The organism is Phytohabitans aurantiacus (assembly GCF_027923225.1).
GTDB classification, from domain to species: Bacteria; Actinomycetota; Actinomycetes; order Mycobacteriales; family Micromonosporaceae; genus Phytohabitans; species Phytohabitans aurantiacus.
Window position 1 is genome coordinate 225281 of sequence record NZ_BSDI01000007.1, and the last position, 57671, is coordinate 282951.

Genomic DNA, 57671 nt, shown 5'->3' on the forward strand with positions numbered 1-57671 from the left:
CGCGGCCGACGAGACCCAGCTGGACGGCACGCTGCTGCGGCTCGACCCGGCCACTGGCGCCGCCGCGGCCGGCAACCCGAACATCGGCGCCGCCGACCCGGACACCCGCCGGATCGTCGCCAACGGCCTGCGCAACCCGTACCGGATCACCATGCGGCCGGGCACCAACGAGACGTGGATCTCCGACACCGGGTGGAACACCTGGGAAGAGGTCAACCGGGTGGTCAACCCGACCGCGGGCGTGACCAACTTCGGCTGGCCCTGCTGGGAGGGCAACGCCCGGCAGTCCGGGTACGACAGCGCCAACCTGCCGGTCTGCGAGACCCTCTACACCGCGCCGGCGGGCACGCACACCGCGCCGTTCGTCGCCTGGAACCACGCCAGCAAGCTCGTCGCGGGCGAGGCCTGCCCAACCGGTAGCTCGTCGTCGACCGGTGTGGCGTTCTACCCGACCGCCGGCGGTCCCTACCCGGCCGCGTACCACGGCGCGGTCTTCTTCGCCGACTACTCGCGCCGGTGCGTCTGGGCGTCGCTGCCGTCCACGCCGGGCGGCCTGCCCGATCCGGCCAACCTGCGCACGTTCGTGTCCGACGCCGCCAGCCCGGTCGACCTGGAGGTGGGCCCCGGCGGCGAGCTGTACTACGTGGACCTGGGCGGCACCGTCCGCCGGGTGCGGTACTTCCCGGGCAACCAGCCGCCGAGCGCGGTCGTCGAGGCGTCGCCGACGCAGGGCCCGACGCCGCTGACCGTGACGTTCGACGGCACCGGCTCCACCGACCCTGATCCGGCCGATGAGGGACGCCTGCGGTACGCCTGGGACTTCACCGACGACGGGGTGACCGACTCGACCTCGCCGACGGCGACGTTCACCTACACCGCAGCCGGCTCGTACACCGCGCGGCTGACCGTGACCGACACGCTGAACGCGACCAGCACCAGCACTGTCACCATCACGCCGGGCAACGACGCGCCGACAGCGGTGATCGACGTACCGGCCCCGGGCACGACCTGGAAGGTCGGCGACACGATCGCCTTCGCCGGCCACGCCACCGACCCGCAGCAGGGCGCCCTTCCCGCGTCCCGCCTCGACTGGAACCTGGTCATGCACCACTGCTCCGCGCCGGACAACTGCCACGAGCACGCCATCCGCGGCTGGACCGGCGTGGCGTCCGGGTCGTTCGAAGCACCCGACCACGAGTATCCGTCCTATTTGGAGCTCAGGCTCGTGGCCACCGACCAGGACGGCCTGACGCACGCCGTGACGCGCCGGCTCGACCCGAAGACGGTCGACCTGACCTTCGACACCGTGCCGACCGGACTCCAGCTCACCGTCGGCTCGTCGTCGGGCACCACGCCGTTCTCCCGTACCGTGATCCAGGGCTCGACCAACTCGGTGTCCGCGCCGTCGCCGCAGGGCTCCGCCACGTTCGCGTCGTGGTCCGACGGCGGGGCGCAGACCCACATCGTCACCGCGCCCGCGGCGGCGACGGCGTACACCGCGACCTACACGGCCGCCCCGGCGCCGCAGCGGATCGGTTACACCCAGGCCGGCGCGTCGCTGGACACCGGCGACATGAACCACATGAACGGCTCGCGGTTCGTCACCGGGTCCGACCCGGCGACGGTCACGTCCATGTCGGTGTACCTGAAGGGCGTGCAGGCGGCGCCGAACAACCAGTACCAGCTCGCCATCTACGCCGACGCGAACGGCTCCCCCGGTGCGCGGGTGGCCAGCAGCACGTCGGGCACCCTGGCAGCGAACTCCTGGAACACCCGGCCGATCACCGCCGCGCTGGCCGCCAACACACCGTACTGGCTCATGTACAACACCAACGGCGACAACAACATGAGCTACGACGCCGGAGCGGCGAACCAGGGCGCGTGGAGCGCGTCGACGCCGTTCGGCACCTGGCCGGCGACGTTCGGCGCCTCCAACCGGTGGAACGCGAAGTTCTCCATCTACGCGACCACCGGTGCGGACACCGCCGCGCCGGCGGTCACCGCCACGACCCCGGCCGGCGGCGCGACCGGCGTGGCACCGGCCGCGCCGATCACGGTGTGGTTCAGCGAGAGCATGGCGGCGGGCACCATCACGCCGGCGAACCTGGAACTGCGCGGTCCGGGCGGCACGCTGGTCAACCGTACCGTCGCCTATGACGCGGCCAACCAGGCGGTGACGATCACGCCGTCCGCCGCGCTGGCCGCCTCGACCCAGTACACGGTGACCGTCCGGACGGGCGTGACCGACGCGGCGGGCAACGCGCTCGCGGCCAACCACCAGTTCTCGTTCACCACGGCCGACCCGAGCGCCCCGCGATTCGGGTACGACCAGGTGGGCGGCTCGCTGGACTACGGCGACATGAACTACATGAACGGCTCGCGGTTCGTCAACGGCCCCACCGCGCTCACCGTGAGCCAGGTCTCCGTCTACCTCAGGACGGTGCAGGCCGCGCCGGGCAACCAGTACCAGGTGGCGATCTACGCCGACGCGAACGGCTCCCCCGGCGCCCTGGTGGCGTCGAGCACGTCCGGCACGCTGACCGCCAACGCGTGGAACAGCCGGCCGGTCACCGCGACACTGGCGCCGAACACGGCGTACTGGCTCATGTACAACACCAACGGCGACAACAACATGAGCTACGACACCGGCAGCGCCAACCAGGGCGCCTGGAGCCAGTCGCGCCCGTTCGGCACGTGGCCGTCCACGTTCGGTACGTCCAGCCGCTGGACCGCGAAGTTCTCGATCTACGCCTCGTAGCGGCGGGACACCTACCGGCTTGACAGACGCTACATTCCCATATTTCGATGACTCTCTGGACGGCTACGTCTCGGGGAGATGACATGCGGGTCTTGGCGGCGGCAATACTGGGTCTCGGCGGCGTGGTCGCTCCCGCGGCGGGCACGCTACCCGCGCCCACCGAGCTGACGGTCGCTGGCAGCGGCGAGACCGCGTTGCTCGCGTGGCGGCAGCCACCGGGTGAACGCGCCCGCGCCTTCCGCGTCTACGAAAGCGGCGTCGAGATCACCCGCAACACGACCACCTCGGCGCAGCTCACCAACCTCGGCTTCGCGCGCACCCGCACGTACACCGTCACCGCCGTCGACGGCGCGGGCCGCGAGTCGTCGCACTCCGCCCCGATCAGCCGGCAGCTCGGCGTCTCCGGGGTGCCGCCGATGTGCTCGCCGGCACCACCGAGCGGCCTCGCCGCCTCCAGCGTCACCGCGTCGGCGGTCACGCTGACCTGGACCGGCAACGGCGATCCGGGCACCACCACGGTCACCGGAGCGCCCACCGGCCCGGTGTCCACCGACGGTTCGGGAGTGCGCGTCGGCGGGCTCAGCCCGGCCACGACGTACACCTTCTGGGTCACCCACTTCCCCAGCTGCTTCGATCCCGTGCCGCAACCCGCCACGGTGACCGTCACGACCGCGCCGGGCAGGCTCGGCACACCCGCGCCGCCGGCAGGTGTCACCGTGACGGGCGGCACCGACACGACCCTCGGGCTCGCATGGCAGCCGCCGGCGGGTGGCGCCGCGGGCTATGCCGTCTACGACTCCGGACACCGCGTAGCCACCACGGCCGGAACGTCCACTGTGGTACGTGGGCTCTACCACGCCGCCGGATACACCTTCCAGGTCGCCGCCCTCGACGCGCGCGGCAACGAGTCGCCCGCCGTCGCGGTGCGCGGGACCACCGCCGCGTGCCAGGCCCGCCCACCACGCCCGGCCGCGCTCACGGCCACCGCGCTGTCCGCGTCATCGGTCCGGCTCTCCTGGGAGTACGACGCGGCGGCCTCGGATTACACGATCCTCGACGGTACCGGGGCGGCGGTCGGCACGAGTGCCGGCACCACGACAGTCCTGAGTGGACTCGCCTCGGCGACCGCGTACTCCCTCCGCGTGGCCGCGACCCTTGCCCGCGGATGCGGCCGCAGCGTCGCCAGCGCGGCGGTGAACGTCACCACGCCACCCGGCCCTGCCGGGCGCCCCACCCGCCCCGCCGAACTGCGCATGGTGTCCGGCGACCCGATGACGGGCACGGTGACGCTCGAATGGATCCAGCCACCGGGCGGCGAACCCGCGGTGTCGTACCGGGTCTACCGCGGCGCGGAGGTGCTGGCCACCACCGGCACGACGCGAGTCGCGCTGACCCTCCCCCAGGCCACGACCCAGGTGCTCACGGTCGCGGCGGTCGACGGGCGGGGGCTGGAGTCGGCACAGAGCGCCCCGCTCACGATCCGCGTGCCGTACCTGCCCCCGCCGTAAGCCGAGCGGTTCTCAGCGGCGCAGGGCCTTGCGAGCGAGGGCGTTGCCGACGAACTGGCCGGCTTGGACGATGACGATGATGGTGGCGACCGTGATGTAGACGACGGGCCAGTTGTACCGCTGCGAGCCGTAGGTGACGGCGAAGTCGCCCAGCCCGCCGCCGCCGAACAGTCCCGCCTGGGCAGACATGTCCACCACTCCGACGAAGATGAAGGTGTAGCCGAGGATCACCGGGCCGAGCGCCTCGGGGACGACGACGGTGAGCAGGATGCTGATCGGCCGAGCACCGGCGGCGCGGGCCGCCTCGATGACCCCCGGCTCGACGGCGACCAGGTTCTGTTCGATGATCCGGCTGACCGCGAACGCCGCCGCGAGCGACAGGGCGAAGGTGACCGCGTCGGTGCCGATCGTGGTGCCGATGCTGACCAGCATGAGCGGCTGGATGGCGGTCAGGAAGATGACGAACGGGATCGGCCGCACGACGTTGACCAGGATGTTGACCGTGATGAAGACGACGCGGTTGGCCATGAGGCTGCCGGGGCGGGTGGCGTACAGCACGAGGCCGAGGGCCAGGCCCAGCAGGCCGCCCGCCGCGACCGAGATGCTGACGATGTAGAACGTCTGCCAGATGGCTTCGCGGAAGACCGGCAGGTTGGTGACGAACTCGTCCACGTCAGGCGTTCTCCTCGGTCACGTCGACGCCATCGGCGCGCAGCGCGGCGAGTGCGGCGTCGATACCGCCGGCCGGGCCGGTCAGTTCGAAGGTGAGGCTGCCGACCGCACGCTCCTGCAGTTCGCTGATGCCGCCGAAGATGATGTCGGCGGCCACGTTGTGCGCGAGGAACGTGGTGGCCAGGGCGGTCTGGAACCCGGTACGGTCGCGGACCGCGACGGTGACGATCCGTCCACTGTGGGTGCGGCGCAGCCGTTCGAGGGTCTCCGCCGACGGCCGGTCACGCAGCGCGCCGCGTACGAAGTCGGCGGCCGCGGTGGTGCGCGGGTGGGCGAACACGTCGTAGACCGTGCCGGTCTCGGCGATCCGGCCGCCTTCCATGACCGCGACCCGGTCGGCCACGGCGCGGATCACGTCCAGCTCGTGGGTGATCAGCACGATGGTGACTCCCATCTCGTGGTTGACCCGGCCGAGCAGGGCCAGCACCTCGGCGGTGGTCCTGGGATCGAGCGCGCTGGTGGCCTCGTCGGCCAGCAGCAGCGAGGGCTCGGTGGCCAGCGCGCGGGCGATGCCGACGCGTTGCTTCTGCCCGCCGGACAGCTGCTCCGGGTGGTCGTGCGCGCGATCGAGGAGCCCGACGAAGTCCAGCAGCCGGGCCACCCGCCGGTCCCGTTCCCGGCGGTCGACGCCGGCCACCTTGAGCGGGTAGGCGACGTTGCCGGCCACCGTACGGGACCGGAACAGGTTGAACTGCTGGAAGATCATGCCGATGTCCCGGCGGACGGCGCGCCGGTCCCGTTCGGCCAGGGCGGTGATCTCCTGGTCGCCGACGTGTACCTGCCCGCTCGTCGGCGACTCCAGCCCGTTGATGAGCCGGATCAGGGTGCTCTTGCCCGCGCCGGAGTGGCCGATGACGCCGAACACCTCACCCTTGGCGACCTCGAGGCTGACATCGTCCAGGGCCACCACCCGGGAGCCGTTGCGGCCCCGGGTGAACGTCTTGGTGACCCCGGTCAGGCGTACGTGTGCCGGGGCGGGCGGCACGACTACTTGCCCGCCGCGACGGCCTGGTCCTGCACCGTCTTGAGCAGCGCTTGCAGGTCGGCCGCCGACACCGTGCGGAGGACCGCGACGCCGCCGTTGGACTCCTGCAACCCTTTCTCCACGGCCGGGTCGTGGTACAGCTCGGCCAGCTTCAGGTACGTCGGATTGTCCTTGTCGGCGGCCCGGGAGGCGAAGATGTTGACGTACGGCGCCGCGCTCGCGCTGGCCGGGTCGTCCTGGAACACCACGGCCGACTTGGGCAGTTTCGCACTCGTTGCGTAGTTGATGTTGACGATCGCCGCCGCCACGGATCCGCTCTGAAGCGCGCCGGCGGTCTGCGAGGCGTCCAGCGTCACCACGTCGACCTTCTTGGTCACGACGTCCGACGTACTGGAGAAGGCGCTGCCGCCGTCCTTGAGCGTGAGCAGGCCCGCGGCCTGCAGGACCAGCAGGCCCCGCGCCTGGTTGATGGCGTCGTTGGGGATCGCGACCTTGGCGTTCGCCGGCACCTCGCCCGGCGCCTTGTACTTCAGCGAGTACAGCGGCAGCGGGTACACCGCGGTGGAGCCGATCGGCTGGAGGTCGTCGCCCGCGGTGACGTTGTAGTTGGCGAGGTACTGGATGTGCTGGAACTGGTTCAGGTCGATCTGCTTTTCCTTCAGCGCCGGGTTCGGCTGGCTGTAGTCGCCGAAGTTGACCAGTTCCACGGTCACGTCGAGCCGCTGCTTGGCCAGGTCCGTGTAGGTCTTCCAGTACGGCTGGGACGCGTCGGCGACACCGATGCGAACGGTCTGGGCGTCGCCCGCCTCGTCGGATCCGCCGCTGTTGGCGACGATCGCGACGACCACCCCGACCGCGACGACGACCGCGGCGGCCGCCGCGAGCCACGGCCAGCGACCGCGTTGCCTGGCGGGCAGCACCGGCTGGTCGGAGGGCGCGGGCTGCTGCGGATCGGACGGTTTCGGCTCGGACATCACACTGCTCCGGAAGTTGATCGAGGAAACGAAGATCCCACAATAACCTACCTATCCGGTAGGTAAAATGGGATCTGCGTCTCTCTCCGGGCCCAGCCGCCCCTGATCCCGCGCCAAAAAATCTTGGTGCCGTGTGTCGAGAGCCGGTGGTCGGCTCCGACCTACCGGTGACCGCGCAGGAAACGAGGAGGCGAACCATGAGCAAGATCATCTACTGGGTGCACACGTCGGTCGACGGGTTCATCGACGGTCCCAACGGCGAGTTCGACTGGCCGGTCATGGGCCCGCAGCTGTCCGCGTACTCGGAAGGCCTGGACAAGGGCGTCGACACGCTGCTGTTCGGACGTCCGGTGTGGGAGATGATGGTGGGGTTCTGGCCGAACGCCGAGTCCATCTCGGACGATCCGCACGTCGCCGCCTTCGCGCCGTTCTGGCGCGCCACCCCGAAAATCGTCTTCTCGCGCACCTATCAGGGCGACGAGTGGACCAGCCGCGTCATCACCGGCAACCTCGCCGAGGAAGTGGCGGCCCTCAAGGCCCGGCCGGGCGGCGGCGACCTGCTGCTCACCGGGGGCGCCGCGCTCGCGGCGGCCCTGACCGAGCTCGGGCTCATCGACGAGTACCACATCGCCGTACACCCGGTGGTGCTCGGCGGCGGCCGGCCCCTGTTCGCGCATCCCGAGCACCGCCACAACCTGCGGCTGGTCGACTCGCGGGCGCTCGACGGCCAGGTCGTGGTCTCGCACTACCGGCTCGCGCCGGCGTAGGCCCGGCTACCTCCGAGCGCGCGCACCACGATGCCGCGACCGCCGGTGGCACAATGATCCAGGTGGACGACGCCTCGCACCTGCCCGCCAGGCGCAGACCAGTGACGCTGCACGACGTCGCGCGTGAGGCTGGCGTCTCCTACGCGACCGCCTCGCGCGCCCTCAACGGCAGCGACCGCAGCGTCCGGGCGGACAACGTCACCCGCGTGCGGGCAGCGGCCGCCAAGCTCGGCTACGCGCCACACCTGTCGGCACAGGCCATAGCCAGGGGCTCCACCAACACCGCGGCCCTCGTGGTCAGCGACATCGACGACCCGTACTTCTCCTCCATCGCCGCCGGTGTCATCGAAGCCGCCGAAGCGGCCGGTCTCATCGTCACGATGGCCGTGGCCGACCGGTCTCCCGACCTCGAGCTGCGGATCGTGCGCACCCTACGCGGCCAGCGCCCGCGGGTGATCGTCATCGCGGGCAGTCGCGTGGAAGGGTCACACACCCGCGGCGCGCTCGTCGACGAACTGGAGACGTACCGCGTCGCCGGCGGCCGGGTCGCCATGATCAGCCAGGAGGACCTACCTTTCGCCACCCTGGCCATCGACAACCACGGCGGCGCCAAACAACTGGCGCTGGCGCTCGTCGACCGGGGTTATCGGACCTTCGGCGTCATCCATGCCGCCGACGCCATCCGCACCTCGCACGACCGCCGCACGGGCTTCCTGGATGGACTGCGGCAGGCCGGCATCCACGCCGGCGCATGCCGTTCGATCGAGGTGCCGTTCACCCGCGAAGGCGGCGTGCGGGGCGCCCGCGCCATCGGCGAGGGTGGCGCCGGTCCCGACGTGGTCTTCGCGGTCAACGACATGATGGCCATCGGAGCGATGACCGCCTTCCGGCACGCCGGCCTCATCCCCGGCCGGGACATCGGAGTTGCGGGCTTCGACGACATCGGTTCGGCGGTCGACCTCACGCCGCCGCTGACCACCGTGCGGGTGCCGCTGCACGACGTCGGGCTGACGGCCGTCCGCGCCGCGCTCGCCGGCGGAACTCCCGAGGTCGTCCACGTCCCGACCGAGGTGGTCCTGCGCGACAGCACCCCTGGCCTGCCCGGAGCGTAGTCGGCGCCAGTCTCGATCTTGATCAACAGTCGCACTTGCATCCAGGTATGTCGAAGTGTGTTACTGTCGGGCAGCTAATTGTCAATCGATGACCGTCGCCGCTATGGATGGCTTCGTCTGGAGGGACGCGACGTGAGATACAAGCAGCGGCCGCTGGCGCTTGGCGCGGTGCTCGCCCTGGCGGTCGGCGTGATGGCTGTACCGGCCACTCCCGCGCAGGCGGCACCCGTCGCCGTCACCAACGGCACACAGTTCACCGACACCGCCGGCAACGTGCTGCACGCGCACGGCGGCGGCGTGCTCAAGGTGGACAGCTACTACTACTGGTTCGGCGAGAACCGCAACGCCGACAACACCTTCCGCGCGGTCTCCGTCTACCGCTCCACCGACCTGAAAAACTGGGAATTTCGCAACAACGTCCTGACCCAGGCATCAGCCACCGAACTACGAGTCTCCAACATCGAACGGCCGAAGGTGATCTACAACGCCAGCACCGGCCGGTACGTAATGTGGATGCACAAGGAGAACGGGTCCAACTACAGCGAAGCCCGGGCCGCGGTCGCGTCATCGGCCACTGTGGACGGAAACTACACCTGGCACGGCAGCTTCCGCCCGCTCGGGCACATGTCGCGCGACATCACGCTCTACAACGACGGCGGCACCGCATACATGATCTCGGCCGCGGACGAAAACCGCGACCTGCACATATACCGGCTCACCGCCGACTACCTCAACATAGCGAGCCTGGTCGGCAACTTCTGGAACAACGCCATCCGCGAGGCGCCAGCGATGTTCAAACGCGGCAGCACCTACTTCCTGCTCACCTCGGGGGCCACCAACTGGAACCCGAACCAGGCCAAGTACGCCACCGCCTCCAGCATCTCCGGCCCGTGGACCGGCTTCACCAACGTCGGCAACAGCACCACGTTCAGCTCGCAGCCGGCGTACGTGCTGCCGATCCAGGGCACCTCCACGACGAGCTACCTCTACCTGGGCGACCGCTGGGCCGGCGCCTGGAACGGGCCGGTCAACGACTCGCAGTACGTGTGGCTGCCGATCTCCTTCCCGTCCAGCACGAGCATGAGCCTGAGCTGGCACCCGTCGATCACCATCGACACCGCCACCGGCACGGTCAGCGGCAACACCCCCGTCTCGTACCGCGTCACCGCCCGGCACAGCGGCAAGGTGATGGACGTGGTCAGCAACTCCACGGCCAACAACGCCGAGGTGAAGCAGTACCCGTGGAACGGCGGCGGCAACCAGAAGTGGGAGTTCCAGGACGCCGGCAGCGGCTACCTGCGCCTGGTCAACCAGAACTCCGGCAAGTGCCTCGACGTGTCGGAAGCGTCCACATCGGACGGCGCGAACGTCATCCAGTACACCTGCGGAAGTGGCACCAACCAGCAGTGGCAGTGGGTCGCCACCGGCAGCTACTTCCAGCTGCGGGCGCGGCACAGCGGCAAGTGCCTCGACGTGGTCGACGCCAACACCGCCGACGGCGCCGACATCCAGCAGTACATCTGCGGCACCGGCACCAACCAGCAATGGACAAGAACCCAATCCTGAGGGAGTCATCGTGTCGATGCAAAGACGGACGTTTCTCAAGGTGAGCGCCGCGGGCGCGGCGGCCGTGGGAGGCGCGGCCCTGCTCGGTACCTGGCAGGCGAACGCCTCGGTCAGTGCTCTGGCGACCGCGCCCACCACCCCGTTTCGGGTAGGCGTACGCCGGTACGACTGGACGCGGGGCAGCCGCCCGTGCACCACCTACGTGTACTACCCGGCCACCGGCACCCCCGGCGGCAACCCGGTCACCAACGCTGAGGCCGCCGCCGGCGTCTTCCCCGTCTACAACTTCACCCACGGCTACCAGAGCAGCCCGCAGAACTCCCTGTTCATCATCAGGGCGCTGGCCGCGGCGGGCTTCATCGTCCCCGCCCCGCACTTCCAGCACAACGTCAGCGACGTCAACAACGGCAACACCTCCCGGGACGTCTCGGAAATCATCACCCGCACCTTGGCGCTCAACAGCAGCGGACCACTGGCCGGGCGCATCAACACCAGCATCGGCGTCGGCGTGTCCGGACACTCCCTGGGCGGCATGACCACGCACGGCCTGCTCACCTCCTGGCCGGACAGCCGGATCATCTCCGCCAACCCACAGTCCTGTGTGGACATGGGCAACCCGGCCAGCTCGGTCAAGGCCAAGGTGCTGTTCGTGCACGGCGACCGCGACGACCTCACGGGGTACTCCTCGGCCCGCCAGGCGTACACGGAGATGCCCGCCCCCAAGGCGTTCCTGACCTTCGTCGGCGGCAGCCACACCAGCTTCTGGAGCGACAACCGCTTCCCCGCCACCGTCGTCGACTGGGCCCGCTGGAGCATGTACGGCGACACCGCCGCCCGCGACCGCCTCCCATCCGACGCCGCCGGCTCCAACACCCGATGGGAGTTCGTCCCAGGCTCGGATGTGCCGGCGGGGCAACGGTACGAGGCGGAAACCTCGCCTGCGGTGTGCCAAGGCACCATCGATTCCAACCACGCCGGCTACTCCGGCAGCGGGTTCTGCAACGGCACCAACGCGCTCGGCGCCTACTCCGAACTCACGGTGAACGCGACCGCGGCGGGCACGGCCACGCTCGGCGTCCGGTTCGCCAACGGCGGCAGCGGCGCGCGCCCGGCGAGCCTTGTCGTCAACGGATCCACGGTCGCGACGGTGTCCTTCGAGAGCACTGGCACGTGGACGGCATGGTCCACCAAGACCCTGACCGCCGCGCTGAACGCCGGCAGCAACACCGTCCGGCTGGTCCCCACCACGGCGGCTGGACTGCCGAACGTCGACGCCATCGACGTCCGGTAGAAGGATCGACGTCATGCCACCCACCCGTTCCCGCCGCGTACTGGTTAGCGTTCTGAGCGCACTGGCCGTGTTGCCGGTCGTCGTCCTTTCCAGCGCCTCACCGGCCAGCGCGGACACCAGCCAGTTCCGGGGCGTGAACTGGGCTGTGCCGGGCGACAACTTCAAGAAGGTCCCCCTCGTCCTCGACGGGCTGAACCAGTCGGACAGCTACGCGACCGTCCGGGCCAAGGCGGACGCCGTCTACAACGGGTTCGCGAACCAGCTCGGCGTCAACACCGTCCGGTTGCCGGTCAACACCCACACCGTCAGTTCGTCGTGGTGGAACGCCTACCGGGGCACCATCGACGCCGCGACCGCCAAAGGCTTCAAAGTGATCCTCGCCTACTGGGAGGACGCGGCGGCGTCCGGCGGCCGGATCACCAACGCAGCCGCCTTCAACGCGATGTGGAACACCGTCACCACCCAGTACGGCTCCAACGGCCTGGTCTACTTCGAGCCGATGAACGAACCCCACGGCTACAGCACATCCGAGTGGACGAACCTCGCCGCCTCATGGATCAACGCCCGCCCGTCGATCCCCAGGGACCGGATCCTCGTCGGCGGCACCGGATACAGCCAGGACATCAGGCCGATCTGCGCCGACAGCCGCCTCAACGGCACGCTGCTTTCCTACCACCACTACGCGTTCTTCTACGGCACCAAAGACTACGCGGGCTGGACCCAGAGCTTCCGGGAGCGGCTGGGCAACTGCGCCTCGCGTGCGATCCTGACCGAGTTCGGCGCGCCGATGGACACCGGCCTGAACTACAACAACGCGAGCGGCACCGACAACTTCGTCCGGTACCTTCGTGCCGACACCGACTCCCTACGAGACCTCCGCATGGGCTCGGTGTACTGGCCCGCGCTGGGCGGCAAGATCACCGCCGGACAGAACTACGACTGGTACTCCATGTTCGCGCTCCAGGGCAGCGGCACCAACCTGAGCGTGAGCATCCGCAACTCCACCGGCGCCGACCGCCTCAAGCACGGCTGGGGCTCCGACAAGCCGACGACACCCCGGTACGAGGCGGAGAGTTCCCCGGCGGTGTGCACGGGTTCCATCGACTCGAACTGGTCGGGATACTCAGGTACCGGATTCTGCAACGGCGACAACGCGACCGGGGCGTACGCCCAGTTCACGATCGACGCGACGAGTGCGGGTACAGCCACGTTGGGGATCCGGTTCGCCAACGGCACGACCGGAGCACGGCCGGCCGACCTGGTGGTGAACGGGTCGGTGGCGCAGAGCGTGTCGTTCGACAGTACGGGCACCTGGACCGGCTGGACCACGAAGACGGTGGTGGTTTCCGTAAACACGGGCAGCAACACGATCCGGCTGAATCCGACCACAGCCAACGGTCTGCCGAACCTCGACTACCTGGACTTGATGTAAGAGCTCAAGGCCGACTGTCCCCATCCGGTCGGGTCGTCGCCGGCCGGCACCATCGCCAGGGCTTGCCAGAGCAGGAGGATGTCCAACCAGCCCGCCTCGGCCGGGGTCAGTGGGCGCTCGGACCGGTAGCCGGTAAGGAATTCCGCGCGAACCCCGGCCGGCACCGGCCCCCAGTCGTGGTAGCGGGTGCCGAGCAGGACCGCCGCGCGCGCCAGCTCGACGATTCGGTAATCGTGCCGGGCCTCCTCGAAGTCGAGGATCGCGGCGACCTCACCGCCGGCACACAAGATGTTGGCGGAGCGGATATCGAAATGGACGAGCTGGCGCGGAAGTCGGTCGGCCGGCGCGGCGGCGACCAGCCCGCGCAGCGTGTCACGAGCCGCCATCGGCAGGTGGTCGGCGCGGGAGTCGAGCCAGTCGGTGACCCGAGCCGTCAACGGCTTGGACGAAACGGCGAGCGCGGCAATCTGATCGGCGCCCGGGTACGCGGCCAGCGCGTCCTGCAACCGGGCGAGTGCCGCTCCGGCCGCCCGCACCTGGTTGGGATCGGCGATGTCGAGGAGGTCGCCCACGATCTCGCGTTGCAGGCCCATCGAGACACCGTCGACCTCGACCTGGAGGCGGCCGTCTCGTGCGGGAACCGGCGCTGAAACCGGCAATCCCCGGCCGTGGAGCCAGCGCGTGAGACGTGCCGTCGCCGCCAACCGTGGAAAACGCTCCTGCACGACCGACCACTTCGCGAGCAGTCGGCCGGACGGCGCGCCGACCCAGGCGATCGCGTTGCCCCCGCTCATGACGATCCGCTCGCAGGACTCGATGCGAATGCCCCAGTGCTCGTCCAGCATCGTGGCGACCCAGCGGCCGGCCGACCCTCCATCGCTGAAGCCGAACCGTTCGTCGAGCGCGTGGCGAGGGTCGTGCGGCTCCCACAACATCTCCAACACGGGCGCCTGCGATTCGATCATGCGCCGTATCTCATCACAGGACCGGCCGATGCCGACAAGCCCCTGTGCCGATCCCCGCGCGGAACGGCACAGGCACTCGTAGCACCAAGATGTGTCACAAAGTGTTGCCCAGATAAGCTGGAGTGTCAACCGACAAGGTTCGATACCGCGATGACCTGCGGGGGAAGACCGCCCGGCGCGCGAAGGCGACCGCCGGGCGCGGCGGCGCGACGACGTCCTTGTGGCGACCGTGGATCCCCTCGACACTGCCATCGACTGGGCGCCGCGCAGCCTTCGATCAAAGCACTATGTGCACAGCTTTCGGAGGCCTCATGAGAACGCGCGCAAAAGGACTGCTCGCTGCGGTGGTAGCGCTGACCGCAAGCGCACTGATGTTCCTCGCGTCGCCCGCGTCGGCGGCGACGCTCACGGAGGTGACCAACTTCGGCACCAATCCCAGCAACCTACGCATGCACCTGTACGTGCCCGACAACGTCCAGGCCCGCCCCGGGCTCCTGGTCGCGCTTCACTGGTGCACGGGTACGGGACCGGTGTTCCACCGCGACACCCAGTTCGCGCAGCTGGCCGACCGGCACGGGTTCATCGTCATCTACCCGACGGCGAACCGCAGCTCGCAGTGCTTCGACGTGTACACCCAGCAGGCGCTCACCCGCGGCGGTGGCAGTGACCCGGTGGGCATCAGGTCGATGGTCGGCTACGTGCAGTCGCGGTACAACGTCGACCCGAACCGGATCTTCGCCGCCGGCATGTCGTCGGGCGCGATGATGACCAACGTGCTTCTGGCCCTGTACCCGGACGTGTTCCGCGCGGGCGCCGCGTTCGCGGGCGTGCCGTACACGTGCTTCCGGACGACCGGCGGCTCCGAGTGGAGCACCGAGTGCGCCAACGGCCAGATCATCCGCACCCCGCAGCAGTGGGGCGACGCCGTGCGCAACGCGTACCCCGGCTACACCGGGCCGCGTCCACGCATGCAGCTATGGCACGGCACCAACGACGACGCGCTGCGGTATCCGAACTTCACCGAAGAGATCAAGCAGTGGACGAACGTTCACGGTTTGAACCAGACGCCAGTGTTCACCGACTCGCCCGGATCCGGCCAGACCCGCACCCGCTATGGCGGCACCGGTGGGCAGGCGCCGGTCGAGGCGATCAGCATGCAGGGTGTGGGGCACAACCTGCCGATCAACGCCACAGAAGCGATCCGCTTCTTCGGCCTCAACGCGGCGCCGCCCACCAGCCCACCGCCAAGCTCCCCGCCGCCCGGCGGGTCGACCACCCGGTACGAGGCGGAGGCGTCGCCGGCGGTATGCACCGGCACCATCGATTCCAACTGGTCGGGCTACTCCGGCAGCGGGTTCTGCAATGGCGGCAACGCGGCGGGCGCCTACGCGCAGTTCGCGGTCAACGCGCCCGCGGCCGGGACGGCGACCCTGCGCGTCCGGTTCGCCAACGGGGTCACCACCGCGCGGCCGGCGTCGCTGATCGTCAACGGCGCGACCGTGCAGACGCCGTCGTTCGAGGGCACCGGTGCCTGGTCCACGTGGATGACCAAGACCTTGACCGTGACGCTGAACGCGGGCGGCAACACGATCCGGCTCAACCCCACCACGGCCAACGGCCTACCCAACATTGACTACCTCGAGATCACGACGTCGTCATGAAAAAGCCCATCGACACAGGAAGGCGAGTCATGTCCTTCGCGGCCGCCCTCGCCCTGACAGCCAGCGGCCTCACCGTCGCGACGCATACGACACCGGCTGAGCCCGCCTCGGCCAGCCCAGGGTTGCCGGAGTCCGAGGCGGCGCGGATCCGGCCGGTCGATCCGGACGCGACGCCGGAGACGGTGGCGCTTTTCAAAAACATGTACGCCCTGTCCGGCAAGCAGTGGATGTACGGCCACCAGATGGACATGGCGATCGGATACACCGGAGCGACCGCACCCCAGACCCGAAACAGCGGCGTTCCCGCGACCGCGACGGCATTCGTCGGCACGCGAGACCGTCACGACGACAACTCAGCGACGAAGCAGACCTGGGGCCAGCACGCCGCGGTCCAGGGAATCGACATCGGCTATCTCGAACTCAAGGGTGAGTTCGAACAGTTCGGGCCGATGATCGACGGTGCGACGTCCCGGCCCGCCAAGTACCCCGCCAGCGGCCGTGGCCCCTTCTACGGCTACGACGGCCTGAACGTCGACGGCTACCCCTGGGACGACCTGGTCCAGTGGGTCGTCGAGTCGTACCGGCACGGATCCATCGTGACGGTGTCCTGGCACGAGACCAACCCCGTCACCTACGGCGGCTACGGCGCCAACCTGTACTCCCCCGGCACCTGGCCGGGGCACAGCATGGTGCCGACCGACATGAACCAGACAGCGGCCAGCTACGTCCTGCCCGGTGGCGAGTTGCACAGCCGCTATGAGGCCCGCATGCACGCGATCGTCGAGTTCAACGAAGACGTGACCGCGGCCAACGGCGGGACGCCGGTACCGATGATTTTCCGCCCGTACCACGAACACTCCGGCGACTGGTTCTGGTGGGGCGTCGACGACATGGAGCGGAAATTCCAGCCCACCACGTATGAACAGTTCGTGCGGCTCTACAAGCAGCTTCAGGCCTACCTGATGGCGAACGGCGTCCACAACTTCCTGTACGCGATCTCGCCGGACCGCTCGCGCCTGGGCGAGCCGTCCGTGCTGTACCAGGATCTGAAGGGCGCCCCCGACCTGAAGGCCCTGCTGGACAGGTACATCGACGGCAAGACGTGGTCGGCTGCCGTCAAAGCCACCGCCCACGCGGACCTTCAGGCGCAGTACGACGAGGCGCAGACGCTGACCGAAACGTCCTTCCACTGGGATGAGCCGATCGCCCTCAACTACTCCGGAGTCCCGCTCGGCACCGCCGAGTTCCGCGACTGGGTCGACTCCGGCAAGTGGAAGAAGCTCCTGATGCGCAAATGGGAGCAGGGATTCCCGGGCTCGGAGTTCGTCGACATCTACGGAATCGACAACTACTGGGAGTCTGGCGGCGCGAACGGCCACTCGTACCACCCGTACAACGGTCAGCAGGCAAAGATCCTCGAGCTGTTCTGCTCGTCGTTCGACTATCTGGCCGAGAAGGCGCGCGCGGACCGCAAAATCGTCGCCATGACCGAAGGCAACTCGCAGATCCAGGAAATCCACGACCGGTTCGCGACCAGCTGCGGCGACGAGCAGAAATACCCATACCTCAAGTACGTCTCGTACGCGCTGACGTGGCAGGGGCGCCAGTCCGGCGGCACGGGCGACGCCAACCCGGTGACGGGCGCATACCGTGACCAGATCACGATGGCGGGCGAGTTCGACTTCTACACACCCGATGTGACCGCCCCGACGACGGCGGTGTCACTGGCCCCGGCGCTGGTGAACGGCCGGTCCCTGCCCGGCGGACCGACGCTGACGCTGACCGCCGACGACGGTGACGGAAAGGGCGTCGAGGCGATCTGGTACTCCCTCGACGACGCCGGCTGGATCCAGTACACCGCCCCGGTTGTGGTTTCCGGCGCCGGTCGCCATGAGTTGCGGTTCCGGGCGGTGGACAACTTCGGCAACATGGAAGACGCCAACACCCTGAGCTTCCGGACGGTCAGGGCCTCATTCGCCTCGCTGATGGCGCAGGTGGCCGACTTCAGCTCCAACCCGCACGTCGCAACGAGGTTGAACGACAAGCTGGCCGCGGCGAAGGACGCGGATACCGGCAAGGCGCGGAACCGCATACTGGACGTCTTCGAAGCCCAACTGGCGGGCCAGATCGGCAAGGCTTTCACCACGGAGGAAGCAGCATTCCTCACCGCCTTGGAACGCATGCTTCGCTGATGAGGGTCACGTTCAAGACCAAGCTCTGAGCTACCGCGACGCCCGTCGCGGTCAAGACCGCTGCTCCCGCGGCCTCACCCTTCGCGGCTACACAACCAGTCACGGGCCATTGCCGGTGCAAGGCGTCGACGAGGTCTTCCTATGTGGACTTAAATCGACTCCGTCCGGGTAGTGCTGGTGGAACGGACGTCGGTGGCGAACTGCTGCTCCTGGAGGGGCAGTAGGCTTCCACGATTAGCCCATGGGAATCGCCACCGCCGAGCGCGTCGATCGGTCCACGCTGTTGGAGTTTCTGCGGCCGCGTCACCGGGGCCTGCTGGTCACCACCCGGTCCGACGGCCGGCCGCAGATGTCTCCCGTGACCTGCGGCGTGGACGCCGAAGGCAGGATCGTGGTGTCCACGTACCCGGATCGGGTCAAGACACGCAACGCACGTCGAGACCCGCAGGTGTCGATCTGCGTGCTCTCGGACGATTGGAACGGACCATACGTACAGGCCGACGGGCACGCCGAGGTGCTGGATATGCCGGAGGCGTTGGACAGTCTTGTCGAGTACTTCCGTTGCATCTCCGGCGAACACCCGGACTGGAACGAGTACCGGGAGGCGATGGTCCGGCAGAACAAGTCGCTGATCCGCATCGACATCGAGCGGTGGGGTCCGATCGCCACGGGCGGATTCCCGCCTCACCTCGCCCCGTCCTGAGACTGGGCCAAGGCGTCCCCCGGGTCGCCGCGGCGACGTGAGGGACGCCCTGACCATCTGGCGTTAGTCGACGATCCGGGTGCCGCGGGTCGAGCCGGGCAGCCCGTCCGACCGCTGCTCGAACGGGGGCAGTGGCGTGGTGGCGATCGCCGTGCCGTCGGCAGCCAGCGCCGTCACGGTCGCGGCCTGGTTCGGTGGCACGGTGGCGGTGCCGAGCCCGGACGGGTCGGTGGGCACCGTCACCGGCGCGCCGGCACCGGCCGTGATCGTGACCCGTGCGGCACCGCGCGGGGCGACGACGTGGACCACGTTCGTGGCATTGTCGCCGCCGTCGGCGCGCATCCGCCAGGCCAGCGGCCGGCTGTAGGCGCCGTCCGCGGGCAGCAGCAGCCGCAGGTCGGTGCGCCAGCCGGTCGCCTCACCGTGCATGGCGTACGCGATGACCCCACCACCGCGTGGCTGGAGGGTGAACAGCGCGGCGGCTTTGCCGTTTACGCGGCCGGACCACCAGACCCGCAGCGTCACGTCCTGTATGGACAGCTGGCTGTCATCCAGTCCACTTTGGACGAAGCTCATGAGCGTCGCGGTGTCGATCGGCTGGCCCTGAGCGCCCTTGCTGGCCTGCGCGAGGATCGCCTCGGTCGGCTTGTCGGCAGTGGTGTCACGCGTCGTGCCCCATCCGGTGGCCATGCTCCCCTCGAAGATGACCCGGCCCTGGTCGGTCACGACGGCGTACGGGTCGGGGTCGCGCGGGGTGGCGGGCAGGACCGCCGTCGCCACGCCGTCCTGACCCGTGCTGAGCACGCGACGCTTGATCGTGCCGGCCGGCGTGTACTCGTAGCCGGCGCTGATCGAGACCGTGGCACCCGGGGGTCCGATGACGATCGCGGTCCCACCGTCGACGTCATCGCCGTTCGACCAGGTCAGCACCGGGATGTCGACATCCTCGTACGCCGCCACCTCCATCCGCTCCGGTGCCGCCGCGGGCGGGCCCTCGAAGTAGATCTGGCTCCAGCTGGTGATGATGCCCAGCCGGAACGGGACGAGCGCGACGGCCATCCGCCGGTTGGGAATCTCCCCGGCGTAGATGAAGTGGATGTCCTCGCGGTCGGCGACCTCCCACAGTCCTTCCCGGTTGGCCAGGTCCGGGATCCGCTCCCGCAGCCCCGCCTGCCAGGCCAGGTCACCGGCGAGGCTGCCGCGGGTGGGCGCGTCGCGGAACTGCGGCGACCGCCCGGCGACCGCGACGCCCGGGGCCCACCCTGGCAGCGGCACGACGTTCGTCTGGACGCCGACGACAGCGCCGAGCACGCCGGCGGCGACGACGGTACGGACCCGGCGGGTCCGGCGGTGCTTGGCCTCGCGGCTGGTGAAGCCCGGCCACGGGTCAGCGGGCCCGGTCACGCCTTCCGCGTCGCTCGCGAACGACTCCCGCAGCGCCAATTCGAGATCTTTTGTCATGCCAGGCCTCCGAGCAGGGTCGTGCGGGCGTTTTCAGTCGTTTCTTCCCGTTGCAGAAGCTCCCGCAGGCGAGCCAGGCCGCGCGACGCCTGGCTCTTGACCGAACCGGTCGAGCAGCCGAGCACGCGGGCGATATCCGCCTCGCTGAGGTCCTCGAAATAGCGCAGGACCAGGATGGCCTGCGTCCGCGGTGGCAGCCGGCGCAGCGCCGGCAGCAGCAGATTCCGGTTGTCCGCTTGACGGTACGGGTCGGCCACGCCGCCCGTGTCGCTGGGCAGCAGCGGCACCTCCGCCCATTTCCGGCGGCGCCGCCACGAGATCGCGGTATTGATCATGACGCGGCGCGTGTACACCTCGGGCGCATCCGTGCGCTCGATACGCCGCCAGTGCCGGTGCGTCTTCTCCAGCGCCGACTGCACCAGGTCCTCGGCGAGCGCGCGATCACGGGTCAGTAGGAACGCGGTGCGGTTCAGCGGTTCCCACTGCCGCGTCACGAACTGCCGGAACGAAGCGTCGTCAGATGTCATCCGCGCCCCACCGGACGATGTCGATCATGGCTAATCATGGAGGGTAAGACGCTATCCGGCCAGAAAAGGTTGAGCGTGATCAGGGCGTCCCTCAAGTCGCTCTAACGACTTGAGGGACGCCCTGAAGGTCGCGGGTAGTTAGGGGAGCCAGCGGATGTTGGGGTTGATGCGGCCGTTGCGGTCGAAGACGGCCATGTTGTCCCACTCGTTGCCCGAGTTGTTGATGTCGGTCGGATTCCAGCCGTTGCCCGGCACCGCGTACCAGGTGGGCTCCCAGTAGAAGATGCCGCTGGCGCCGGCGCCCCGCGCCGTGTTCTGCACCGCGGCGAAGTTCGCCTGCTGCCCCGACTGCGAGATCGCGTACCCCGAACAGCCACTGGTCACCACGTTCGCGGTGCTGTCGGCGTTGGCGGTCGTGTACGGGTACGCCGTCTCGGCGATGATGACCGGCTTGCCGTACCGGGACCGCATGTCGCGCACGACGTTGCCCATGTTCGACATGCTGCCGTGCCACATGCAGTAGTACGACAGCGCGGTGACGTCCCACTGCACGCCCTGCGCGCGGATGCCGTCGTAGAAGCCGCGGGCGCCGCTCTCCACGTTCGCGGTGTGGATGACCACCTGCGTGCCGCTGTTGCACGCCTTCGTCGCGTTGTATCCGGCCTTGAGCAGCAGGCCCAGGTTGTAGTAGCCGTTGGACACCCGGCCGTCGTCCCACAGCATGCCGTTGTGGATCTCGTTGCCGATCTGCACGCTGTCCGGCACGGTGCCCTGCGCCTTCAGGCTGGTGCACACGTCGTAGGTGTAGTTGTAGACGTCGGTCTGCAGCTGGCTGATGCCGTGGCTGGCCCACGCGGCCGGCTTGTACTGCTTACCTGGGTCGGCCCACGTGTCGGAGTAGTGGAAGTCGACCATCAGCCGCAGGCCCTTGGCCTTGACCGTGCGGGCGTACTGCAGCACCTTGTCCTTGTTGTTGTAGCCGCTGCGCGGGTTGTTCCAGATGCGCAGCCGCACGTAGTTGGCGCCGGCGCTCTTGAGCAGGTCCAGCGGGTCGGCCTGGGTGCCGTTCGCGGTGTAGAACCTCGTGCCCAGGTCGGCGGCGCGCTGCAGGGTCGACACGTCGGCGCCCTGCATGATCGAGCTGACCGGCGGGGTCGGGCTGGCGCTGGTCGTGGTCGGGCTGGGGCTGCCACCGTCGGTCGTCGTGACCTCCAGGTAGTCGATGTTCGCGAGCCCGCTGGCGGTCGTCGCGGCGAGCCGTACGGTGTTGGCGCCGGCGGCCAGCTGCACCGTCAGGCTCCTGGTCACCCACGTGGTCCACGCGCCGGTGCCCTCGAACCCGAGCCCGGCCTGTACGAGGCTACCGTTGACCGCCACGTCGGCGCTCCGGTTCGCGGTCGTGCCGTTGGCGTATCGGATGGCCAGCGTCGCGGTGCCGGCGGCTGGCGCGTTGGCGGTGAACTGCACCGTGGCTCCCACGGCGTTGGTGCTGTCGCAGAAGCCGCTGCCGGAGTAACCGGCGTGGTTGGAGGCGACCCAACCGTCACACACCGCGGGCGCCGACTCCGCCTCGTACCGGTTCGTCGCGGCGTGCGCGCCGAGGCTGAGCACGACCGCCGTGCCGGACAGCACCGTGGCCACACCCGCGATCATCGAAATCTTGCCAGACCACTTCATCGTTCTTCCCGCATTCGTAGGTGGTGATGGGTCGGGCGCGCCGGCGGGTGTGAGCACTCCAACCCGACCTGGTTTGCATCAGACAGTCTTGCTGTCGGACATCAAACTGTCAATCGACGCTCATCTCCGCAAAGGTGTGCGCCCGGATGCCCCCGTACGACTCGTCGGCGGCGCGCTCCACCACGGCCCGGATGTGCCGCTCGGCCGCCCCGGCCAGCCCGTCGTATACCGCGACGAACGCCTCCCGCGCCCGCGCGCGCGGCCAGTCGGCCGGCATCAGCTCGACGGGAAGCATCGGGTCGAGGACCGGGAAGCGCCGGTACACGTCCATCACCTCGGTACGGGCCCGCACCGCGTCGGCGCCCGTGACAGCGCCGGCGGCGATCCGCGGCAGCAGCCCGCCCCAGCGGCCAATGAACTCCTCGTACCGCGCGGCGATCGCCGGCAGATCCCACGCCTCGACGGGGCTGCGGTTCGCGTCCGCCACGAGCTCCAGGTGCTGCGCGCGGAACACCGTGATCGAGCCGAGCGCCACCCGCGCCAGCTCGGCGCGCGCGTCCGCTGTCAACGGATGCGGCCACACCCACACCCCGTCGTACAGCAGCGCGTAGCCGTTCCAGCGCAGGTGCCTGCGGAGAGCGCGCCGCTGCGAGCTTTCCTGATCGGGCAAGGAGAACGAGACGACCGTCCACGACCCGTCCCAGGCGTCGGTCCGCGCGGCGAAGTCGGCGATCGCGCTGCCGTACCCCAGGCCGGTCGCCGCCGACTCGGTCAGGCGATACCAGCTGTGGCGCCCGCGGCGGCTACCCTCCAGCACGCCGCGGCGCGCCAGCCTGCTGATCGTCGTGCGCGACGCACCGCTGGTCACACCAAATTCGCCAAGCAGCGCCACGATCGCCGCGGACGGCAGCCAGGCGCGCGTGGTCCACGTGTAGTCGGCGATCAGCGTCACCGCCAGGCCGAGGGAAGAGCCGGCGGCCTGCCGACGCGGCACCAACCGCGTCGATTCCAGGTCGGAAAAGATCTCCTCGATGCTGAACGGGCGTACCACGGTTGACTCCCGGCGCGGGTCGTCGATTGACAGTTAGATGCACCACAGCAACACTAACTGACACACCTCTTGGGGTCAGGTTCAGGATCGGGCTGCGCGCCGGCGGCTGAGTCACTTGGTGATCCGGAACCAGTTGATGCCGAGGTCGAGCCAGCCGGCGACCGCGCCATAGGTGTTCGAGATGTCGGTATCCGGAATCCTCGGCGAGACCTCGAAGACGAAGTACAGGTCGTGCACCCCCGAAACCGCGGTGATCGGCACGGTCGCTTGCCGCCAGTGGTGGACCGGATTCTGGTAGTCGGTGGCAGAGTCCAGGTTGTGGTCGCCGGTGACGGTCACACTGCCGAGCACGGTGCCGTTGACCGGATCGTCGGCCTTGACGGTGATGGTGGCCGGCTCGGTGGATACCTTGACGTAGTCCACGGTCAGGTTGGCTCGCGAGGCGCCGCGGAAGTCGACCTTGCGGTACGCCGCCCAGTCGCCGTTGCGGATCCGGTTCAGCTGCAGGCCCACATCGTCGCCGTGGACATTGTCGGCCCGCAGGTTCGACGCGGCGCCGCCGATGTTTCCGGCGTCGTCGAACAGTTCGGCCTCGTGCCGGACGGTGAACGCGTTCGCGTCGGCCTGCCCCTGGATCACGACCCGGGTCGTGTAGGACAGGCCGTTCTCCGTCGACGCCTTCAGGTAGACCTCACCGTCACCGGCGCCCGTCGCACGGATGGTGCAGTTCCATGCGCGGTTGTTGTTGCCGGAGCTCTGGCCTTCGATGAAACCCGCCGCTGATGCGGTGATCTCCGCGAGGTTGGTGGGCCGGCCGTTCTTGTCCGTCAGCTCGCAGGTCACCGGGCGAGCCGTCGCGGGGAACGGATAGGTGACCGCAGAGAGCATCAGCGAGCCGCGGTGCCGGTCGATCGCGCCGAACCGGGAGAACTGGTTGGGTCCCCACGAGATGTCCGGCGGGCGCGAGTCGTGTCCACTGCGGACGATGATCGCGCTGGGTACGGTACCCGCGGGCACGGTCTGGTTCTTGAGCGTCACGGTGATCCCCGCGGCGGCCGTTCCGCCCGGCGTGGCGTAGGTGGCGGTGACGCGCACGGTCCCGTCGGCCGTGCCGGACGCCGTCAGCTGACCGGAGCTGTTGATTGTCGCAAGCGTCGTGGGGCTGCCGTCATCAGCGGTCACTGTCCAGGTCGGCGGAGCGGTGACGGTACCGGTGCCCCGCAAGGGCGCCTCCAGCAGCAGGCTGGCCGCACGCTGATCGATCGTCGCCGGGCTCTGGATCCTGGCCCGGCTCAATGACGTGGATGCGCTGGAGTTGAAGTGGTTCGAGGTGATCGAGACATCGGCCTCGCTCGCCGGCGTCACCGCTCCCAGGCGAATCCACTTGACTGTCACGTTCGCGTCCGGGAACACGAGGTACAGGTCGGTCGTGCGACGCGAGAACTCGGCAAGTTCGGCGCCGACGTTGACGAACGTCTGGGCATGGCCGGTCGGCGGCACGGTGATCGTGCCGACCCGGGTGCCGTTCTGGTCGACGCTCGGCTCACCGCTCCACACCGCGATGTTCGACGCGGCGGTGTTCGCGTTGGAGGCGCGGACGGTGAGGCCCGCCGCGTCGTCCTTGACCTTGACGTTGGCGTACTTGACCCACGCCCCTTCCTTCCGGGCCTGGATGCCGTACGAGTCGTCCTCGCTGACCGAGGTCGGCACGACGTCGGCCTGCGGCCCCGCGGCGGTCGGGCTGGTGAACGAGTAGTCGTCGAAGGTGGCGGCGGGGGTGACGCGGCTCAGGGCGCGAGCCGGGATCGGGTCACCGGTGACGGTCAGATTCCGTGACACGAGCTGGTCGGCGTCGGCCGACGAGCGGCCGACACTGATGGTGTAGGTGCCGGGTTCGACGAAGAAGCGGCTCCGTGACACGTCCCAGATCGCGAGGTCGGAGAGCTTGGCCTCGACCGTGACACGCTTGGACTCCCCCGGGCCCAGATGGATTCGCTCGAAACCGATGAGCTGCTTCTTCGGGTGTTTCACGCGGGAGTCGGGCGAGGGCCGGTAGCTGGCGTACACCTGGGCGACCTCGTCGCTCGCCGCCGCGCCGGTGTTGGTCACCTTGAGCCGGACTGAGATTTCCGGATCGCTGGTGTTACCCGCCGAGGCCGGGCTCACCGCCAGGTTGGCGTAGCGGAACGACGTATAGGTCAATCCGTAACCGAAGGGGTACGTGACACCGCCGTCGTGGTACGAGTAGGTGCGCTTGCCCTTGATGATGTCGTAGTCGGAGATGGCAGGCAGGGCGTCGAGCCCGGGGTACCAGGTCTGGGTGAGCCGGCCCGCCGGCGCGTAGTCGCCGAAGAGCACGTCCGCGACGGCGGAGCCGAGCTCCTGGCCGGCGTGGCTGGTGTAGACGATGCCCTTCACGTTCGGGTTCGCGGCGATGCCGCGCAGGTCGAACGGGTAGCTGCCGACAATCACCACCACGGTGTTCGGATTGGCGGCGGCGACGGCGGCGACGAGCTGCTCCTGGTGGGGTGGCAGCTTGATGTCGGGCGCGGTGCTGAGCCGGTCCCGCGTCTCGCGCGAGGTCAGGTGCGGCTGGTCGCCGACCGCGACCACCGCCACCGGCGCGGCGGACGCCTTGGCGACCGCGTCGGCGATGCCGTCCGTGACGGTGACGAGCTGGAACTGCCGGTTGGGGCTGCTGGCCGAGCCGTTGTGCTGGACGGCGTAGGGCTCGGCGGTGTTCACGAACACGTTGGGCGTCGCCGTCGGTTCGACCCAGCCGGTGCTCTTCGCGAAGCGCAGCGAGACGGTGTTGCCGGACTGGCCGACGATCCCGAGGTTCTGGTCGGTCGTCCACTGCTGGCTGGAACGGTTCGCGCCCTCGTAGCCCGGCGGGTCGGCGTTGGCCATCACCGTGTTGCCGGCCCCGCGGGCGGCGAGGTAGCGGTCGGTGGCCACCGACCGAAGCAGGTGGTTGTTGTATCCGTAGTCGTAGTCGTAGAACCGCGCCTTCGGATCCTCGGCCGACGTGGCGGAACCGGTCAACGCCGCGCCAGGCGTGTCGCCCGTGGCGAGGAACTTGCCGTCCGGCGCGCCGCTGCCGTCGACGACCTGGACGCCGACCACGTTCAGGCCGCGGCTGAAGGCGAGCGCGTTCGCCCCACCGGTCAGTTTCGCCGCGACCTTGTCCTTGATGTAGGTCGTGTACGGGTAGGTGCCGGCGTAGAAGTCGGTTGAGTTCTCGTCCGCGAGGGGACCCACGAGCGCGAGGCCCGGCGTGGACTTGTCCAGGGGCAGGATGCCGCCCTGGTTCTTGAGCAGCACGACCTGTTCCCGCGCGGCCTTGGCCGCCACGGCGCTCTGCGCGGTGGTGGTCAGCGCGTTGCGCTTGTTCAGCGCCTTGTACGGGTTGGTCGGCCGGGCGTCCAGGTCGCCGGCGTGCAGGCGTACCAACAGGATGCCGTGGATCGCCTTGTCGATGTCGGCCTCGTTCACCATGCCGTAGGCGAGCGCCTCGTAGATCCAGCGGCGGGTGCTCGGCGTGTCGGTGTCGCTCGGCGTCATGACCGCGACGCCGTTCTTGATCGAGTCGGCCATCGCGGCGGCCTGCCCGACCTCGCTGTTGGGGTAGTAACCGTTGGAGTTGAACAGGTTGCTCGGTGACCCCGCGTCGGTGACGTTGAAGAAGGCGCCCTTGCCGTAGCCGCCGGGGACCCAGTCCTTGTACACAGTGGACATCATCTCGGGGAAGACCATCGTGGGCTTGCCGTTGACGAGGTTGTAGGAGGTCATCATCCCGTTGGCGGCGCCCGACTCGATCCCCATCTTGAAGGCGCGGAAGTAGTACTCGTGCAGGTTCCGCGGGGTGGCGTTGGCGGAGTACGACGTGCGGGCGGCCTCCTGCCCGTACGCCGCGAAGTGCTTGAGCGTCGGGATGCTCTGGTAGTAGAGGGGGTCGTTGCCCTTCATGCCCCGCGCCATCGCCGTGGACATGATGGCGGCCAGTGTGGCGTCCTCGCCCATGCTCTCCGAGCCGCGGCCGCTGCGTGGATCCCGCGCGAGGTCGACGACCGGCGCCCAGATGTCCACACCGTTGAACCGGGCGTCGACGCTGTTGTAGGCGCGCGCCTCCTGCCCGATCACGCCGCCCACCTCCGACATCAGCGCCGGGTTCCACGTCATCGACAACCCGGTGTTCTGCGGGAAGACGGTGGCTCGTCCCAACCAGGACAGCCCGTGCAGTCCCTCGGTTCCGGTGCGGAACTGCGGGATGCCCAAGCGGATGATGGCGCCGCTGAACTGGTGCAGCAGGCTCACCTTCTCGTCGAGGGTCAGCCGAGCGACGAGGTCGCGGACGCGGGCATCCGGGCTCAGCGCCGGGTTTTGGAACGGGTAGGCGTACGCCCTCGCACCCGAAGCGGCCAGGTCAGCACCGGGCGTCCGCGCGCCGGCGGGAGTGGCGGGGGCGAGACCGACCGTCAGCGTCAGTACCGCCAGCAGACCGACCAAGACTCTCCGAAGGGTTCCTGGACTCCATCGGGACAACAACCGTCGGGGCTGCTTCATGTTCGGCGCACCTTTCTGTGCCGATGTGGCCCTGAAACGCATCCAAGTATCGAAGCGGTTCGACTCCCCGGGGAGCCGGATGTGTCAGGTAGTTTGATCCAGGTAACGGAAAGTGTCAACGAGGTGCGTCGAGGCCGGTCTTTGCGCTGGTGGGCCGCGACCCGCGACCCACGCGCCTCAAAGGATCTCCCTGATCGAGAGTCTTGACTATACGAAACAACCATGTTGGAATACGTTTTCCGAGACGTAAAAACCCGTGGCACCGGATTGACCTGTCGACGAGACGGTCGTGCCAAATCCTCCAGAGTCGCTCCGCGCAGGCGCGGGCGCTACCCCCTCATGCCCATCGGGACCGAACAAGCACGCCACGACCACTCGAAAGGTAAGCCAATGGAACCAAGAACCGGTCTGTGGTCGCGCCGCAGGCTTCTGGCGACCGCTGGTGCGGCAGGCGCCGGGATGAGCCTGGGCCCGCTCGTCATCCCGCGTTCGGCGAGCGCGGCGCCGATCACGGTGTCGTATGTGGACACCACACGGTCCACATACGACAAGCTCGTCCTGATGGTCGACGGCAAGCCGTTCTACCACAACGGCATCCAGTTCCGGTATGAGAAGCAGCGGTACAGCTACGGCTGGACCGACGCGCAACAGAAGTCGCTGCTGGGAATGGTCGCTCAAGACGGCTTCACCGTCGTGAACATCCCCATCTGGTGGTCGAAGATCGAGACCTCCAGGGACGTCTGGAGCTGGGCCGACGTCGATCGCATGATCGACTGGTGCGAGGAGTACGGCCTCAAGCTGGAGTTCCTGTGGTTCGGGCACGACTCCACCGGCTTCAGCATGCCCTTCCGCCTGCCGACCTACGTGCTCAACAGCTACCAGTACGTGGTCCGCTCCGACGGCTCCCAGTTGCGCAAGCGAGGCACCGGCGAACCCGGGGAACCGCCGGAGGGCTTCGGATGCCTGGACAAGACCGACCCGAACCTGCTCGCCCGGGAGAAGTACGCCCTGGGCCAGATGATGAACCACATCGCGACCTACGACACCAGCCACACCGTCGTGGGCGTGCAACTGCTCAACGAGCCGAACGTCTCGGGCCTGTGGGACGTCAGGATCGACCGCAGTTACAGCTCCTACAGCAACGAGCTGTGGCGAAGCGGCGGATACACCAGCGCGACAGAGTTCCGCAAGGACGTGCTGCTGAACTACCTGAGCGGACTCGGCCAGGCCGTCAAGGAATCCAACTACGTCGTCTACACCAGGTCGAACCCCAAGGGCGACGCGGACATCGCCGACAACGAGGCCCGCCGGGCTCGGGGTGTGGCGTACCTGGACTTCTTCGGCTACGACCCTTACACCACAAGCGTCGACTACGTGTACAACTACGGCCAGGACGCCTTCTGGGCCCAGGGCCGAAACTTCCCGATGATCATGGAGAACTATGCCGGCAGCTCCAACGCCGACATCCTCAAGTTCAACGCCGTCGCGGGGAACGCCGCGTACAACATCTACGCGGCCGTGGACCCGGACGCCGACAGCGGACGCGGCGACAAGGCGCTCTACGACTTCAACCCGACGACCAAGGTGGTGACCCGCAAGGCCGTATCCCCCAAGGTCGCCGCCGTGAACTACCTGATCAACAAGATCAGCAGGGACCTCGCGACCAAGCGCCCCGTCGAGCGCGGCGGCACGAAGCTGCAGACGTTCAACCGCACCGCCGCCGCGAGCAGCACCACCACCAAGACGCTGGACGGCCAGAGCGTCACGTACGCGACCTCCGGCGGCGGCCAGGGCATCGCCGTGAAGCACAGCGCTACGGAGATCGCCGTGCTCAGCACCAAGGCGGCCACCTTCACGGTGCCCGGCGGATCGATCACGTCCGTGGAAGTGGGCCATTTCGACGGCAACGACGCCTGGGTGCGGACCGGATCGAAGTCCTACAGCCCGTCATCCGCAAACATCGTCATCAACCTCAACGCCGGCGAGTGCGTCCGGGTCCTCTACGGCGGCGGCTCCTCCGGCCCCATCAGCCCGGGCACCTACAAGATCAGGCACGCGTCCGCCGGCACCTACCTCGATTCCGACGCGGGCGGCGCGGTCATTCTCGCTTCCGCCAGCACCTACGACGACCAGGACTGGATCGTGGCGGAGGCCGCTTCCGGCGTGTACACGATCCGCAACGTCCGAACCGGACGGTTCTATCTGACCGCCGCCGCCACGAACAACGCCGTCGTCTGGAACACCGGCGAGGTCACCGGCGACGCGCAGTGGAGCGTGGAACCGGTCCCGGCCGGAGGCTTCCGCCTCAACAGCCAGGGCACGGGGCGCGAGTACATGTACCGGACCTCGGCCGGCGAGGTGAAGTGGAACACCGGAGTCGCCGACGCCAGCACGGTGTGGGCTTTCGAACCCAAGTGACAGGGGATTCATCCATGCATCACACCCACGCAGACACCGGGCAGGCAGCGCCCCGCCCGCTGGCTCGGAGGTTGAGGTGGCTCGCCGCCGCGGTCGCGGGCGCCGTCGGGGTCCTCGCGACCGTCGCGGTGGGCGTGGCCTCGGCCGCTGACAATCCTTACCAGCGCGGCCCGGACCCCACCCGCGACAGTGTCGCCGCTTCGAGAGGCACGTTCGCCACAGCGACAATGACGGTGCCGGAGGGCAACGGCTTCACCGATGGGCACATCTACTACCCGACGGAGACCAGCCAGGGCACGTTCGGCGCGATCGCGTTCGTCCCGGGCTACAACGGCTCGTGGGACGCGATGGAGTGGACCGGGCCGTGGCTGGCCTCGTTCGGGTTCGTCGTGATCGGCTTCGAGGCGATCAATCCCTCCGACGGAGACACCGCCCGCGGCACCGCACTGCTGGCCGCGTTGGACTATCTGACCCAGCGTAGTGCGGTCCGCGACCGTATCGACACGAGCCGGCAGGCGGTGATCGGCCACTCGATGGGCGGTGGCGGGGCGATGTCCGCGGCGTCCCGGCGGCCGTCGCTGAAGACCGCGGTAGGGCTCGCGCCGGCGATCTTCTCCACGAACATGACCACCATGCGCGTGCCCGCCATGCTGATGGCGGGGCAGAACGACAGCACCGTCACGCCGTCGTACACGAAGAACTTCTACAACCAGATTCCGGCCGCCACGGAGAAGGCGTACGTCGAGCTCACCGGCGCCGGTCATGGCTTCCCGAGCTGGACACCGAACTCGGTGATGATGCGCAAGATCATTCCCTGGTTGAAGATCTTCGTCGATCATGACACCCGCTACAGCCAGTTCCTGTGCCCGCTGATGGACTCGACCGGCATCTCCGCGTACCAGGGCACCTGCCCACTCGAACCCGGCACGCCGCCTGGCTCCCCGTCGCCGAGCGTGTCACCGACGGTCTCCTCGCCGGCGCCCTCGCCCCTCGTGAGTGGCGCCACGTACAAGATCAAGAGTGTGGCGTCCGGTGGGTACCTGGATTCGGATGCGAACGGTGTGCTGAGTGTCGCCTCCGCGGCCTCGTACGACGACCAGGACTGGGTGGCGACCCAGCAGTCCAACGGTTCCTGGACGATCAGGAACGTCCGGAGTGGACGGTACTACCTGGACACTGAGTCGAACAACGCCGTCATCTGGAACGACGGTTATGTCGGGCCGGACTCGCAGTGGCGGGTCGAGCCGGTTGCGGGCGGCTTGCGCCTGGACAACGACCGCTCGGACCGGGGCTATCTCTACGGAACTTCGGCCGGCCAGGTGCGATGGAACACCGGTTCAGCCGACGCCAGCACGGTCTGGGCCTTCGAACGCAAGTAACCAACCACCACCAGACAAGACCGCGATGGCACCCGATTGGTCGTGCCCTTTCCAAGCGAAGTGCGACATCAGTCAGGACCTATCTGAGGGGATGGGAACCAATGAGGACCCTAAGACCGCGCATTCGACGACTTCTGCGAGGCGCCGCGGCCTTGCCGCTCGTCGCCGCTGCCGTGATCGTCGGTGTCAAGACCGCTGGACCGGCCCAGGCGGCCGACGTTCCACCGAATCCGATCGAGAAGCCGGGCTGGACCCTTGAACGGAACGACGAGTTCAACGGCAGCCTCGACAGCAGCCTGTGGATCACTAACTACCTCGAGTCCCGGACGCCGGAATCGCGATCCCGGGCGCGCTACCACTTCCGGGACAACGCGCTGGTCCTGCGGATCGACGACGACCAACCGACCTACTACTCGGACAATCCGATGAAGGTCTCCAGCATCCAGACGGGGCAACGGACCGGCCTGCACAAGGGCGACCGCTTCGACCACAACATCCCCACCCTGTTCAAGTACGCGCCCCAGTACGGCTACTTCGAGATTCGCGCCAAGTCGAGCGCGCGGCACGGTGTGCACACCGCCTGGTGGACGGTCGGGAAGCAGGACACCAACAGCCAACACGCAGAGATCGACATGCTTGAGCACGGTGAGGGCAGGCGCGGCCTCAACTGCTTCTACTTCAACCTGCACAAGTGGTTCGACAACACGCTTCCGGAAACCATCAACACGATCTGCCCAGGATTCAACGTAACCACCGACTTCCATATCTACGGCCTGGAGTGGACGCCCACCCAGCTCAAGCTTTATGTCGACAACGTGCTGCGGCACACGATCAACGCCGCGCCGCGCTACCCCTCGGCGTTCCTGCTGGGCATCTACGAGAACGCCGGCTGGAACGGCACCGTGAACCCTCGGGACACGCAGCCGAAGGAGTTCATCGTCGACTACTTCCGTGCTTACCAGAAGGCGGACGGACCCACACCGACACCCACGCCGACGGGTGGGACCGGCGGTCTCGTGAGTGGCGCTACATACAAGATCAAGAACGTGGCGTCGGGTGGGTACCTGGATTCGGATGCGAACGGTGTCCTGAGTGTGGCTTCGGTGAACGCGTACGACGACCAGGATTGGGTTGCGTCGCAGCAGTCGAACGGTTCGTGGACTTTCAGGAACGTCAGGTCCGGACGGTACTACGTGGACACTGAGTCGAACAACGCCGTCGTCTGGAACGACGGCTATGTCGGGCCGGACTCGCAGTGGCGGGTCGAGCCGGCCGCGGGCGGCTTGCGCCTGGACAACGACCGCTCCGACCGGGGCTATCTGTACGGGACCTCGGCCGGCCAGGTGCGGTGGAACACCGGTTCGGCCGACGCCAGCACGGTCTGGGCCTTCGAACGCAAGTAACCAACCGGCAAACCCGATGAGCCCGGAAGGGACCCCCACATGCGTGGTGACCCGCAACGAACCTGCCGACCCCTCTGGCCGCTGGCCATCACAGCCGCCACCGCCATCGCCGCCGTGATCGCCCTCGTCGCACCGGTCGGGAGGGCGTCGGCGGCGGCCGGTGTCCTCGTCGACGAGACGTTCAGCACGCAGACGACGCCGGCGAACTTTGGGTTCCCGGTCGGAGCGGACGTCGCCAACGGCGTACTGAACCTCACCCGGGGGATGGGCAACTACACCACCTCGGTCAAGACGCTCGACGCGGCGATCGCTCAGCAGACGACCCTCGACCTGAGCTTCGACTGGAAAACGGCGGTGTCCGCCAGTGGGAACAAGACCGGTATCGAGCTGCGGGACGGTCAGGGCAACCTGGTGTTCGCGATCGCCGGCACCTCGGACCAGCTCCGGTACGGCCTGACCGGACCCGTCTCCGACTCGGCGTCCGCACCGGACGCGCTGAACCCGTCGTGGACCGGGGTCTCCTACGACCGCGCCAAGTGGTACACCGTCAACCTGCACCTCGACTTCGCCCTGCAGCGGGTGCAGTACGCGATCGCCACCAAAGAGACCAACGCGGTCGTCCTGGCCTCCGCCACCGGGAGCATCACGGGCCGAAGCCTCGCCAAACTCGTCGCCTGTAACTACTTCGGCACCGGCGTGCAGTCGATCGACAACGTCCGCCTCACCGTGCCGGAGAACCCGGCCAGCGGCCGGTTGCGCGGCAAGTCGATGTACGCGTTCGGGGACAGCATCGTCTACGGCCACACGTACTCGCGCAGCTTCCCCAACCTCACGGCGGAGCGCGAGCTGATGACGCTGACCAAGTACGCCGTCAACGGCGCGACGATCGGCCCGTCCAGCAACCAGATCGTCACCCAGGTCAGGCGCGCCGCCTCGCAGGCACCGGACTACGTGGTGTTCAACGGCGGCACCAACGACGCCGACCTGGTCTACAACAACCGGTACCGGGTCGGCGCCATGGCCGACGGCTTCGACCCGGCCCGGTTCGACAACTCCACCTACGCCGGCTCGCTGGAGACCACCATCTCGGCCATGCGGACCAAGTGGCCGGCCGCGCGGATCGTCTACGTCACCGTCCACAAGCTCGGCTCCCGCGACTGGAACACCCAACTCGCCCTCCGCGCCGTGACCCTGCAGATCAGCAGCAAATGGGGAGTCAGGGTCGCGGACGTCTTCAACGACACCACGCTGGACACCCGCATCAGCGGCCACCGGGTGGCGTACACCTTCAACGGCCTGGTCAACAACTATCCCGGCACGAACGGCACCGGCACCCACCCGAACATCGCCGGCATGAACTTCTACGTTCCCGTGCTCACCGCCGCCCTGACCCAGTCGCCGAGCCCATCACCGACGATCTCGTCACCAGCACCCTCGCCGTCCCCCGACCCGGACGGCCTGGTCAGCGGCGCCACCTACAAACTGCGGAACGTGGCGACGGGTAGGTACCTGGACTCGGAGGCGAACGGCGTCGTCACCGTCGCCGCCGCGAGCTCGTACGACGACCAGCAATGGGTCGCCACCCGGCACTCCTCCGGCGCCTGGACGATCCGCAACGTCCGATCCGGACGGTCCTACCTGGACACCGCCACCAGCGGCGGCGTCGTGTGGAACTCCGGCGAGGTCGACGCCGACTCGTTGTGGGGCGTGGAGCCGACCACCGGCGGTTTCCGGCTCGACAACAGCCGCCCCGACCGGGACTTCATGTACGCCACCGCCGCCGGCGAAGTGAAGTGGAACACCGGGTCCACCGACAACAGCACGATCTGGGCCTTCGAGCCCCAGTAGCCGCCTCGGAAAGAGAGGAATCACCATGGCCTCGAGAGCAAGGAAAATTAGATCCGTCTGCCTCGCCGCCGCGCTGGCGGTTGGCATGTCCGTGTACGGCCTGACGAACCAGGCGTCGGCCGACACCATGACACAGCTGAACGCCTCGCAGATCGTCGCCGAGATGGGCGCCGGCTGGAACCTGGGAAACAGTCTGGAGGCCAACGCCAACGGGATTCCCAGCGAGACCGCCTGGAACAACCCGACCGTCACACCCGCCCTCATCGACAGGGTGAAGGCAGCGGGGTTCAAGACGATCCGGATACCTGTCTCCTACCTGAACCACATCGGCGCCGGCCCGAACTACACCATCAACACCAACTGGCTGAACAGGATCCAGGAGGTCGTCAACTACGCCTACAGCCGCGGCATGTACGTGATCATCAACATGCACGGCGACGGCTACAAGACGATCAACAGGGCCTGGCTGATCTGCGACGCGAACGACCAGACGACGATCAGGGCCAAGTACCAGCGAGCCTGGCAACAGATCGCGACCAGGTTCCAGGACTACGACCAACACCTGATCCTCGAGTCCATGAACGAGAACTTCGACGGACAGTACGGTCGGCCGACCCAGCCGTGCTACTCGAACATCAACAGCTACAACCAGATCTTCGTCAACACGGTCCGGCAAACCGGCGCAAACAACAGCTCACGGTGGCTACTCACACCCGGCTGGAACACGAACATCGACTACACCACGGGGAACTACGGCTTCGTGCTCCCGACGGACCAGTACCGCTCCCCCACTATTCCCAGCAACGAGCAGCGAATCATGATCTCCGTTCACTACTACGACCCGTGGGAGTTCACCGGTACGGAGAACGGCACCATCACACAGTGGGGCGCGGGGGCGACGAACCCGTCGAGGAGGGCGAGCTGGGGAAACGAAGCCCACATGGACACCCAGCTGAAAAAGACGTACGACGCGTTCGTCACACGAGGGTATCCGGTGGTGGTCGGCGAGTACGGCGCCATCAACAAGACCACGCACGACTCCTCGAACAACCGTTACCGCGCCGACTTCGCGCGCACCCTCGTGTCCACCGCCAAGAAGTACGGGGCGACCACCGTCTACTGGGACAACGGCATCAACGGGCAGTACGGGTTCGGACTGTTCAACCGGAGCACCTACGCGGTGACCCAGCAGGGCATCATCGACGCCATCATGAGCGCGGTCGGTGGCGGCACCGGCAACCCGAACGAACCGTCCGGCACCTACAAGATCAGGCACTCGCAGACGGGCCGGTATCTGGACACCGACGGCAACGGCGCGGTCGTGCTCGCCGCGGCCAGCAGCTACGACGACCAGGACTGGATCGTCTCCAAGACCGCGTCCGGCGCCTACACGATCCGCAACGTCCGATCCGGACGGTTCTACCTGGACACCGAGCCGACGAACAACGCCGTCATCTGGAACACCGGCGCCGTCGACCCCGACTCGTTGTGGACCGTGGAACCGGTCTCCACAGGAGGCGTTCGCTTCAAGAACCAGAACGTCAGCCGCGCGTACCTGCACGGAACCACGGCCAGTGAAGTGAAGTGGAACACCGGTGCCACCGACACCAGCACGCTCTGGCTCCTCGAACCCAAATAGCCGACAACGAAGGTCCGGGACCGGACCGCTGAACGCGCCGGTCCCGGGCCAGCAAGCCGTCGGCGGGGGGAGCCTCGGTCGAGGCGGTGTGCAGGTGCGGGGGCCACCGGCGAACCCGTCCGGGCACACGGTGCTGTAGACGGACAGGTGGGTGACGGACTGCCGCCGGGGAAAGCGCGGATCACGGCGACACCTCCTGCCATTGGGCAGCGATCGGGCGCAGCAGGGAGCGGCCGATCTCCGCAAGGTCCGCGGTGCCGTCGTCGCCGCGGTCTCCATCGGCGATGACGACGGCGTACCGGAAGCGGACCGTGTCGCGGTCCGGCAGCGCGAGTTCCTCGCTGAAGAACGGTGCCGGGCACAGGCAGGCGAACTCCGCGCTGCGAACGAACCACTGCGGTGGGTGTTGCGGGTTGGCGGCGTCGTCGACCATCACGATGGTGGAGCACCGGCTCGTGGCGTCGTGCCGGCCCCGGAACGCGAACCACTCGGCGCGTACGCCGCGCAGGTCGTCACCCGAGCCGGTGCCGGTCGGCGCTTGGACGGTGCCGCCGGTGAACGACCGTGGCCCGCGCCAGAATAGGCCGCCATAGCCGGCGTTCTCGCGGCCCTTGGTGGTCGGTGATCCGATGTGGAGGGTGCCGCCGGAGACGTTCGTCATCGTGGTTTCGAAAACGAGCGCCCAGACCGTCTCGTCGACGAGCACCGCGGTCAGGGCTCGCTGTTCGTCGATGACGGGTGCGCCGGACTGGGCGCTCCAGTCCAGCCGGTGTGCGACGTAGGCGAGATCTTCATGGGTGGACAGTTCGGTGAGCTCGCGGTGTACGGCGCTGCCGTTGTTGTCCTGCTGGACGTAGAAGCTGCCGTGCACGTAGGTCGGCCCGCCCCAGAAGTTGTGCTTGCCGACGTGCGGCAGCGACCAGGCGATGCCCTTGTGCCAGACATGGTCGTGCGGGCGGAACAGGCTGACCTCGTCACCGGCGAGAGTGCGGATGGGGTGCACGTACGGCTTGGGCGACTCCAGCACTGGGGTGTCGGGGCGGTAGACGTAGGTGAACAGGTCGACGTCTTGAGCGGTTACCGTGATCGACTCGTCGACGACGTGGGTGACTTTCACGAGATGCTCGGTTCCTTCCAGGGTGCGCCGATGCCGTCCATCCGCGTCGCGAACGGGCTGTCCGGCCCGATCAGTCCACTGCGGACGCGATCGCCGATGAACGCGGAGGCGTACAGGGAGGCGACGAAGTCCATGGTGCGCCGGGCGTCGGTGGTGGTGACCGGTGGTGCCTCATCCCGGTCGAGGGCGTCGAACACCGCCGAGAATTGTGCCGCGTGACCGCTCGGCACGTTGTCCGCGCCGGCGGCCCACTGGGCCAGGAGGGCGTCGTGGCCGGGTGCCGGGGTAAGCGTCCAGTCCCGGTCGTCGTAGCCGTAAAGGTGTTCGAGCTCGACGGTGGCGTTTTCGAAGTCGAACCGCAGAGTGGACGTCTGCCGCGGGGAGACCACCGAGTTGACCACCGAGGCTAGCGCGCCGTTGTCGAAGGTGACCAGGGCCATCGACACGTCCTCGGTGTCGGTGGGTCGGGCCTGCCGGGCCGCCAGTGCGGTGAGTTCCCGCCATGGTCCGAGGATCGACAGCAGCAGGTCGAATTGGTGGATGCCGTGCCCCATGGTGGGGCCGCCGCCCTCGGACTCCCAGGTGCCGCGCCATGGTGCGGCGAAGTAGTCGTCGTCGCGGTACCACTGGGTGGCGCAGGTGGCCAGCAGCGGCCGGCCCAGCACGCCAGCCGCCGTCATCCGCCGCAACCGGTTGGCGGCCGAGCCGAAGCGGTGCTGGAATACGGTGGCCACGTGCGCGATCGACGTGGCCTCGGCGGCGACGAGGACGTCGAATTCGGCCAGGGAGAGGGTCGGGGGCTTTTCCACCAAGACTGTGGCGCCGGCCCGCAGGCATTGCAGCGCCAGCGGCGTGTGGTGCTCCGGCGGGGTACACAGGTGGACCAGATCCAGTCGCTGCACGTCCAGCAACTCGGCCACGCCGTCGTAGGCGTGCGGCACGTCCCACCGTTCCGCGAACGTCCTGGCCCGGCCCAGATCGACATCGGCCACCGCGACCAGGTCGGCCCGGTGCGCCAGCCCTTGTAGCGCCCGCACGTGGGCGACGGCGATCCCTCCCGCGCCGACGATCGCTGTCCGGTACCTGCGTCCTGCCATCAGCGTCCCTTCTCGGTGTGGCCGGGGGTGGGGCCGACTCGGGCAGCCGTCCCCCACCCCCCGGGCAGTCATGCGCCGTCGATCTCCGCCTGCAGCTCCTTGATGAACGCGGCCGCGGCCTGCTCGGGCGTGGCGCGTCCAAACAGGACCTCCTCGGTGTGCCGTTTGAGGATGGCTTCGATGTTGCTGGCCCCGTTCGGCGTTACGCGCGGCGCGGCGCCGACCTTCAACGTGTCCAGGTAGGCGACGGCCGCCTTGTCGGTCTCGGCCAGCTTCGGGGTGATCGCCGTACGGATCTTGTTGTTGGCCGGCACGCCGCGGTCGGTCAGCAGCACGTTGGCGGCGGCCTCGTTGTTGGCCAGGAAGTCGACGAACACGGCCGCCTCGGCGGGGTGCTTCGACCGCGACGAGATGGACCAGAACATGGATGGCTTGTAGTACGCGCCGGGGCTCTTGGCGGTCGCCTCGCCGGGCAGCTTGAGCAGTTGGAGCTTCTTGCCGCTGGCGGCGGTTAGGGAGGTCAGCTGCGTGTTCCACCAGGTGCCGAACACCGAGGCGTTGGTCGCGGTGCCGGACTGGTCAAGGCCGGCGCTGGCCCGCTCGACGGTCACCGACGGCGGAGGGGCGACGCCGGTCTTGGCCATGTCGGCGAGGTAGGTCCAGTAGTTGGCCAGTACCGCCGGCGGGATGGTGACGTTGCCCTTCTCGTCGTAGAGCGAGGCGCCCGCCTGCCGGGCCCAGATGTTGAGGCCGCCCGCGTCGTTGAAGCCCCAGGACTGCACGCCGGTCACCTTGCCGCCGCTCGCCTTGGAGATCTCGCCGCCGATTCGCTTGAGGTCGTCCCACGTCCAGGCGCTGTCGTCGGGTAGCGGGACGCCGTACTGCGCGAGCAGGTCGGCATTGACCACAATGGAGTACGCGGCCAGGCCCACCGGCAGTGCGTACTGCTTGCGGTCCACCTTGCCGGTGTCGAGCGCGTTGGCGTCGAAGTCGGCCGTCTTCAGGTGCTTGGCGGCGGTGCCGAGGTCGAGCAGCGCGCCGCGTTCGGCGTAGGAGGCGAGGTAGAGCTCGTCCATCTGGATGATGTCCGGGGCGTCGTTGGCGGCGACCGTGGTGGCAAGGCTCTCCCAGTAGCCGTTCCACTCCTTGAACTCGCCCTTCACGGTGATGTTCGGGTGTTCCTTCTGGAACAGGTCGATGACCTGCTGGGTGCGCTGGTGGCGGGCGTCCGAGCCCCACCAGGTGAACCGCAGCGTCACCGGCTTGTCCGACAGCTCCTGCCCGGCGTCGGACTCACCGCCGCACGCGGCCAGGCCGGCGGTCAGCGCGGTAGCGAGAAGTATGGCGCCCAATCTGCGCATCATGGGTTCCTTTCGGCGGGGGTGCGGTTACTTGATTCCAGTGGTGGCGATGCCTTTGACGAGGTAGCGCTGGCCCAGCAGGAACGCCAGGAAGACCGGCACGAGCGAAACGACGCTCATCGCGAACATGGCGCCCCAGGAGGTGTTGACGGTGGAGTCGACGAACGAGCGCAGCGCCACCGGCACGGTGTACATGTCGGGGTCGGTCAGGTAGATCAGTTGGCTGAAGAAGTCGTTCCACGTCCAGATGAACGTGAAGATCACCGTGGTCGCCAGGGCCGGTTTCATCAACGGCAGGATGATCTGCCAGAAGATCCGCCCGTGCCCGCAGCCATCGATGCGGGCCGCCTCGTCCAGCTCCCTGGGCAGTCCACGGATGAACTGCACCATGAGGAAGACGAAGAACGCGTCGGTGGCCAGCAGCTTGGGCGCGATCAACGGCAGGAACGTGTTGATCCAGTCCAGCTGGGAGAACAGGATGTACTGCGGCACGATGATCACGTGGATCGGCAGCATGATCGTGCCGAGCATGATGGCGAACCACACCCGCTTGCCGGTGAAGTCCAAGCGGGCGAACGCGTACGCCGCCATCGAGCACGACACCAGGTTGCCGATGATGCAGCCCAGCACGACGATGGCCGAATTCAGCAGGTAGTGCCCGAACGGCGAGGCGAGGGCGTCCCACCCCTGGCCGTAGTTCTGCGTGTGGAGGCTGGAAAGCACCAGACCCGGCCGGCGGAAGATCTCGTTGTTCGGCCGCAGCGAGCTGACCACCATCCACAGCACCGGGTAGAGCATCACGAACGCGAGCAGCATCAGCCCGAGATGCTTAGCGGCGGCCCGCACCGGCTTGAGGTCAGTCATCGTAGAAGACCCAGTACTTGGCGGCCCAGAAGTTGACCGCGGTGAAAGCGGCGATAATCATCAGCAGCAACCAGGCCAGCGCCGACGCGTAACCCATGTCGAAGCTGTTGAAACCGCGCTGGTACAGGTAGAGCGTGTAGAACAGCGTCGAGTCCGACGGTCCCCCGGTGCCGCCGGAGACCACGAACGCCTGGGTGAACGACTGGAACGCGTGGATGATCTGCAGGACCAGGTTGAAGAAGATGATCGGCGACAGCAGCGGCAGCGTGATCCGCCAGAACTGTGTCCACCTGCTGGCACCGTCGGTCGCAGCGGCCTCGTAGTACATCACCGGGATCTGCCGCAGCCCGGCCAGGAAAATGATCATCGGGGCGCCGAACGTCCACACGTTCAGCACGATCAATGTGGACAGTGCCGTGCCCGGGTCGGAGATCCAGCCCCGACCCTCGATACCCACCACCGCGAGCAGCCGGTTGACCAGACCGTCAGCGCCGAAGATCTGCCGCCACAGCACCGCGATCGCCACACTCGAACCCAACAGCGACGGCAGATAGAACGCCGACCGGTAGAACGCCATCCCCCGCATGCCCCGGTCCAGCAACATCGCCAGACCGAGCGCGCAGGCCAACTGCACCGGAACCGACACCACCACATAGGTGAACGTGACCCGCAACGCCTGGTGCAGCCGCTCATCCGACAGCACCCGCGTGAAGTTGTCGACCCCGTTGAACTCGGGCGGCTGTATCAGGTTGTAGTCGGTGAACCCCAGCACCAGCGAGGCCACCACCGGTCCCAGCGTGATGAAGAACAGACCACCGAACCACGGCAGCAGGAACACCAACGCGGCCCGATTGTCACGCTTGCGTGGTGAGCCGCGGGTGCTTCCCCTGATGTGCCGCAGTTCGCCGAGCGCGCTCATCCGTCCCCCTTCCGCACACGGAGCCGCCCGGCGACATTCTTTTTGCGAAGCCGGGAAAACGTATTCCACACAATGCATCACCGCCCCGGACCCGTCAAGCGTTTGAAGGCAGGAAGCAGATCGGCGGCGACGGCCGGCGGGGCTCGGTCAGCCGCGCGGACCGGTGCTCTCGCGGACCATGAGCTCACCGCTCTCGGTCGTGCGGCGACGCTCCTGGTGGTCGCCCAGGGCCAGGCGGATGGCGTCCTGGCCGATGCGGGCCAGCGGGACCGCCACCGTGGTCAACCGCGGGGTCACGTCGGTGGCCAGCGGGATGTCGTCGAACCCGGTCACCGACACGTCCCGCGGCACCCGAACACCGGCGCCCCGCAGCGCGGACATGGCGCCGATGGCGATCGCGTCGTTGGCGCAGACCAGCGCGTCCGCGTCCAGAGGCCCACCGGCCAGCAGCCGTTCGACCGCGGTGAAGCCACCCTGCCGGCTCACCTCGCAGTGCACCACCCGAATGTCAGCGCGGTCGACGCCGCCGGCCACGAGTCCATCGATGAAGCCGACCGTGCGGTCGCTGACGTTCGCCCGGTCGGCAGCGCCGGCCACGATCGTCACCCGGCGATGACCCGTCTGCGCGAGGTAGGTGCCGACGGGCACCGCGCTGGCTCTGTTTTCCACGCTGATCGCGTCGAACGGCATGTCGGTATCGCCGAAGATGACCACCCGCCCCCCTTCGCGCTGGTAGTCCAGCAGCTCGCGCAGCAGCCGACCCTCCAGCACGTCCGCGTAGAGCGTGCTCGATGTCAGCACCAGCGCCCGGGGGCGCAACGCGCACATCATCCGCACCGTCTCCAGCTGCCGCGGCGGCGTTCCCCCCGTCGAGGCGACCGTGACGAACGCGTCCACCGTGCGCGCCTCCCGCTCCATAGCGGCCAGCACCAGGCCGATGGACGCGGTCGTCAGATCGTCGGCGACCAGCGCGATCGAGTCGCTGGCCCGGCGCATGGCGCGGGCCGAGGCGTCGGCCGTGTAACGCAGGGCGGCGGCCGCGGCGAGGACCTTCTCGGCGTATTCGGCGGCGACCGTGCGGGAACTCCCGTTGAGCACTCGGGACGCGGTCGACAGGGACACACCGGCCGTGGCCGCCACGTCATGCAGCGTGACCGTTGGTCTGGCTGGGTGTGGCACCTGTTTCCTCTCGGGACAACCGATCCGTCCGCCAAAGATGCCGGTGCGCCGACCATACCCGACAACGGCCGGCGGCCCGGACCAGCACGCGAGGATCCGAGCTACCGCGATGCCCGTCGTGGCCCAGACCGTTGCTCCCGCGGCCTCACCCACCGCGTCCAGTCACGCTCAGCGGGGGCTTGGAACCGCGGACGGCGAGGCCGCGGGAGCAACGGCCCTGGACCGCGGCGGACATCGCGGTAGCCCATCGCCGTTGGCCGCACGAGACGCGCCGGGCCCGGCGCGATCGCTGGACCCGGCGCGTTCGTCGCGGCGGAGGCTACTTGCGTTCGAAGACCCAGACGGTGCTGTTGTCGGTGGCGCCGGTGTTCCACTTCACCTCGCCGGCGGAGGTGGCGTACATGTAGGCGCGGTCGGAACGGCTGTTGTCGAGGCGGAAGCCGCTGGCGGTGGATTCGGGGTTCCAAAGCGAGTCGGCGACGATTTCGCCGTTGTTCCAGATGATCCGGCTGTTGGTGGCGTCGGTGTCCAGGTAGTACCGCCCGGTGCGGACGTTGCGGACGGTCCAGCCGCCGGACTGCTGAGTGACGACCCAGTCCTGGTCGTCGTACGAGGTGGCGGCCGCGACGGTGAGCGCTCCGTTGCCCTCGGAGTCCAGGTAGGTGCCGGTCGCCGCGTTCCGCAGCTTGTAGGTGGCGCCGCTGACGAGCCCGCCGCCGGTATCGGCTCTCTTGTAGGCCCGGAAATAGTCGACGACGAACTCCTTCGGCTGCGGGTCGTTCGGGTTTACCGTCCCGTTCCAGCCGGCGTTCTGGTAGATACCCAGCAGGAACGCCGAGGCGTAGGCCGGAGAGGCGTTGATCGTGTTCGTCAGGACATTGTCGACGTACAGCTTGATCTGCGTGGGCGTCCACTCGAGAGCGTAGATATGGAAGTCGGAAGTCACGTCGAAGTTCACCGGGATGGTCTGTTCGAGTTCGGGAAGGCTCGGATCCGACCACTTGTGCAGGTTGTAGAAGAAGCTGCGAAGGCCGTGCCGGCCCGGTGCGTGCTCCATGACGTCGATCTCCGCACGCTGGCTGGCCGTGTCCTGCCTGCCCACCGTCCAGAACGCGGTGTGCATGCCCTGTCTCGCGGTCGACTTGGCGCGGATCTCGAAGTACCCGTACTGCGGCGCGTACTTGAAGACGGTGGGAATCGAGTGGTCGAAGGGAGAAGTCTGGTGCAGGCCAACCATCTGCCCGGTCTGGATGCTGGAGACCTTCATCGGATTGCCGTCGCTGTAGTACGTCGGCTGGTCGTCATCGATCCGCAGGACGAGCGCGTTGTCCCGGAAGTGGTAACGCGCCCGCGACCGCCATTCCGGCGTGCGGGACTCGAGGTAGTTCGTGATCCAGAGGCTGCCGTCGAGGCTCCCGTTGAACTCGTCGTGCCGGTCGAGGGTCCAGCCCGGCTTCTGGAGCGGGTTCGGCGGAACGTCGGCCGCCATGGCCGGTGGAGCGGAGCTGATACAGAAGATCGCTGCCGCGGCCAGCAGCGGCCAGACCGCGGCTGATCGCAGGAGTCGTCGGCCATACGGCCATGCGGTACTCATGACTGGCTTCTCCTTACTCGGAAAACGTATTCCAACATGGTCGATTCCGCACAGTCAAGGCTCTCGATCTGTAGACATCGAGGTCCGTCGCGGCTACGGTGCCCTTACAAGCGTTACAAGAGCGTTGGCGCCTGGAGGCGGACGGGATGAGAATGAACCGGGCGTTCGGCGCCGTGCTGGTCGCGATCCTCGCCACCGCCTCCGCCCCATCGGCGGCCGGGGCGACCCGCGCCGCGCCGGACGGCGCACCTGGCGCAGCCCGAGCCGGGCAGGTGGTGACCTACGACCAGCACTCGGTGATGCTCGACGGCCGCCGGATACTCGTGCAGGGCGCCGAGATGCACTACTTCCGGCTGCCCAGCCCCGACCTGTGGCGCGACGTGCTGGAGAAGATCCGGGCCGGCGGGTTCAACACCGTGTCGCTCTACTTCGACTGGGCCTACCACTCGCCCAAGCGGGGTGTGTACGACTTCACCGGCGTCCGCGACGTCGACCGGCTGCTACGGATGATCGACGAGATGGGGATGTGGGCCATCGTGCGCCCCGGTCCCTACATCAACGCCGAGACCACCGGCGGCGGCTTTCCCGCCTGGCTCAAGCTCGTGCCCGGCAAGGCCCGCACGAGCGCACCGGGCTACACCGCCGCCTACACCGAGTGGCTGGACCACATCAACCCGATCATCGCGCGGCACCAGGTCACGCGGGGCGGGTCCGTGCTGATGTACAACGTGGAGAACGAGTACCAGGCCAACACCGACGCCGCGTACATGCAAGCGTTGCAGGACAAGGCGCGAGCGGACGGCATCGACGTGCCGATCGTGACGAACGTGTGCTGCGACGCCGGCAGCTGGGCGTCGACCTGGGGATCCGGTCTCGGCGCGGTGCAGATCCCCGGCGTCGACGACTACCCGCAGTCGTTCGACTGTGCGAACGCCGAGACGGCGTGGGGTCCCTGGGGCGAGGGCGTCACCGAGCGGATCCGCCCGGACGCGCCCGGGTACGCGGCCGAGTACCAGGCCGGCGCGATCGACCTGGGCGACACCGGCTACGAGCGCTGCCGCGAGCTGACCGGGCCCGAGTACATGCGGTTCTTCTACAAGAACAACGCGATCACCAGCGGGTCGACGCTGTTCTCGTACTACATGACGTTCGGCGGCACCAACTGGGGCTGGCTGGCGCAGCCCAACGACGTCTACACCTCCTATGACTACGGCGCCGCCATCACCGAGGGCCGCCAGCTCACCGCCAAGTACGACGAGTTCAAGCGGCAGGGCTACTTCCTCACCGCGCTCGCGCCGCTGGCCAAGACCGACCCGGCGACCGCGCCCACATCGGACAGCCCGGCGCTGACGGCCGTGGCCCGGTCCAATCCGGACACTGGCACCCAGTTCGTGCTGCTGCGCCACACCGACCGCGCGGCCGCCAGCGACGACTCCGGCGTGCTCGACTGGTCCACACCAGACGGTCGCTATCGCGTGCCGGTGCGGGTCGTGGGCAAGGACGCCAAGATTCTGGTCGCCGGCTACGACCTCGGCGGTCAGCGGCTCGTCTGGTCCACATCGGAGATAATGACGCACGCCGCGATCGGCGGCCGGGATGTCGCCGTGCTGTACGGCACCGAGGCCACCGGCGGCGCGACCGTGCTGCGGTACCCGGCGCGGCCGCGGGTGCGGGTCCTCGACGGCGAGGTCACCTCGACCTACGACCCGGCCACCGGCGACCTGCGGTTGGACTACCGGCACGAGGGGCTGGCACGGGTCGAGATCAGCGGTGGCGGGCGGCGCTCGGCGCTGCTGCTGCTCGGCACGCACGCCACCGTGTCGCCGTTCTGGCGGATGGAGACCGACGCCGGGCCGGTGCTGGTGCGCGGCACGTCGCTGGTGCGGTCCGCCACCGTCACCGGCGCTGCCGTGCGGCTGCGGGCGGACACCGCCGCCCCAGGGCAGATCGAGGTCTTCGCGCCCGCGCGGCGGCTCTCGGTCAACGGGCAGCCGGTCGGTGTGCGCCCCACACCCAGCGGATCGCTGGTCGGCCGGCTGCCCGGCCCGGACCGGGTGCGGCTCCCGCGGCTGACCGGCTGGCGCACGCAGGTCGAGGCTCCCGAGGCGGCCCCCGGCTTCGACGACTCCCGCTGGGTCGTGGCCGACAAGACCACCTCACTGAGCCCGTACCAGCCGAACACGCTGCCCGTGCTGTACGCCGACGACTACGGCTACCACTACGGCAACGTCTGGTACCGCGGCCGGTTCACCGCCACCGGCACCGAGACGGCCCTCAAGCTCAACGCCATCACCGGCCGCCGCGGCAGCTACCTGGTCTGGCTCAACGGCCGGTACCTCGGCGCGGCCCGCGGCGGCGTCGAGGACGACTCGGTGCCGAACCCGGACCCCGGCCCCGGCACCTTCGCGATCCCCGACGGCCTGCTCACAGCCGGCAAGCCGGCGGTGCTGTCGGTCCTGGTCGAGAACATGGGGCACAACGACGACTGGACGGTCGACGACGTCCGGATGCGCCAGCCACGCGGCCTCACCGGCGCGGCGCTCATCGGCTCCGGCGCCGCACTGTCGTGGCGGATCCAGGGCGCCCGCGGCGGCGAAGACCTCACCGACCGCGCCCGGGGACCGCTCAACAACGGCGGGCTGTACGGCGAACGGCACGGCTGGAGCCTGCCCGGCTACCCGGACGGCTCCTGGCGGCGCGTCGGCTCGCTGGCCGGCACGCCGGTGGCGCCCGGCGTCACCTGGTACCGCACGACGTTCGGGCTCGACCTGCCGCGCGGCCAGGACACCTCGGTGGCACTGCGGTTCGCCGAGCCGCCACCGGCCGGGCACCGGGTGATGCTGTTCCTCAACGGCTGGCAGCTCGGCCTGTACGGCGGCGGGGGCATGGGCCCGCAGACCGACTTCGTCCTACCGGCCGGCCTGCTGCGCCACAACGGCACCAACACGCTGGCCCTCGCCGTCACCGCCCGCGAAGCGTCCGAGCTGGGCGCGGTGAGCCTGGTATCGCTCGGCACGCAGCGCGGCGGCGTCCCCGTACTCCCGGTCCACTCCCCCGCGTTCCGCTGACCATCCTGGCGTGATGGCGGCTACAGTCGGCAGCGGCCCATGCCGACCGATGCCGGGAGCAGACCGTGGAGAGCCCGTTCAACGTCGAGGAGATCTTTCCCGACGTCGCCGCCGGATCGGGGCGGCTCCCACGCAGGCAGACCGGCGGCTCCCCGCAGAGCCTCGCGGTGACCCTGGTCGCCGACTACACCCTGCGCACCCGGGCCTACCTGCCGACCGCGGCGATCGTCGACCTGCTCGGCGAGTTCGGTGTCAGCAACGGCGCCGCGCGCACCACGATCAGCCGGCTGGCCCGCCGGGGAGTGCTCGAAGGCGGCCGGGAGGGTAGGCACAGCCGCTACTGCCTCACCAAGGACGCCGCCGCCGACCTGTCGATCGGTGGCGTCTCCATCGCCGCGTTCGCCGCGCATCCCGATACCTGGGACAGACTGTGGACGGTCATCGTCTTCACGCTGCCCAAGGAGAACAGCACCGAGCGCAGCGCGCTCCGCGCTCAGCTGCGGTGGCGGGGATTCGCACCCCTGTACGACGGGGTGTGGGTCTCGCCGCAACCGTTGACGGCGCAGGCGTACGAGCGGCTGTCAACGGTGTCTTCGGGCGCGATGACCTCGTTCCGCGCGCAGCACCTGCAATTCGCGGCGGATGGCGAGCGCGCGCCCATCGAGGCGTGGGACATCGACGCGATCGCCGAGCAGTACCGGGGATTCATCCAGCGGTGGAAGCCGCTGCTGCCCCGCGTGCGCGCCGGCCGGGTCACCGGGGCCGCCGCCGTGCGGGCCCGCACCGAAGTCATGGAGAGCTACCGCCGATTCCCGGCACTCGACCCGGGACTCCCTTTGGAGCTGACGCCGCGCAACTGGCCGCGCTCGCGCGCGCGGCAACTCTTCGTCACCGTGTACGACGGCCTGGTCGAGCCGGCGCAGGAGCACGTCCGCGCGACCGTCGCCCGGGCCGAGAACGAGCCGCGGCCCGACATCCGAGCCCACACCATCGCCGAGATGGGCGCGGGCGTCGGAACGCTTGCCTGATCGAGGCCGTGCCCCGCGTGGCTTTCGCTACGCGGGGCACGCCTTCTTCCGGGTGGGTCAGCCTTCCGGGTGTCAGCCTTCCGGGTCGGTCAGCCTTCCGGGTCGGTCAGCCTTCGGGGTGGGTCAGCCGACGGTGAGGTGGTCGACGTTGGGCAGCCCGGTCGCGCTGGTCGGGCTCAGCCGGACCGTGTTGCTGCCGGCGTTGAGCGAGACGCTCAGGTTCTTGGTGACCCAGGTCGTCCACGCGCCGGTGCCTTCGAACGACACCGTGCCGACCGTCGATCCGTTGACGATCAGGTTCGCGGCCCGTGCGGCGGTCGTGCCGTTGGCGAACCGCACTCCCAACGTCCGGGAACCGGCTGCCGACGCGCTGACCGTGAACTGCGCGTACGCGCCGCTGGCGTTGTTGCCGTTGCAGAATCCGCTACCGGTGAAGCCGGTGTGGTTCGAGTCGATCGTGCCCTGGCACACCGCCGGCGCGGTCTCCGCCTCGTACCGCTGCCCGACCGGCGGTGGACTCGACGGTGGCGTGGTGGTCGGGTTGACGCCGGAGTACCAGGTGGCTTCGCGGCTGGTTTGGCGGATGCCGTTGGTGCCGTTGAAGAAGCGTTGGCCCCAGCTGGTGAGTTGGTTGGGGTTGAAGTTGGTGACCATGTCGAGGTAGGCGACGTCGCCGCTGTTGCCGCTCCAGGACCAGCCGATGTAGCCGATGCCGTTGGCCTGGGTGTGGTTGAAGATGGTTTCTTCGTCGGGGTTGCCGTCGGAGTGGTTGTGGCCGAATTCGCCGACGACGATGGGGAGGTTGGCGGAGCGGAAGCGGTTGAGGTAGTCGGTGACTTCGTTGGCGGTGTCGTAGACGCCGTACATGTGGACGGAGAAGACGGTGTTGCGTTGGGGGTCGCTGTTGAAGACCGCCTGCGCGTTGTTGCGCATGATGAATTGCCAGTCTTGGCCCCACATGGGTGCGTCGACCATGAGTTGGTGTTCGTAGCCGGCGTTGCGGAGCCGGTTGATGGCGTTGCTGGTGGCGGTGGGCCAGGTGGCGGAGACGCCGGCGTTGTTGCCCATCGGTTCGTTGCCGATGTTGATGATGATGAAGTTTTCGGTGCCGGCGAGTTGCGGGCGTTTGCCGATCCAGTAGGTGGCGGCTTGGTCGAGGGTGGCGGCGCCGGCTTGGTCGCCGTATCCGGTGGTGTCGTGGACTTCCAGGACGCAGATGAGTCGGTTGGTGCGGCAGAGGTTGACGATGGTGGGGATGTCGTTGCTGGGGCCCCAGCGTTGGCCGCTGCCGAGTACGACGCGGACGGTGTTGGCGCCCAGTGCCTTGATGTTGGCGAATGAGGATGTCTGGGTGGGGGCCCAGACGTGGTGGTGGCTGACGCCGCGGATGACGAAGTTGTTGCCGTTGGCCTCGACGATCCGGCCGTTGCTGACGCGCAAGCCAACAGCCGCGTCAGCGGGTTTGACGAAGAACATGACCGAGGCGAGCATGGCCAGCGCCGCGGCGCCCATGATCGCGATCTTTCGTTTCATGGTTCACCTCAGGTAGGTGTGGGTGGAGTCCATGGCCGGGGGGCCGCACGCCGTCGTCTGCCGTGGAGTATGTGACGCGGCGTGCGGCCCCCTGCTTGTGGAGCGTCAGGCAGCGCTGACGTTGAGGTGGTCGATGTTGGGCAGCCCGTTCGCGCTGGTCGGGCTCAGCCGGACGGTGTTGCTGCCGGCGTTGAGCGAGACGCTCAGGTTCTTGGTGACCCAGGTCGTCCACGCGCCGGTGCCCTCGAACGACACCGTGGCCACCGTGGCGCCATTGACTATGAGATTCGCGGCTCGTGCGGTGGTCGTGCCGTTGGCGAACCGCACTCCCACGCTCGCGGTCCCGGCCGCAGCCGCGTTCACCGTGAACTCCGAGTACGAGCCGACCGCGTTGGCCGCGTTGCAGAATCCGCTACCGGTAAAGCCGGTGTGGTTGGTGTCGATGGTGCCCTGGCACACCGCTGGCGCGGTCTCCGCCTCGTACCGCTGCTCCGTCGGCGGCGTCGGCGACTGGCTGCCCGTGGGCGAGGTCGTCGGCACCGGAGACGGCACCAGCGGGCACGAGCTCTGGTACGAGCGGATGCCGCTCCAGTTGCCCAGCGGGCACAGGAACTGGGTGTACCGGGTGTCGCTGTCCACGAAGATCTTGAACCAGGGGATGACGTTGCGCATCATCGTCGTGTTGTTCGACGTCGGGAAGCCGTGGCCCGCGCCGCTCAGCTCCAGATACGCCTTCTCGACCCCGGACGGGATCTTGTTGTAGTTGCTCACCACGCTGGACGGGGTGACCGTGCCGTCGTTCTGCCCCGACAGGAGCATCGTCGGCACCCGCACGTTGGCCGTGTTCGCCGAGAAGATGGCGGGCGCCAACCCGATCGCGGCCTTCAGCGAGGGGCGCTGCTGCGCCGCGTACATCGCGCCGCCGCCACCCATCGAGTGGCCCATCACCGCGGTCCGGCTCGCGTCGACCCGGTCCCGCACCGAACTGCGCTGCGTCAGATAGTCCAACGCGGCCAGCAGTTGCGTGCCGCGGGCGTTGTCCCAGTCGTTGCGGCTGTTGGTGTCGATGCCGATCACCACGAACCCGAACGAGGCCAGCCAGTGCCCCATCCACGCGCCCTCGGCCGCCCAGGTGGCGGTGTAGCCGGGCACGACCGCGATCGCGCCGAACCTGCCCTGGCTGGTGTCGGTCGGGTAGTAGATGACCCCACCGCCGAAGCCGTTACCGGATCCCACACTCGTCTGCGCGGTGGCGAACGTGCCGCGGTTGGCCGAGATGCTGGCCGGCGTCGGGTCCGGGCCGCGCTGGTACGGGTTGTCGGCCGCCAGCGCCGGACGGACCACGACGGCGACCCCGGCCGCCGCGATGACCGCCGCGGCGGCGACCGCGATCCGTCTCCACATCGGACCCGAGCGCCGCGGCTTCAGCCGATCCGTCCGGGCGTCCCCCGGCGTCTGGGTGTCGATCTCTTTGTGTGGCATTGCGATGTGCCTCCTTGCCGGACACGGCAGATGGACGTGGGAATCTGGGTGCTCCCGCCCAGCGGCCGGCCACCTGGCCACTCGGCTGACGAGCCGTTGTGGCCACGGCCTGCTGGACGTGGGTCGGGATGTCGCGGCGCCGTTCGCGCTGCGTGCCTCTTGGCTCCCGCCGAACCAAGACGTGTCAGATAGTTTGACCTGGAGATGCGAAAGTGTCAAACGATTCATCTCGATGTACCGCCGTGGGTAAGCCCTCAACGAGCCCACGATCAGGGCGTCCCTCAAGCCGCTAGAACGACTTGAGGGACGCCCTGATCACTATCGCCCTCACGCACGCAGATTGACGCTGTTCAGTTGGCAGTACAGGACAGTGTCGGCGCGCTGTTGGTGCCGTTCCACGCTCCGATGAAGCCGAACGTCGTGCTGGCGCCGGCCGCCAGGTTGCCGTTGTACCCGACGTTGCGGGCGGTCACGGTCGAGCCGGAGGAGGAGACGGTGGCGCTCCACGCCTGGGTGACCCGCTGGCCGTTGGCGAACGTCCACGTGACCGTCCAGCCGCTGACCGCCGAGTTGCCGGCGGTGACGCGCACCTCGCCCTGGAAGCCGCCCGGCCACTGGTTCACGATGGTGTACGTCGCCGCGCACCCCCGGGTGCCGGCCGTGGGGCTGGCCGTCGGGCTCGCCGACGCCGACGGGCTGACCGACGGGCTCGCCGACGCCGATGCCGTCGGGGTCGGGTTGACTCCACTGTAGATGGTGGCTTCCCTGGCGGTGGCCTTGAGCCCGTTGGCGCCGTTGACGATCCGCTGACCCCACGTGGTCAACTGGTTGGGGTTGAAGTTCGTGGTCATGTCCAGGATCGGGTCGCTGTTGCCGCTCCACGACCAGCCGAGCCAGCCCATGCCGCGGGCCTGCGCCTCGGACAGGATCGTGTCGTGGTCCACCTCGTTGGAGTTGAACCGCCAACCGAACTCGCCCACCACCAACGGAAGGTTCATGGTGCGGAACGCGTCGAAGTACGACCTGATCGTCGCGGCCTGGTTGTACACCGAGTACATGTGAATGGAGAACACGAGGTTGCGCTGGCTGTCGGCGTTCCAGACGGTCTGCGCGTTGTCCCGCATCGTGTTCGTCCAGTCCTGGCCCCAGTTCGGCGCGTCCACCATGATCAGGTGCTCGAAGCCGTTGGTGCGCAACTTCCGCACCGCGTTCGCGGTCGCGGTGGTCCACTGACCGGGGTTGGTGTTGCCGATCGGCTCGTTGCCGATGTTGATGATGACGTAGTTCTCCTGGCCGACCAGGTTGTCCTTCTGGCCGATCCAGTAGTTGACGGCCTCGTCGAGGCTGGCGGCCGCGCCCTCCTCACCGTAGCCGGTGGTGTCGTGCACCTCCAGGACGCAGATCAGCTTGTTCTGCTTGCAGTAGTTGATCACCTGCGGCACGTCGGTGGACGGACCCCACCGCTTGCCACTGCCCAACACCACCCGCACCGTGTTGGCCCCCGCGGCCTTGATGTGACCGAACGACGCCGTCTGTGTCGGTGACCAGACGTGATGGTGGTTGACCCCGCGCATGATGAACGTCTGGCCGTTGGCCTCGACGACATCGCGCCCGCTGACGTGCAGGCCGACCGCGGCGTCGGCCGGGCGGACAAAGGTCATGATCGAGGCTCCGACCGCTAGGGCGGTGATGCCGCTGAGGATGAGTCTTTTCTTCATGGCCAACCTCATGAGTAAGCCCCGGAATTGAGGCGACGATGGCGCGTCGACTCCCACGGGCGGTGCCCAACGCTCGTGGAATGACGCGGCCGTTGCGGTTGTAACGTTTGCAATTCCGGCTCGTGAGGAGAGTACGCCGCACCGGCCATCGACGCAATCGCTCGTGATCAGGTGGTCAGCGGCCGCGGCGCGGCGGCGGCGCGGTGGACGCGCGGACCTTCAGTGCCGGCCGGAAGTGCGTCTCGCGGTGCGTGTGGTCGGGATTCGCCTCGTCCAGCAGCAGCTCGGCGGCGGCACGGCCGAGCTGGTGCTTCGGCTGGTGCACGGTGGTCAGGGCGGGTGAGAGCCGGGCGGCGAAGTGCAGGTCGTCGTAGCCGACCACGGAGATCTCGTCGGGGACGCGCACGCCCGCCGCGTCCAGTCCCTCCAGCACGCCCAGCGCCGCGGTGTCGTTGAGGCAGATGATCGCGGTCGGCGCGGGCCTGGTGGCCAGGATCTGCGCGACCGCCCGCGCGGCGGCGGACACCGACGACCGGTGGTGGTCCGACATGCGCACGTCGACGAGCGCGCGGGCAGGGTCGAGGCCGGCGGCCGTCAGGGCCAGCCGCACGCCCTCGCGCCGGCGGGCGACCGGACCGGGGTCGATCGCGCCCGCGAGGAAGGCGATGCGGCGGTGGCCGAGCGAGACGAGGTGTTCGGCCGCGAGCTCACCGCCGGCGACGTCGTCGACGGCCACCGCGCACAGGTCCAGTTGCCGGCGCGGGTGGTCGATCAGGATCACCGGCGTGCCGCGCTGGCTGACCTGCAGCAGCAGCGTCGGGTCGGGATCGATCGGGGAGATGATGATGCCGCGCACCGCCTGCTCCTGGAGCAGGCCGAGCAACTGCTTCTCCTTGGCCGGCTGGAGGTCGGTGCTACAGGCCAGCACCATGCAGCCGGCCTCGCTGAGGGCGTCCTCGATGCCCCGGTTGAGCTCGGCGTAGAAGGGGTTGGCCAGGTCCAGCGTGATGCTGCCGACGATCGGGCTGGGCACCCCGCGCAGCTGGCGGGCCGGCCCGTGGGGCACGTATCCGACCGCGGCCATCGCCTGCTCCACGCGGTGACGCGTCTGCGGGGCCACGATCGAGGGCCGGCTCAGCACGTTGGCGACCGTGGATACCGATACCCCCGCCGCCTGGGCCACCTCTCGCATGCCGCTGCGACCCAAACCCGCCCTATCGGCCACCCTCGACCTCCCGAAGTTTCGGGTTCACCGTACTGGCACCACAAAGACCCTGGTTGCGCCGGGGCCAGCCACGACGTACCGTGCAGCAGAGCCGGATTACAAACGTTACAAGAGCGCGGTGCGCGCTCGCTAGACCGTGCCCTCGTCGCGGGCCTCCGACGCAGAAGGCCGGTCAATCACCCCTCAGGAGTCACCCATGCGTCGTGGTTCCCCCTTCTATGCCCTTCTCGCCGCGCTGCTGCTGGCGGCGGTCACCTTCGTCGCGGTCCGGCCCGCCGAAGCCGCCGAGCCGGTGCGGATCATGCCGCTCGGCGACTCCATCACCGGCTCCCCCGGCTGCTGGCGCGCCCTGCTGTGGAACCAACTGCAGAACGCCGGCCACACCAACATCGACTTCGTCGGCACGCTGCCGCCGCAGGGCTGCGGCGTCGCCCACGACGGCGACAACGAGGGCCACGGCGGCTTCCTCGCCACCAACATCGCCAACCAGAACCAGCTACCCGGCTGGCTCAACGCGACCCACCCGGACATCGTGATCATGCACCTGGGCACCAACGACGTCTGGAGCAACATCGCCCCGGCGACCATCCTGGCCGCGTTCGGCAAGCTGGTCGACCAGATGCGGGCCAGCAACCCGAGCATGAAGATCCTGGTCGCGAAGATCATCCCGCTGAACCCGAGCAGCTGCTCCGCCTGCGGCCAGCGCGCGGTCACCTTCAACAACGCGATCCCCACCTGGGCGGCCTCGAAGTCGACAGCGGCCTCGCCCGTCACCGTGGTCGACCAGTGGACCGGCTTCAACACCGCCACCGACACCGGCGACGGCGTGCACCCGAACAACTCCGGCAACCAGAAGATCGCCGCCAAGTGGTTCCCGCCGCTGGCTCAGGCGTTGAGCGGGGTCACACCGACCACCCCGCCGGCCACCACCCCGCCCGTCACCACGCCACCGGCCACCACCCCGCCGGTCACCACGCCGCCCGCGCCGCGTGGGTGCACCGCGGCGTACAGCGTCGTGAGCCAGTGGCAGGGCGGCTTCCAAGGCGAGGTCCGCGTCACCGCCGGCAGTTCAGCGATCGGGGGCTGGACGGTGACGTGGACGTTCGGCAACGGGCAGCGGGTGACCCAGGCGTGGAACGCCACCGTCTCCTCCTCGGGCTCGACCGTGACCGCCCGCAACGTCGGCTACAACGGCAGCCTCGCGGCCGGCGCCAGCGCGACCTTCGGCTTCATCGGGTCCTGGACCGGCACGAATACGGCCCCCTCGGTGTCCTGCATCGCGGGCTGAACCATCACATGACAACGGAAGGGAGTGCGCCGTGACATCACCCCTCGCGGGCGCGGCCACAAACCGCAGAAAGTTTCTTGGACTGGCCGGCCTCAGCGCGGTGAGCGTGGCCGGTGGCGGGTTGCTGACCGGCTGCGGCGAAGAGCGCAGCGGCTCCGGCGGCACCGCCGACACCGGCAAGTTCGCCGACGTCCTCCCGGCCAAGGGCGAGCTGCCCGCCGGACTGCCCAAGCCGGACCTGCCGGGTGTGAAGCCCATGCCCGACGCCTACAGCTCGTTCCCCACCAACCTGGTCGACGCGATCAGCGAGAAGCCGGGCACCAGTGGCAAGGAGATCAGTGCCCTGACGCCGGCGTGGGGGCCGGCGCCACCCGGAATGGCCAACAACGCCTACATCCAGGCGATCAACGCGGAGCTCGGCACCCCGGTCAACTTCAGCACCCACGACGGTCTGACCTATGTGGACAAGCTGAACACGCTTCTCGGCGCGCGGGACGTACCCGAGCTGCTCTGCGTGCCGCAGTGGGAGGTCGACCGGCTGCCGCGCTTCTCCGACGCGACGAAGGCGCTCTTCGAGGACCTCACGCCGTACCTGGCCGGCGACAAGGTCAAGGCGTACCCGATGCTGGCGACCTTCCCGACGGAGGCCTGGCGGACGTCTGTGTGGAACGGGCGCCTGATGGCGATCCCGAACCCGACCGACGGTCCGTTCGCCTGGTCGTTCTTCTACCGCAAGGACCTGCTCGACGCGAAGGGGTTGACCTACCCCAAGACCATCGACGAGCTCTTCGAGATCGGCAAGCAGGTCACCGACCCCCGCAAGGGCGTCTGGGCCTTCAACGACATCACCAAGATGGTGGCGATGCTCCACAAGGCGCCGGGGTCGAAGACCGGCTGGCGGTTGAAGCCCGACGGCACCCCGGAGCACCAGCTCGAGACGCCCGAGTACAAGCAGGCCATCGAGTTCATGGCCAAGGTCTTCAAGGCCGGCCTGGTCCACCCCGACGTGGTCGCCACCAGCGGCGGCGACGCGAAGGACCTGATGGAGAGCGGCAAGATCCTGTTCCTGCAGGATGGCCCGGGCACCTGGCAGGGCATGCAGGCCGAGCAGCAGAAGATCACGCCGACGTTCAACATCCAGCCGGTACCGATCTTCTCCGCGACCGGCGGCGATCCGCTGGTCTGGGGCGACTGGGAGCCGATCTCCTGGCTGTTCATCCGGAAGGGCCTCGCGAAGGAGCGGGTGGAGGAGCTGCTGCGGATCATCAACTGGTGTTCCGCGCCGTTCGGCACCAAGGAGTGGGTGCAGCGCGAGTTCGGCGTGGAGGGCAAGCACTTCACCAACCCGTCCGCCCCGGCCAAGACCGAGCTGGGCTTCAAGGAGATCGCCAACCAGTACTTCTTCATCAGCGGCCGCCAGCCGGTCATCCCGCCGGCACCGGAGACGCCCCGGTACGTCAGCGAGCTGGTCGCGTACAACAACGCGATGGTCAAGTACCTGGAGAAGGACCCGTGGGAGGGCATCAAGATCGAGTTCCCCGCGGCGTACAAGGCGGCGAGCACCCCCAACGAGGACAAGATCA

At 68.4% G+C, this 57671-nt stretch carries 39 protein-coding genes and 1 pseudogene (2 of these 40 running past the window's edge); 19 read left to right on the forward strand and 21 right to left on the reverse strand.

The window, feature by feature from the left end; genetic code table 11:
* On the forward strand, positions 1–2758 hold the 3' portion of the coding sequence (locus tag QMG73_RS08770) for a PQQ-dependent sugar dehydrogenase (protein WP_281893662.1). The gene continues 695 nt to the left of window position 1, outside the view; 2758 of the gene's 3453 nt are visible here — the last part of the coding sequence; its start codon lies off the left edge, out of view; its stop codon occupies positions 2756–2758.
* Between the two features lie 83 nt (positions 2759–2841).
* The gene (locus tag QMG73_RS08775; protein ID WP_281893664.1) at positions 2842–4266 is read left to right on the forward strand and encodes a fibronectin type III domain-containing protein; all 1425 of its coding nucleotides are present in this window, start codon (positions 2842–2844) and stop codon (positions 4264–4266) included.
* A 12-nt stretch (positions 4267–4278) separates the two neighbouring features.
* Here QMG73_RS08775 and QMG73_RS08780 read toward each other — a convergent pair whose 3' ends face one another.
* Genes QMG73_RS08780 through QMG73_RS08790 form a run of 3 tightly spaced genes read right to left on the reverse strand, consistent with a single transcriptional unit; the run spans position 4279 to position 6957 of the window.
* Positions 4279–4938: a methionine ABC transporter permease gene (locus QMG73_RS08780; RefSeq protein WP_281893666.1), complete on the reverse strand. Its 660-nt coding sequence runs from the start codon at positions 4936–4938 to the stop codon at positions 4279–4281.
* Between the two features lies 1 nt (position 4939).
* Positions 4940–5983 carry a methionine ABC transporter ATP-binding protein gene (locus QMG73_RS08785; RefSeq protein WP_281893667.1) on the reverse strand — a complete coding sequence of 348 codons (1044 nt, stop codon included), beginning with the start codon at positions 5981–5983 and terminating at the stop codon, positions 4940–4942.
* Between the two features lie 2 nt (positions 5984–5985).
* Positions 5986–6957 carry a MetQ/NlpA family ABC transporter substrate-binding protein gene (locus QMG73_RS08790; RefSeq protein ID WP_281893668.1) on the reverse strand — a complete coding sequence of 324 codons (972 nt, stop codon included), beginning with the start codon at positions 6955–6957 and terminating at the stop codon, positions 5986–5988.
* 197 nt (positions 6958–7154) lie between these two features.
* Between QMG73_RS08790 and QMG73_RS08795 the strand changes: the two genes are divergently transcribed.
* The 5 genes from QMG73_RS08795 to QMG73_RS08815 all read left to right on the forward strand — a co-directional run bounded on the left by QMG73_RS08795 (position 7155) and on the right by QMG73_RS08815 (position 13125).
* On the forward strand, positions 7155–7724 hold the full coding sequence (locus tag QMG73_RS08795) for a dihydrofolate reductase family protein (RefSeq protein ID WP_281893670.1): 570 nt from the start codon (positions 7155–7157) through the stop codon (positions 7722–7724).
* A 62-nt stretch (positions 7725–7786) separates the two neighbouring features.
* Positions 7787–8836 (forward strand): LacI family DNA-binding transcriptional regulator, encoded by a 1050-nt coding sequence (locus tag QMG73_RS08800; protein WP_281893672.1) that lies wholly within the window; start codon positions 7787–7789, stop codon positions 8834–8836.
* A gap of 192 nt (positions 8837–9028) precedes the next feature.
* A complete protein-coding gene (locus tag QMG73_RS08805; protein WP_281894365.1) occupies positions 9029–10402 on the forward strand; it encodes an RICIN domain-containing protein in 1374 nt (457 codons plus the stop codon).
* 16 nt (positions 10403–10418) lie between these two features.
* On the forward strand, positions 10419–11693 hold the full coding sequence (locus QMG73_RS08810) for a carbohydrate-binding protein (protein ID WP_281894366.1): 1275 nt from the start codon (positions 10419–10421) through the stop codon (positions 11691–11693).
* 13 nt (positions 11694–11706) lie between these two features.
* Entirely contained in the window at positions 11707–13125 is a 1419-nt protein-coding gene (locus QMG73_RS08815; protein ID WP_281893674.1) for a cellulase family glycosylhydrolase, read from the forward strand.
* On the opposite strand, the gene QMG73_RS08820 is transcribed toward QMG73_RS08815, so the two are convergent.
* Positions 13107–14090 (reverse strand): phosphotransferase, encoded by a 984-nt coding sequence (locus QMG73_RS08820; protein ID WP_281893676.1) that lies wholly within the window; start codon positions 14088–14090, stop codon positions 13107–13109. The two genes, QMG73_RS08815 and QMG73_RS08820, sit on opposite strands and share 19 nt — an antisense overlap.
* 311 nt (positions 14091–14401) lie before the next feature.
* On the opposite strand from QMG73_RS08820, the gene QMG73_RS08825 reads away from it, so the two are divergent.
* The 3 genes from QMG73_RS08825 (at position 14402) to QMG73_RS08835 (ending at position 18646) form a co-directional block, all read left to right on the forward strand.
* On the forward strand, positions 14402–15751 hold the full coding sequence (locus tag QMG73_RS08825; RefSeq protein WP_281893678.1) for an extracellular catalytic domain type 1 short-chain-length polyhydroxyalkanoate depolymerase: 1350 nt from the start codon (positions 14402–14404) through the stop codon (positions 15749–15751).
* A 29-nt stretch (positions 15752–15780) separates the two neighbouring features.
* Positions 15781–17943: a glycosyl hydrolase gene (locus QMG73_RS08830; protein ID WP_281893679.1), complete on the forward strand. Its 2163-nt coding sequence runs from the start codon at positions 15781–15783 to the stop codon at positions 17941–17943.
* Between the two features lie 241 nt (positions 17944–18184).
* Positions 18185–18646 (forward strand): PPOX class F420-dependent oxidoreductase, encoded by a 462-nt coding sequence (locus tag QMG73_RS08835; RefSeq protein WP_281893680.1) that lies wholly within the window; start codon positions 18185–18187, stop codon positions 18644–18646.
* A 63-nt stretch (positions 18647–18709) separates the two neighbouring features.
* On the opposite strand, the gene QMG73_RS08840 is transcribed toward QMG73_RS08835, so the two are convergent.
* The 6 genes and pseudogenes from QMG73_RS08840 to QMG73_RS08865 form a co-directional block, all read right to left on the reverse strand.
* Positions 18710–20107, reverse strand: a complete 1398-nt coding sequence (locus QMG73_RS08840; RefSeq protein ID WP_281893681.1) for a hypothetical protein — start codon at positions 20105–20107, stop codon at positions 18710–18712.
* Positions 20104–20634 (reverse strand): SigE family RNA polymerase sigma factor, encoded by a 531-nt coding sequence (locus QMG73_RS08845; protein ID WP_281893682.1) that lies wholly within the window; start codon positions 20632–20634, stop codon positions 20104–20106. Before QMG73_RS08845 ends, QMG73_RS08840 begins: the two co-directional genes overlap by 4 nt.
* A gap of 138 nt (positions 20635–20772) precedes the next feature.
* Positions 20773–21849 (reverse strand): glycoside hydrolase family 53 protein, encoded by a 1077-nt coding sequence (locus tag QMG73_RS08850; protein WP_407676773.1) that lies wholly within the window; start codon positions 21847–21849, stop codon positions 20773–20775.
* A pseudogene (locus QMG73_RS08855) lies at positions 21850–22311 on the reverse strand (carbohydrate-binding protein); the annotation flags it as partial. It abuts the gene before it with no gap.
* A 109-nt stretch (positions 22312–22420) separates the two neighbouring features.
* Positions 22421–23362 carry a PaaX family transcriptional regulator gene (locus QMG73_RS08860; protein ID WP_281893684.1) on the reverse strand — a complete coding sequence of 314 codons (942 nt, stop codon included), beginning with the start codon at positions 23360–23362 and terminating at the stop codon, positions 22421–22423.
* A 111-nt stretch (positions 23363–23473) separates the two neighbouring features.
* Entirely contained in the window at positions 23474–27871 is a 4398-nt protein-coding gene (locus QMG73_RS08865) for a glycoside hydrolase family 3 C-terminal domain-containing protein (protein WP_281893686.1), read from the reverse strand.
* 447 nt (positions 27872–28318) lie between these two features.
* On the opposite strand from QMG73_RS08865, the gene QMG73_RS08870 reads away from it, so the two are divergent.
* The 5 genes from QMG73_RS08870 to QMG73_RS08890 all read left to right on the forward strand — a co-directional run bounded on the left by QMG73_RS08870 (position 28319) and on the right by QMG73_RS08890 (position 36615).
* Positions 28319–30346: a DUF4978 domain-containing protein gene (locus tag QMG73_RS08870; protein ID WP_281893688.1), complete on the forward strand. Its 2028-nt coding sequence runs from the start codon at positions 28319–28321 to the stop codon at positions 30344–30346.
* Positions 30347–30360: 14 nt separating this feature from the next.
* Positions 30361–31725, forward strand: a complete 1365-nt coding sequence (locus QMG73_RS08875; protein ID WP_281893689.1) for a poly(ethylene terephthalate) hydrolase family protein — start codon at positions 30361–30363, stop codon at positions 31723–31725.
* A gap of 101 nt (positions 31726–31826) precedes the next feature.
* Entirely contained in the window at positions 31827–33128 is a 1302-nt protein-coding gene (locus QMG73_RS08880; protein ID WP_281893690.1) for a family 16 glycosylhydrolase, read from the forward strand.
* Positions 33129–33167: 39 nt separating this feature from the next.
* On the forward strand, positions 33168–34976 hold the full coding sequence (locus QMG73_RS08885; protein ID WP_281893691.1) for a GDSL-type esterase/lipase family protein: 1809 nt from the start codon (positions 33168–33170) through the stop codon (positions 34974–34976).
* A gap of 85 nt (positions 34977–35061) precedes the next feature.
* Complete coding sequence (locus tag QMG73_RS08890; protein ID WP_281893692.1) at positions 35062–36615, forward strand: cellulase family glycosylhydrolase; 1554 nt, start codon at positions 35062–35064, stop codon at positions 36613–36615.
* 181 nt (positions 36616–36796) lie between these two features.
* On the opposite strand, the gene QMG73_RS08895 is transcribed toward QMG73_RS08890, so the two are convergent.
* The 7 genes from QMG73_RS08895 to QMG73_RS08925 all read right to left on the reverse strand — a co-directional run bounded on the left by QMG73_RS08895 (position 36797) and on the right by QMG73_RS08925 (position 44746).
* A complete protein-coding gene (locus tag QMG73_RS08895) occupies positions 36797–37732 on the reverse strand; it encodes a DUF6807 domain-containing protein (protein ID WP_281893693.1) in 936 nt (311 codons plus the stop codon).
* Positions 37729–38829 (reverse strand): Gfo/Idh/MocA family protein, encoded by a 1101-nt coding sequence (locus QMG73_RS08900; RefSeq protein WP_281893694.1) that lies wholly within the window; start codon positions 38827–38829, stop codon positions 37729–37731. The genes QMG73_RS08895 and QMG73_RS08900 overlap by 4 nt, the downstream gene beginning before the upstream one ends.
* A gap of 68 nt (positions 38830–38897) precedes the next feature.
* Positions 38898–40181 carry an ABC transporter substrate-binding protein gene (locus tag QMG73_RS08905; RefSeq protein ID WP_281893695.1) on the reverse strand — a complete coding sequence of 428 codons (1284 nt, stop codon included), beginning with the start codon at positions 40179–40181 and terminating at the stop codon, positions 38898–38900.
* A 36-nt stretch (positions 40182–40217) separates the two neighbouring features.
* The gene (locus QMG73_RS08910; protein WP_281893696.1) at positions 40218–41054 is read right to left on the reverse strand and encodes a carbohydrate ABC transporter permease; all 837 of its coding nucleotides are present in this window, start codon (positions 41052–41054) and stop codon (positions 40218–40220) included.
* Positions 41047–41973 carry a carbohydrate ABC transporter permease gene (locus QMG73_RS08915; protein WP_281893697.1) on the reverse strand — a complete coding sequence of 309 codons (927 nt, stop codon included), beginning with the start codon at positions 41971–41973 and terminating at the stop codon, positions 41047–41049. Before QMG73_RS08915 ends, QMG73_RS08910 begins: the two co-directional genes overlap by 8 nt.
* Positions 41974–42120: 147 nt before the next feature.
* Positions 42121–43113 (reverse strand): LacI family DNA-binding transcriptional regulator, encoded by a 993-nt coding sequence (locus QMG73_RS08920; RefSeq protein WP_281893698.1) that lies wholly within the window; start codon positions 43111–43113, stop codon positions 42121–42123.
* A 358-nt stretch (positions 43114–43471) separates the two neighbouring features.
* Positions 43472–44746, reverse strand: a complete 1275-nt coding sequence (locus tag QMG73_RS08925; RefSeq protein ID WP_281893699.1) for a family 16 glycosylhydrolase — start codon at positions 44744–44746, stop codon at positions 43472–43474.
* A 146-nt stretch (positions 44747–44892) separates the two neighbouring features.
* Between QMG73_RS08925 and QMG73_RS08930 the strand changes: the two genes are divergently transcribed.
* Complete coding sequence (locus QMG73_RS08930; RefSeq protein WP_281893700.1) at positions 44893–47814, forward strand: beta-galactosidase; 2922 nt, start codon at positions 44893–44895, stop codon at positions 47812–47814.
* A 65-nt stretch (positions 47815–47879) separates the two neighbouring features.
* Positions 47880–48842: a PaaX family transcriptional regulator gene (locus tag QMG73_RS08935; RefSeq protein WP_281893702.1), complete on the forward strand. Its 963-nt coding sequence runs from the start codon at positions 47880–47882 to the stop codon at positions 48840–48842.
* Between the two features lie 123 nt (positions 48843–48965).
* Here QMG73_RS08935 and QMG73_RS08940 read toward each other — a convergent pair whose 3' ends face one another.
* The 4 genes from QMG73_RS08940 to QMG73_RS08955 all read right to left on the reverse strand — a co-directional run bounded on the left by QMG73_RS08940 (position 48966) and on the right by QMG73_RS08955 (position 54767).
* Entirely contained in the window at positions 48966–50375 is a 1410-nt protein-coding gene (locus tag QMG73_RS08940; RefSeq protein WP_281893703.1) for a cellulase family glycosylhydrolase, read from the reverse strand.
* Between the two features lie 105 nt (positions 50376–50480).
* Positions 50481–51857, reverse strand: coding sequence for a poly(ethylene terephthalate) hydrolase family protein (locus QMG73_RS08945; RefSeq protein WP_281893704.1), 1377 nt, complete (start codon positions 51855–51857; stop codon positions 50481–50483).
* A gap of 350 nt (positions 51858–52207) precedes the next feature.
* Complete coding sequence (locus tag QMG73_RS08950) at positions 52208–53575, reverse strand: cellulase family glycosylhydrolase (RefSeq protein WP_281893705.1); 1368 nt, start codon at positions 53573–53575, stop codon at positions 52208–52210.
* Positions 53576–53750: 175 nt separating this feature from the next.
* The gene (locus QMG73_RS08955; RefSeq protein WP_281893706.1) at positions 53751–54767 is read right to left on the reverse strand and encodes a LacI family DNA-binding transcriptional regulator; all 1017 of its coding nucleotides are present in this window, start codon (positions 54765–54767) and stop codon (positions 53751–53753) included.
* Positions 54768–54996: 229 nt separating this feature from the next.
* On the opposite strand from QMG73_RS08955, the gene QMG73_RS08960 reads away from it, so the two are divergent.
* Together QMG73_RS08960 and QMG73_RS08965 are read left to right on the forward strand one after the other, a co-directional pair.
* Entirely contained in the window at positions 54997–56088 is a 1092-nt protein-coding gene (locus tag QMG73_RS08960) for a cellulose binding domain-containing protein (RefSeq protein ID WP_281893707.1), read from the forward strand.
* A 31-nt stretch (positions 56089–56119) separates the two neighbouring features.
* Positions 56120–57671, forward strand: partial view of an extracellular solute-binding protein gene (locus tag QMG73_RS08965; protein ID WP_281893708.1) — the 5' portion only. The gene runs 128 nt beyond the window's last position; only the first 1552 of its 1680 coding nucleotides appear in the window; its start codon is at positions 56120–56122; the stop codon falls past the right edge of the window.

Bases quoted from the DNA above. Each gene is read 5' to 3' on its own strand.
- QMG73_RS08775 (WP_281893664.1), top strand. From the start codon at position 2,842: ATGCGGGTCTTGGCGGCGGCAATACTGGGTCTCGGCGGCGTGGTCGCT.
- QMG73_RS08790 (WP_281893668.1), bottom strand. From the start codon at position 6,957: ATGTCCGAGCCGAAACCGTCCGATCCGCAGCAGCCCGCGCCCTCCGAC.
- QMG73_RS08795 (WP_281893670.1), top strand. From the start codon at position 7,155: ATGAGCAAGATCATCTACTGGGTGCACACGTCGGTCGACGGGTTCATC.
- QMG73_RS08805 (WP_281894365.1), top strand. From the start codon at position 9,029: ATGGCTGTACCGGCCACTCCCGCGCAGGCGGCACCCGTCGCCGTCACC.
- QMG73_RS08810 (WP_281894366.1), top strand. From the start codon at position 10,419: ATGCAAAGACGGACGTTTCTCAAGGTGAGCGCCGCGGGCGCGGCGGCC.
- QMG73_RS08815 (WP_281893674.1), top strand. From the start codon at position 11,707: ATGCCACCCACCCGTTCCCGCCGCGTACTGGTTAGCGTTCTGAGCGCA.
- QMG73_RS08820 (WP_281893676.1), bottom strand. From the start codon at position 14,090: ATGATCGAATCGCAGGCGCCCGTGTTGGAGATGTTGTGGGAGCCGCAC.
- QMG73_RS08825 (WP_281893678.1), top strand. From the start codon at position 14,402: ATGAGAACGCGCGCAAAAGGACTGCTCGCTGCGGTGGTAGCGCTGACC.
- QMG73_RS08830 (WP_281893679.1), top strand. From the start codon at position 15,781: ATGTCCTTCGCGGCCGCCCTCGCCCTGACAGCCAGCGGCCTCACCGTC.
- QMG73_RS08835 (WP_281893680.1), top strand. From the start codon at position 18,185: ATGGGAATCGCCACCGCCGAGCGCGTCGATCGGTCCACGCTGTTGGAG.
- QMG73_RS08840 (WP_281893681.1), bottom strand. From the start codon at position 20,107: ATGACAAAAGATCTCGAATTGGCGCTGCGGGAGTCGTTCGCGAGCGAC.
- QMG73_RS08845 (WP_281893682.1), bottom strand. From the start codon at position 20,634: ATGACATCTGACGACGCTTCGTTCCGGCAGTTCGTGACGCGGCAGTGG.
- QMG73_RS08870 (WP_281893688.1), top strand. From the start codon at position 28,319: ATGGAACCAAGAACCGGTCTGTGGTCGCGCCGCAGGCTTCTGGCGACC.
- QMG73_RS08875 (WP_281893689.1), top strand. From the start codon at position 30,361: ATGCATCACACCCACGCAGACACCGGGCAGGCAGCGCCCCGCCCGCTG.
- QMG73_RS08880 (WP_281893690.1), top strand. From the start codon at position 31,827: ATGAGGACCCTAAGACCGCGCATTCGACGACTTCTGCGAGGCGCCGCG.
- QMG73_RS08885 (WP_281893691.1), top strand. From the start codon at position 33,168: ATGCGTGGTGACCCGCAACGAACCTGCCGACCCCTCTGGCCGCTGGCC.
- QMG73_RS08890 (WP_281893692.1), top strand. From the start codon at position 35,062: ATGTCCGTGTACGGCCTGACGAACCAGGCGTCGGCCGACACCATGACA.
- QMG73_RS08900 (WP_281893694.1), bottom strand. From the start codon at position 38,829: ATGGCAGGACGCAGGTACCGGACAGCGATCGTCGGCGCGGGAGGGATC.
- QMG73_RS08910 (WP_281893696.1), bottom strand. From the start codon at position 41,054: ATGACTGACCTCAAGCCGGTGCGGGCCGCCGCTAAGCATCTCGGGCTG.
- QMG73_RS08915 (WP_281893697.1), bottom strand. From the start codon at position 41,973: ATGAGCGCGCTCGGCGAACTGCGGCACATCAGGGGAAGCACCCGCGGC.
- QMG73_RS08925 (WP_281893699.1), bottom strand. From the start codon at position 44,746: ATGAGTACCGCATGGCCGTATGGCCGACGACTCCTGCGATCAGCCGCG.
- QMG73_RS08930 (WP_281893700.1), top strand. From the start codon at position 44,893: ATGAGAATGAACCGGGCGTTCGGCGCCGTGCTGGTCGCGATCCTCGCC.
- QMG73_RS08940 (WP_281893703.1), bottom strand. From the start codon at position 50,375: ATGAAACGAAAGATCGCGATCATGGGCGCCGCGGCGCTGGCCATGCTC.
- QMG73_RS08945 (WP_281893704.1), bottom strand. From the start codon at position 51,857: ATGCCACACAAAGAGATCGACACCCAGACGCCGGGGGACGCCCGGACG.
- QMG73_RS08950 (WP_281893705.1), bottom strand. From the start codon at position 53,575: ATGAAGAAAAGACTCATCCTCAGCGGCATCACCGCCCTAGCGGTCGGA.
- QMG73_RS08955 (WP_281893706.1), bottom strand. From the start codon at position 54,767: ATGCGAGAGGTGGCCCAGGCGGCGGGGGTATCGGTATCCACGGTCGCC.
- QMG73_RS08960 (WP_281893707.1), top strand. From the start codon at position 54,997: ATGCGTCGTGGTTCCCCCTTCTATGCCCTTCTCGCCGCGCTGCTGCTG.